This window comes from Micromonospora avicenniae, from assembly GCF_900156065.1.
Classification (GTDB): domain Bacteria; phylum Actinomycetota; class Actinomycetes; order Mycobacteriales; family Micromonosporaceae; genus Micromonospora; species Micromonospora avicenniae.
The window spans coordinates 286,889-344,559 of record NZ_FTNF01000002.1; the positions used below are offsets into that span (position 1 = coordinate 286,889).

Here is a 57,671-nt window from a genome sequence, read left to right on the forward strand (position 1 = left end):
GGCGGCAGTCCCCCTCACCGGGCGAACGGCTCCAGCATGACCGCGGCGGCGCGCAGCCAGGCCTGACGGGTCTCCGGTTGGAGCTGGGCGTACTCGATCGAGGATCCGGTCTCCAGCGCCGGGTCGTACGGCACCACGGCGACGGCGCGGGTCCGGCTGGCGAAGTGCCGCTCCAGGTCGTCCTGCAGCTGCGAACGACCCGGGGTCGGGCAGGAGATGAGGGTGACCGCGTTCTCGGCCAGTTCACCCATGCCGACCTCGTGCAGCAGGTCGAGCATCCAGTCCGCGCTGAACGCCGCGTCCTCCCGCGGCACGGTGGTGACCACGAGCTGGTCGGCCGCCTGCATCACGGTGCGCCAGTTGGGACTTTCCACGTTGTTGCCGGTGTCCACACAGACCACCTCGTGGGTGCGCCGCAGCAGCTCCAGCACCCGCCGCACGGTGAACTGGTCGAGCCGCTGGGCGAATCGCGGGCTCTCCTCCCCCGCCAGCACGTCGTACGAGCCGTCGGAGGCGTGCCGCAGGAAGTCGTCGAGGCGGTCGAGCAGCGTGTCCCCCTCGAGGATCTCGATCTGCGCGAGTTCGGTGATCAGGTGCCGGATGGTCCGGGCGTGGCGGGCGCTGCCGGCACGCAGCCCCAGGGTGCCGCGCAGCTCGTTGTCGTCCCAGGCCAGTACGCCCCGCCCCCGCACGCTGCCGACCGTCGCCGCGGCGAGCACGGTCGCCGTCGTCTTGTGCACCCCGCCCTTGGGGTTGGCGAAGGCGATGACCCGTGGCGAGCCGAACTCCCGGCGCAGTACCGCTCTGGCCCGTTCCACCTCCGGGTCGGGTGCCGGTGGCCGCCACTCGGCCCGCGCCGAGTAGGTCCGGTCGGCGACCACCGGCGGCGGCGCGAGCGCCGGGGACGCGGGTGGCGGCGGGACAGGAGCGGGCGGGGCCGGCGGGACGGCGGGCGGGGCCGGGTAACTCGCCTCCGGGCGGTAGCCGTTCTCGAGCAGGGCGTAGCGGGACTCCGCCGGCCGCGGCTCGGACCGGTAGCCGTTGTCGAGCAGCGAGTATCGCGACTCGGGCGGCTCGGGCCGGCGCTGCTCCGGCACCCGGTGCGCCGGCTCGCCCGGATGTCCGGGATCGGAGCGGTACGCCGGCTCCGCCCGGTACGACGGATCGACGCGGTAGGTCCCCTCCGCCCGGTAGCCGGGATCCGCGCCGTACGCCCGCTCACCGGGCTGGACGCCGTACGTCCGCTCGGGCTGGCCTGCGGCGGGCGCCCGGCCGGCGTAGCCGTTGTGGGCGGCTCGTCGCGGCAACGGCTCCGGCGGGGCGAGCGGCTCCGGCGGCGTGAGCGGCCTGGGCGGCGGTAGTGGGTCCTCGACCCGCCGGTCGGGCTCGGGCTGTTCAGCCCCTCTGCCGGCCAGTCGGGCGCGGTCGATCAGCGCCCGCCACCGCGGCGCTGGTTCGGCCGGCCGGCCCCAGCCGGTCTCGCTGCCCTCCACGGCTCGCCCTCCCCAGCGCGATCGATCTCCGCCCGACAGGCTACGAAGCAAACCCTATTCGGAACACACCGCCCCGCGCACGTTCCCGCGGCACGATCATGATTCGATCGGCTGCGCCGTCCGCTCACCGGACTCATCGGGCGAGGTGGTGAGCGTCGGCGGCGGAGCCGAGGACCGCTGCTGCTCCGGCGTGGGTGACGGCTCGGTGACGGTGGGCGCCGGCTCGGACGACTCGCGCGCCGTCGGGCTGGGCGACACCGCCGGCGGACTTTCCGAGGGCGAGGTCGTCTGCTCGGGCAGCGCGGCGTCGGCCGGCGGACGGACCACGTCGCGCTGTTCGGGCAGTGGCGGGGTGAACACCGTCCGGTCCAGCCGGCGCACCTCCGGCGCCGGATCGACCGCCCGGACGGCGCGCCGGGACGCCACGGCACGCAGCGTCGCCGGCTGTGCCCGCACCACCGCCGCGTACACGCAGGCGCACCCGGCGCGGTAGGCGCTCGCCTCCGCGGCGGCCACCTCGGCGCCGCTGGCGTACACCTGGCGCAGCTCGGCGTCGTCGGTCGTCGCGGCGGCCCGCGCCCGGTAGTCGGCGGCCTCCCGCTCCTTGCGGTCAGCCAGCTCGGTCATCGCGGCGACCACGTCGTCGGGGACTCGTTGCGCCGGTATCCGGACGATCTCGGTCTGCCGGCCGGGCAGCGGCACCCGCCCGAACACCGCCGAGACCGACACGTCGCGGAACACCGCGTCCAGGCCCTGCGGGGGCAGGTAGTGGTCCAGGGAGACCAACGCGTACGTGCCGTCGGCGGGGGTCGCGGAGGGTGCCGGCAGCGCGGCCAGGTCCGCGGCCGCGGCCCGCAGGTAGCCCGGCACGGAGTCGCCGTCGACCACCCCGACCCGGGTCACCTCGCCGACGGTCGAATCCCCGACCGGGCCGTCGTCGGCGGCCCAGACGGCGGCGAGCAGCACCGCCGTCACCGACAGCAGCGCCGTGCCGGTGAGTACCCGCGACCGGGACGAGGTCTCGCCGAGCCGCGCCACCGTCCGGCTCAGCAGCGGCAGGAGTCGCTGATCGATCTGGCGCAGCAGGTCGCCGGCACGCACGGGCGGGTTCCCCTCGTCGGTCGGTGTCGGGCGGGCCGCCGCTCAGTCGCGCAGGATCCGGAGCGCGCGTTCCAGGTCGTCAGGGTAGTCGCTGACGAAGCGAACCTCCTCCCCCGTACGGGGGTGCAGGAAGCTCAGTTCGCGGGCGTGCAGCCACTGCCGGTCGAGCCGGAGCCGGGCGGACAGGGTCGGGTCCGCGCCGTAGGTGAGGTCGCCCACGCAGGGGTGGCGCAGGGTGGAGAAGTGCACCCGGATCTGGTGGGTACGACCGGTCTCCAGCCGGACGTCGACCAGGCTGGCGGCCGGGAACGCCTCGAGGGTGTCGTAGTGGGTGATGCTCGGCTTGCCGCCCGAGACCACGGCCCACCGGTAGTCGTGGGTGGGGTGCCGGTCGATCGGGGCGTCGATCGTGCCCCGCAGCGGGTCCAGGTGCCCCTGCACCACGGCGTGGTAGCGCTTCTCCACGTCGCGGTACTTGAACGCCCGCTTCAACGCGGTGTACGCCTGCTCGCTCTTGGCGACCACCATGACTCCGGTGGTGCCCACGTCCAGGCGGTGCACCACGCCCTGCCGTTCGGCCGCGCCGCTGGTGGAGATGCGGTGGCCGATCGCGGCCAGCGCGCCGATCACGGTGGGACCGGTCCAGCCGGGGCTCGGGTGGGCGGCGACGCCCACCGGCTTGTCCACCACCACGATGTCGTCGTCGGCGTAGATCACCCGCAGGCCGGGCACCGCCTGTGGCACCACGGTCGGCGGCGCGGGCGGGGCGGGCAGGGTCACCTCCAGCCACGAACCGGCCTTGACCTTGTGCGAGTTGGGCCGGGTCACGCCGTCGACGAGCGCGTCCCCGGCGTCCACCAGGGCCGCGGCGGCGGTACGGGACAGACCGAAGAGCCGGGACACCGCCTGGTCCAGCCGCATGCCGTCGAGGCCGTCCGGCACCGGCAGCGAACGCTGGCCGCCGCCCCCCGCGAATGCCGAGGTCATGCTCGCTCCCGCTGCTCGGTGATGGTCGCCGGGTCCGTGCTCGGGCGGCCGCCACGGCCGACCCGGCCGCCGTCGCGCTGGCGGCCGGTCAGTTCCAGGAGCACGGCGAGTACGACGCCGCAGACCAGCGAACTGTCGGCCAGGTTGAACACCGGAAAGTACTCGCCGAACGGGCCGAAGACGCTGATCATGTCGACCACGTGGCCGACGAAGTGACCGGGGGCGCGGAAGATCCGGTCCATCAGGTTGCCGAGGGCCCCGCCCAGCACGAGACCGAGCGAGATCGCCCACGGAACGGAGCGCAGCCGCAGCGCCATCCAGACGATCCAGCCGACCACCGCGATGGTGATCAGCGGGAAGACCCAGGTGTGGTCGGAGCCGATGCTCCAGGCGGCTCCGCTGTTGCGGATCAGGTTGAGGTAGATGAACCCGCCGAGCAGCCGCAGCGGCTCCCGGCCGGTGAGGTGCACCAACGCGAGGTGTTTGGTGAGCAGGTCGATCAGTAGGGCGACCAGCGCCGTGCCGACGAGGATCGCGACGGCTCCCGGCCGGGCCCGGCGGTGGGCCGGTTCGTCGCTGCCGGATCCGGCGGACGGTGCTGCGCTCATCTGCTCCCCATCGACTCGGCGGTGATCGCTCACCGTCTTCTTCGCCGCCGGGGAGCGGACCTCAGCGCCGCTCCTCCAGCTGCTTGCAGGTCACGCAGAGGGTCGCCGACGGGAAGGCGGCGAGCCGCTCCACCGGGATCGGGTTGCCGCACCGCTCGCACCAGCCGTAGCTGCCCTCGTCGAGCCGCTCCAGCGCCCGTTCGACCTGCGTGATCCGTTCCAGGATGCTGTTGGCGAGAGAGATCTCCTGCTCCCGCTCGAACGTCTTGGTGCCGGTGTCGGCCTGGTCGTCCCCGGCCGAGTCGGTCAGCCGATCGCGCTGCAGCTCGGTGATCTCGCTCAGCGTCTGATCGTACTCGGCGCGGAGCTCGTCCCGCCGCGCCGCCAGAGCCGCCCGGATCTTCTCGGTCTCCGCGGCGCTGCGGGTGGGCTTCGCCACCGCCTTGCGGCTGGCGGTCCTGGTCTCGGCTGGCTTCGCCATGGTCGCTCCCTAGGCCGCGGAACCGCGGCGATCCGCGGAACCTGGACAGGGGGCACCGATCCGGCGACCCCCAGGTACGAAAAGGGGCGCGCAGCCACGTCCGCCGCGCACTCCAGAGGTTGGCAAGAATACGGAACGTACAGGCGTCCGACAATGTGCCGCACCGACGTACCGCTATTCAGCCCCAAGCCCCACCTAATGGGGACAAAAGGAACGCTAGCAGATCAATCGTCGGGGTCGTCGCCGTACTCGCCAAACCACCGGGCCAGCCGACCCCGCCGATCGACCGCACGCAACCGCCGCTCCGCCTCGTCCCGCGCGCTCGCGGTAGCGACGATCAACAGGCTGTCGCCGGACTTGAGCCGGGTGCCCGGACCCGGTACGAAACCCACCCCGTCGCGCAGCACCAGGGTCACCGAGGCCCCCTGCGGCAACCGCAGTTCGTCGACGTGCACCCCGGCCAGCCGCGACCCCGCCGGCACCTCCAGCTGCAACAGATCGGCCCGCATCCGTTCCAGCGGCGCCGTCTCGACGTGCACCTCCGCCGCCTCGGCCGGCGCGGTCACCCCGAGGCGGCGGGCCACCGGCGCCAACGTGGTGGTCTGCAACACGGTGAAGATCACCACCAGTACGAAGACCGCGTCGAAGAGCCCCTCCGCGCCGGGCACCCGCTCGGAGAGCGGAATGGTGGCCAGCACGATCGGCACCGCACCGCGCAGCCCCGCCCAGGACAGGAAGGCCTGCTCACGCAGACCCACCCGGAACGGCAGCGCGGACACCGCCACCGACAGCGGCCGCGCCACCAGCACCAGGGCCAGCCCGGTCACCACCGCGGGGAGCACCACCCCGTCGAGCCGACCCGGCGAGGCCAACAGCCCCAGCAGCACGAACAGACCGATCTGGGCGAGCCAGGCCAGCCCGTCGGCGAAACCGAGGATCGCCTGCCGGTGAGGCAGACGGGCGTTGCCGAGCAGCACCCCGGCGACGTAGACGGCGAGGAACCCCGAGGCGTGCAGCACCGCCCCGGCGGCGTACGCCAGCACGGTGAAACCGACCACCGCGATCGGATACAACCCCGCCGACGGCAGCGCCGCCCGGCGCAGCGTCCAACGCCCGGCCAGGCCCGCCCCGACACCGACCGCGGCGCCCAGGATCAGCTCGTAGCCCACCAGGCCGACCTCGTACCACCACGGGTGCCCGGCGCTCTCCACGGAGAGCAGCACCACGAGCAGCACCACCGGCGCGTCGTTCATGCCGGACTCGGCCTCCAGCGAGGCCACCAGCCGGGGCGGCAGGCGCAGCCGGCGCAGGGTGGCGAACACCGCGGCCGCGTCGGTCGAGGAGAGCACCGCACCGTAGAGCAGCGACAACCGCCAGTCCAGCCCGAGCAGGAAGTGGACGGCGACCCCGACCACCACGATGCTGACGAGCACGCCGATCGTCGCGAGCACCGCGGACAGCGCGAGCACCGGGCGCAGCGTGCTCCACCGGGCACTGAGCCCACCCTCGGCGATGATCACGATGAGCGCGCAGAAGCCGAGGGTACGGGTCAGGGTCGCGTCTTCGAACTGGATCCCCAGCCCGGCCTCACCGATCGCGACACCCAGCGCCAGGTAGACCAGGAGGCTGGGTACGCCCAGCCGGGTGGAGAGCCGGACGGCGCCGACCGCCACCAACAGCACGGCAGCGCCGACGAGCAGCGCGAGATCCAGCCCGGACGTCACGGTCGCACAGCCCGGGCGTTCCTCACTCGCCGGATCCGTCGCGCAGCCGGCGCAGCACCTCGGGCAACTCCGGACCGGGCCGTTCGATGAGGAAAAGCTTGTCGCGGCTGGCCGCGCCCGCGCGCAGCGAGACCGCCGCCGGCCGGACGTCGAGCGCGTCGGCGAGGGCCCGGCGGGCTGCCTCGGTGGCCCGGCCGTCGACCGCCGGCGCATTCACGGCGATGACCAGCGCGGGCCCGAGCGGGCCGTCGAACCGGCCGCCGACCCGGGCTCGGGAGGAGCCGGGCTTGACCCGTACCGCCACGGTGAGCGTGTCTTGCGCAGGCACCGGCATCCTCGCTCAGCTCGGCCGGACGTCGGCGAGCAGCGCGGTGGCCGGCTCGCACCGGGCGCACGGCGTGAAGCCGAGTTCCACCGCCTCCGCCACCGGCAGCGGCTCACACACCCGTCCCCGCAGGTGCGCGCAGTCGGCCAGGTGGTAACGGGGCCGACCGTCCACCACCTGCACCTCGTCGGAGAGCCGGGCCATCTGCGACACCTCGGCGGGCGTCACGGGCTGGGCGCCGGGCTCGTCGTCGTACGCCCCCACCTGCCCGGTGGTCGACGGGGGCGGCCGGTCGCCGGCCTGCGGGACGGGTGGTTGCCGCCACCCGCCACCGCTGCCCACTGTCGGAGGAACGTGCTGAACCGGAATCTCCGGTTCGATCGGGCCGTACGCGCCGCCCTGCCCTGCCGGGTCAGCCGCCCGGGACGCGCCCGGATCCCGCTGCCCTGTGCGGGCCGGATCCGCAGTCGCGCGGGCGGCGGCGGCCTGGCGGGCACCCACCACCAACGCGACGGCGGCCAGCAGACTGGCCGCGATCGAGATGATCAACAGGAGACTGGAGCCGCCGGCCAGACCCAGCACCAGCAGCGCCACAGCGACGAGGATGAGCACGAGGCTTGCGACTATCACGGGTCACCCCCGCCGCGTCGTACCGTCCAGGTGGTCGGCGACCGTCGCGATCGACGGCCGCCGACCGTAGATCAGCGACCGGCCTCGAGAGCGCCGGAGCGACCGCCACCGTAGGAGCCGGCGAGGCCGGCGGTGGCCAGACCGTTACCGCCCGAGACCCGGCCGCCCTCCGAGCGGCTCATCTCGGCCTCGAGGCCCTGCCCGCGACCGTCGAGGTCGCGCAGCTGGCTCTCCAGGTACGCCTTGAGGCGGGTGCGGTACTCACGCTCGAACTGCTTGAGCTCCTCGATGTGCTTCTGCAGCGCGGTGCGCTTGGCGTCCAGGCCGCCCATGGCCTCCTGGTGCCGCTGGCGGGCGTCCCGCTCGAGGGCGTCGGCCTTCGCGCGCGCCTCCCGGGTCACCTCCTCGGCCTTCGACCGGGCCTCGGCGAGCAGCTGGTCGGCCTCGCGCCGAGCGTCCGAGACGTGGTCGTCGGCCGTCCGCTGGGCCATCATCAGCACTCGCAGCGCCTGCTGCTCGCCGTCGCCCACAGCGGCGGCAGCAGCGGCAGCGCCGCCGGCGGACCGCACCTGCTCCAGCTCGGCCTGCATCGCGCGGGCGGCCTGCTCGGCCGCGGCCTTGTCGCGCTGCACCCGGTCGAGCTGGGCCTTGACGTCGTTGAGCTCCGCCGCGAGGCGGGCGTCACCGCCGGGGCCGGCGGGGGCTCCGCCACGGCCGCCGCGCTCCACCTGGGCGCGCAGCTCGTTGTTCTCCTCGATGAGACGGGCGAGCTCGCGCTCGACCTCGTCCAGGAAGGCGTCGACCTCCTCCTCGTCATACCCCCGCTTGCCGATCGGCGGCTTTTTGAAGGCGACGTTGTGAACGTCGGCCGGGGTCAGCGGCATCGAAACTCCTCGGGTCAGTTGCGGCCGCGAAAGCGCGTCGGTCATCAGGCGGTTGCCAGGATCGACGGCCTCAACACGAACTCCATCAGCACGAACAGGATAACCAGGAGCACAAGGGAGGCCAGGTCGATGCTCACGGTACCAATTCGCAGCGGAGGGATCACACGCCTCAACGCGCTGAGAGGGGGATCAGTGACGCTCCACACGGATTCCAGTCCCGCCGATGCGCCGCGACCAGGTTGCCAGCGGCGTCCGTACTGCAGCACCGCGCTCAGGACGAACCGGGACAGGAGAAGCAACAGGAAGACATACAGGACCAGGTAGAGAACCTGGAGCACGATCGACAACACGACAGGCGACGTCCCTCGGCTCGGGGCGGGGGTCAACTCAGACTGAAAAAACCACCCTCAGCGATCTTGGCCTTGTCCTCCGCGGTGACCTGGACGTTGGCCGGTGAGAGCAGGAACACCCGATTGGTCACGCGCTCGATCGTACCGCGCAGCCCGAACGCCAGCCCGGCGGCGAAGTCCACCAGACGGCGGGCGTCCGCCTCGTCCATCTCGGTGAGGTTGATGATCACCGGCACTCCGTCCCGGAAGTGCTCGCCGATGGTCCGCGCCTCCCGGTAGGTGGTCGGGTGCAGGGTGGTGATCTGGTAGCGCTGCTCCTCGTCGGCGGCGACCGTACGCTCCCGCGGCGTGGCCTGCGGAGCGAGGGCGAGATTGTCGCGGGTGTGGTAGGTCAGCGCGCTCGCCGTCTCCCCCGTCGACCGGGTGATCGACCGGACGCTGGACCGCTCCGCGCGCTCCGGCCGCTCAGGCTCGTCCCGCTCGGTCTCCGTCGAGCGGCTGCTCGTCCGCTCGCTGAGCCGGCCACGCTCCCCCAGGCGGGGACGCGGCGCCGGCGGCTCCTCGGCGTCGTCCTCGTCGTCGGCGAACTCCTCGGCGTACCGGCTCTGCCGGTAGCGCGAGTCGCGGTAGCCACCCTTGTCGTAGCCACCGTCCTCGTAGGCCCGCTCGTCGTCCTCTTCGACCAGACCGAGCCAGACCCCCGCCTTGCGCAGTGCACCCATCCCGCGCCCTTCCATCCGCCGTGCGGCACGCGCCCCCGTGCCGTGTCGCCTGTCGCGAGTGGACTTCTCTCTGCCCACCGGACCGGAACAGCAATCCACTGGCGCGCGATTCGCGTCGCGTGCCACGACCCCCGACGACGGGATGCCGCCCCTGAAACAACACCGATGTAATTTGCTTCTTTCGCGGTCAGGCTACCGCAGCGTGGGGCGCATTCCGAGCAACGCACTACCGACGCGGACATGTGTCGCGCCGTATCTGATCGCGATTTCCAGGTCCCCACTCATGCCGGCGGAGAGCGCCGTCGCCTCCGGGTGGACCGCACGCATCCACTCGGCCACCTCGGCCAGCCGGGCGAAGGCCCGGTCGGGCTCCCAGCCCAGCGGCGCCACCGCCATCAGCCCCGCCAGCCGCAACGCCGGCGCCGACGCGACGGCCTCGGCCACCGCGCCCAGCCCGACGTCCGGATCGGCGGAGTCCGGCAGCGCCCCGCCACGCGACGGATCACCGTCGACACTCACCTGCACCAGCGCCGTCAGTGGCCGATCGCGGCCGGTCGCCGCGGCGTCCAGCGCCCGGGCCAGCCGGACGCTGTCCAGCGAGTGCACCGCGTCGGCGTAGCGGACCACCGAGCGGGCCTTGTTGCGCTGCAACCGTCCGATGAAGTGCCAACGCGGCGCAGCCCCGGCCGCCGCGACCTCGGCGGCCTTGCCGGCCGCCTCCTGATCGCGATTCTCACCGACGTCGGTCACCCCGAGTTCGGCGAGCGCCAGCACGTCGGCGGCCGGGTACGTCTTGGTCACCGCGATCATCGTGACCTCGGCGCGGTCCCGTCCGGCGGCCGCGCAGGCGTCCGCGATCCGGGACCGCACCGCGGCCAGCGCGGCCGCCAGTTCGGCACGGCGATCCGGCCGTACCCTGGTCGAGCTGTCGGTCATGGGTGGCGCTCAGGATCCGTTCTTGAGGAAGTCGGGCACGTCGACGTCGTCGAAGAGCACGCGGCGCGGCGACTGCTGCGGCGCCGGCATGGCCGGCGGCGGCGCCACCGGCGGGTTCTGCGGCGCCGGCTGGTTCTGGTTGGTCTTCCGCCCCGGCTCGGCCGCCTTGTACGCCGGCGCCCCACCGTCGAAGCCCGCCGCGATCACGGTCACCCGCACCTCGTCACCGAGCGCGTCGTCGATGACCGCACCGAAGATGATGTTCGCGTCCGGGTGAGCCGCGTCGGTGACCAGCTGCGCCGCGTCGTTGATCTCGAACAGGCCGAGATCGGAGCCACCGGCGATGGAGAGCAGCACGCCACGCGCGCCGTCCATGCTCTGCTCCAGCAGCGGGCTGGAGATCGCCGCCTCGGCGGCCTCCACCGCGCGGTTCTCGCCACGGGCGCTGCCGATGCCCATCAGCGCGCTGCCCGCGCCACTCATGACGCTCTTCACGTCGGCGAAGTCCAGGTTGATCAGACCCGGCGTGGTGATCAGGTCGGTGATGCCCTGGACACCGGAGAGGAGCACCTGGTCGGCGGTGCGGAAGGCGTCCATCATGCTGATGTTGCGGTCACCGAGCGCCAGCAGTCGGTCGTTCGGGATGACGATCAGCGTGTCGCACTGGTTGCGCAGCTCGTCGATCCCGGCCTCGGCCTGCACCTGGCGGCGCTTGCCCTCGAACGAGAACGGCCGGGTCACGACGCCGATGGTCAGGGCGCCGAGCTTGCGGGCGATGTTCGCCACCACGGGCGCGCCGCCCGTACCGGTGCCACCACCTTCACCGCAGGTCACGAAGACCATGTCGGCGCCCTTGAGCACCTCCTCGATCTCGTCACGGTGGTCCTCGGCGGCGTTCTTGCCGACGTCCGGGTTGGCACCCGCGCCGAGCCCACGGGTCAGCTCCCGGCCGACGTCGAGCTTCACGTCGGCGTCGCTCATCAGCAGCGCCTGCGCGTCGGTGTTGATCGCGATGAACTCGACGCCCTTGAGCCCAACCTCGATCATTCGGTTGACGGCGTTCACGCCGCCGCCACCGATGCCGACGACCTTGATGACCGCCAGGTAGTTGTGCGGAGGTGTCATCTGAAGGTCCTTTCCCCCTCGAGATTGGCATGGGCCGGCCCCACACGGCTTGGCCAGGCCAGCAGTCGACGTCGGCAGTTCCTCGTGAGGACCAGGGTCGAACCCTCACCCTCTACTAGAGGCTTACAGTTATGTCAACCACTGATCCTCTTCGGGGCAACGTAAGCGCCGCCGCCCCGTGAACCAAGGACCTGACCGGCGTGTCGCAGCCCGGAGCGGGACGGCTCACGTCAGGCGACGTGCCGTCACCGGAAGGTGACCACGTCCGGCGCGCTCACGTCGATCGTCTTCGCCCGCTGGTCCAGCAGCGCGGTGGCCACCCGCGCCTTGTCCTCGTTCCGGGACGCGTCGCCCCAGATCACCGTCCGGCCGCCGTCCAGACGAAGCTTGATCAGCGCGAGACTCTCCACGCTCACGTCCAGCAGGGAGTCACGCAGCTCCGGGGAGAGCGCGCCGAGCACCGCCACCGCGGCCCGGGTGCCCGGATCGTCCGCCCCCGGCCGGGAGACCCGCACCAGCGGCACGTCGCCGGGTCGCTCGTCCAGGCTGCGGAAGACCGTGCCGGTGTGGTCGATCAGGACGAACCGCTCCCCCTGCGGCACCGCCGCCACCGGAGTGCGCTCCACCACGCGCACCACCAACGCCCCCGGCCAGTCCCGGGTCACCGTCGCCCGTTCCACCGGCGCCAACTCGCCGATCCGCCGGGCCGTTCCGGCCAGGTCCACCCTGGCCAGCGGGACCCCGTCCGGCACGCCGGCGGCCTCGCGCACCTGCACCGGCGTCACGAGCCCGGCACCCTCCACTCGCACCTCGCGTACTCCGAACAGGCCGGTGCCGAGGACGATCCAGGCGATCAGCCCCGCCAGCACGAGCACCGCCGCGGCTACCGCCCAGGGCAGCGCGGCGCGCATCCGACGCTGCCGCGCCCGGCGCATGAACCGCCGGGCCGAGGGCGGCACCGCGTCGCTGCCCGCCCGGACCAGCTGCCAACGCCGCACGACCGGCGCGCGCCGGCCGGACGCCTCACCGGTGGTCCGCCCGCGAGCGGGCCCGGGGCTCATCCGGCGGCGGGCGCCGCGCCGTCCGGGGTAACGGCGTCACCGGTCGTCGGACCGCCGCCGACGGCCGGCACCCCCGGTACGGTGCCCTCGATGGCCGCGCCGTCGCCGGCTCCCGCCGTACGGGTCAGCAGGGCGTCCAGCAGCTGATCGCCCATCAGCGAGATCGGCGGAGCGCCCATGGTCACCACCACGTCGCCGGGGCGAGCCCGGCGGGCCACCTCCACCGGCGCCGTCTCCCAGGAGTCGACGAAGACCTTCCGCTCGGCCGGCAGCTGAACCGCTTCGATCAGCGCCGCCGAACCCTCCCCGGGCTGGCGCAGCTCACCAGGCCCGAAGACCTCCAGCAGCACCAACTCGTCGGCGATCGCCAACGCCTGGGCGATCTCCGCCTGCAGGTCCCGGGTGCGGTAGAGCCGGTAAGGCTGGAAGACGACGATCAGCCGGCCGTCCCCCGCCACCTCGCGCAGCGTCTGCAACGCGAGGGTCATCGAGGTGGGGTGGTAGGCGTACTCGTCGTAGACCAGCACATCGTCGGCGACGCCCTTGCGCTCGAAGCGCCGGCGCACACCGGGAAACGCCGCCAGCGCGGCCTCCGCCGCCTCCAACGGCAGCTCCAGCAGGTACGCGGCGAGCACCGCCGAGGCGCTGTTGAGGCCCATGTGCCGCCCCGGCACCGGCAGCCGGAACTCGCCCAGCGACCGGCCGTCGATCGCGGCGAGGTAACGCACCCCCTGCGCCGAGGAGGCCATCGCGGTCAGCCGCAGGTCCGCGTCCGGCGACTCGCCGTACGTGTACACGCGGCGCCCCTCGGCCCGCAACGTCGCCGCCAGCCGCCGCCCGCCCGGGTCGTCCGCGCAGGTGATGACGAACCCCTCGGGATCGGTGAGCCGGGCGAACTCGGCGAAGGCGGCCTCCAGGTTCGCCAGGTCGCCGTAGGTGTTCAGGTGGTCGGCCTCGATGTTGGTGATGATCGAGACGTACGGGCGGTAGATGAGGAAGGACCTGTCGCTCTCGTCGGCCTCGACCACGAAGTACTCGCCCGTGCCGTGGTGCGCGCCCGAGCCGACCTCGGAGATCTCCCCTCCGATCACGAAGGACGGATCCGTGCCGGCCTGCTGGAGCACCATGGTGACCATCGAGGTCGTGGTGGTCTTGCCGTGCGTGCCGGCGACCGCGACCGCGCGACGGCCGGTCATGGCCGCGGCGAGCGCCTCCGAGCGGTGCAGTACCCGCAGGCCGCGCCGGCGCGCCTCCACCAGCTCCAGGTGGTCCTGCGGGATGGCCGACGAGTAGATGACGGTGTCCACGCCGTCGAGGTTGGTCACCTCGTGGCTCATGTGGATCGTGCCGCCCAGCGCGCGCAGCCCGGCCAGCGACGGCCACTCCCGCAGCTCGCTGCCGGAGACCGGCAGGCCCCGGGTGAGGAAGAGCCGGGCCAGCCCGCTCATTCCGACGCCGCCCACCCCGATGAGGTGGATGGCGCCGAGGTCCTCGGCGGTGAGCGTGCCGGCCGGAGTGAACTGCGCGGTCATCGGGCCACCGCCTCGTAGACGAAGTTCAGCAGGGCGACGTCGCCGTCGCGCCGCCCGTACGCCGCCGCGGCCGTCCCCATCGCGGCGAGCCGGTGCGGGTCGCGGATCAGCGGGATCACCGTCCGCTCCAGCCAGGCCGGAATCATCTCGTTGTCGTCGACGAGCAGCCCGCCGCCGGCCTCCACCACGGGCAGCGCGTTGCGCTTCTGCTCCTGGTTGCTGTGCGGGTACGGCACGAAGATCGTGGGCAGGCCGATGGCCGCGACCTCGGCGACGGTCATCGCGCCGCCCCGGGCGAGCATGAGGTCGGCGGCGGCGTAGCCCAGCTCCATCTCGGACAGGTAGGGCAGGGTCACGTACGGCACCGGCAGGTCGGTGGGGATCGGCACCGGCTCGTTGCGGGCGCCCATCACGTGCAGCACCTGCACGCCGTTGCGGGCGAGCTCCTTGGCCGCGCCCGCGACGGCGAGGTTGATCGAACGGGCACCGGACGAGCCGCCGGCGACGAAGAGCACCGGCAGGTCCGGGCGGAGCCCGAAGCGGGCCCGGGCGGCGTCGCGCAGGGCGGCCCGGTCGAGCCCCGCGATGCTGCGGCGCAGCGGCACACCCACCACCCGCGCGTCGCGCAACGACTCGGCCTGCTGGGGCTGGTGCGGAAAACCGACCGCGACGTTCTTGGTGAACTTCATGCCCAGCCTGTTCGCCACGCCCGGCGGCACGTTCACCTCGTGGATCACGATGGGCATCTCCCGACGCCACGCGGCGAGGTAGGCCGGCACCGAGACGTACCCGCCGAAGCCGACCACCGCGTCGGCCTGGACCTCGTCGATCACCTTGCCCGCGGCGCGGGCCGCGGTCCACATCCGGCCCGGCGTGCGGACCAGGTTCATGTTGATCGACCGCGGCAGCTGGTAGGCGGGGATCGGCCGCAGATCGTAGCCCTGCGGCGGGATCAGGTCGTTCTCCATTCCCCGGGGTGTGCCCAGGCAGGTGATCCGGACGCCGGGGTCGTGTCGGCGCAGGCAGTCGGCGAAGGCGAGCAACGGGTAGACGTGCCCCCCGGTGCCACCTCCCGCGAGCACCACCGAACGCAGCGGACCCATCAGCGTCTCCTCTCGCTCGCCGTCCCGCTCCGCGCCCTGGTCTGTCGGGCACCGCGGGGTGCGGCCTGTTCGTCGGACCGCCGCTGCCGCGCCCGAGGCACCGGCCCACGGGCAGCCGGGGGCGACGCCGTCCGGCGACGCCGTCCGGGAAGCGGCGGCAACGGGGCCCAGAGTAGTCGGACCCACCGGGCCGGCGGACGGGCATGCAGGGCTCTGGCCGCATCGGGTTCGGCCCGGGCGAAGGAGGCGAGCATGCCGACCGCCGCGAGCGTGACGACCAGGGCGCTTCCACCGTCGGAGATGAACGGCAGCGGCAGACCCGTGATCGGCATCAGACCGACCACGCCACCCACATTGATCACGGCCTGGCTGATCAGCCACGTCGTCACCGCGGCCGCGGCGAGCCGGCGGAACGGGTCGTCGACGCGCCGGGCGATCCGCAGCCCGGTGTAGGCGAGCACCGCGAAGAGGGTGAGGATCACCGCGCAGCCGACCACCCCCAGCTCCTCGGCCACGACGGCGAAGATGAAGTCGTTGTGCGCCTCGGGCAGCCAGTCCCACTTCAGGCTGCCCTTGCCGAGCCCGACCCCGAACCAGCCCCCGTGCTCGATCGCCAGCCGCCCCTGGAAGAGCTGGTAGCAGTCGGTCAGCTTGCACTCCTCCGGGTCCGGCGGGCTGAAGAAGGACATCAACCGGGCGAGGCGGTAGTTCTCCGCGCCCCGTTCGCCGGAGCCGGCGCCGAGCGAGGCGACCGCGATCAGCAGGCCGACCCCGATCAGACCGGCGACCGAGAGCGCGCCGAACACCCGCAGCCGGACCCCGGCCGCCCAGAGCAGCCCGACGACCAGCGCCAGCAGGCAGATCATGGTGCCCAGGTCGTTGTAGCCGACCAGCACGAAGAGCAGGCCGACCATCGGGACCAGCGGGGTGGCCAGCTCGCGCCACCAGCCGAGCGCGGCACCCTTGCGGGCGACCACGTGCGCGCCCCAGAGCACCAGCGCGAACTTGGCGAGTTCGGAGGGCTGCACCTGGACGCCGCCGATGAACAGCCAGTTCAGGTACGCCTCGATCGGGCCGATCGAAGCCGAATCCGTATTGCTCAGGCGGGCCCAGGCGACCAGCAGGTTGAGCACGAGCAGCAGCCCGATCGCGGTGAACAGCAGCGGTCGGCCGAGCGCCCGGTACGTCGTCGCGGGCAGCCGCTGGCAGGCCCAGAAGGCGACAACACCGATCACCGCGAAGATCGCCTGCTTGACCACCGAGGTCGTAGCGTTGCCCGCCTCGGCGTAGTCCTTCACGCTGGTCGCGGAGAAGACCATGGTCAGACCGATCAGCAGCAGCAGGCCGGCGCTGGAGATCAGCAGGTAGTAGGACGCCATCGGGCGGTCCAGCAGGCCGCGCAGGGCGGCCAGCCCGCCGGCCGCGTCCAGCCCACGCAGGGGGGCCGCCGGTGGCGCGCCTCCGTCCGCCCCCCGGGCCGTCGGACCCGCCTCCGGTCTACGCCCGCCGCCCGGCTCCCGCCGGGGCCGGGCCTGGCTCGTGCCGTCGGTGCCTCGTCCCTCCCCCACCCGGACATCATGGCGGCTACGGCGGCCACCTGCCCCCGCAACCGCCCCCTCGGCGTGTCGGGATGGACGCCGGGCCCCCGGCCGGCGTGTTCCGCACAGCAGGGGGCCCGTCAACGCGTCGGACCGTGGGGCCGCCGGGCGGCCCGGCCGGTCGGCTCAGGTGACGTTGGCCAGGTACTCGCTGTAGAAGAGGCCCAGCGCGATGGCCACGCAGATACCCGCGATGATCCAGAACCGGACCACGATGTTGACCTCGCTCCACCCCGCCAGTTCGAAGTGGTGCTGCAGGGGCGACATCCGGAACACGCGCTTGCCCGTGGTCTTGAACGAGATGATCTGGATCACGACGGACATCGTGATGATCACGAAAAGGCCACCGATGATCGGCAGCAGCATGATGGTCCGGGTGGACATCGCCATGCCGGCGATCAGACCGCCGAGGCCCAACGCCCCCGTGTCGCCCATGAAGATCCGGGCCGGCGAGGTGTTCCACCACAGGAAGCCGACGCAGGCCCCGGCCGCCGCCCCGGCGATCAGCGCGATCTCCAGCGGGTCCCGGACCGTGTAGCAGTAGTCCCGGGTGTAGCTCGGGTCGGCACACCAGTGCCGGTACTGCCAGAACGCGATGAGCGCGTACGCGGCGAGGACCATCACCGAAGCGCCGGTGGCGAGACCGTCCAGGCCATCGGTGAGGTTCACCCCGTTGGTCGCCGCCATCACCACGAAGATGAAGAGGATGACCGCGCCGACCTTCGTGAGTTCCAGCGCCGGGATGTCCCGGATGAAGCTCAGCGTCGTGCTGCCGACCGTCTCGGTGTTGGTCGCCGTGCCCTTCGCGTCGGTCATGGTGCTCGGAAAATAGAGCGCCACGACGCCGAAGACCGCGCCGACCAGGATCTGGCCCAGCAGCTTGCCGCGCTTGTTGAGCCCGCCGCTGTGCCGCTTGCGCACCTTCAGGAAGTCGTCGATGAAGCCGACCGCGCCGGAGAACACCATCAGCCCCAGCAGCACCAGCGCCGTGATGGTCGGCTCGACCTGGGCGATCTGCAGATCGGGCAGCGTGGTCAGGGCGAGGTGACCCGCGACGTACGCGATGACCGTGGCCAGGATGAAGACCACGCCGCCCATCGTCGGCGTGCCCTTCTTGCCCTGGTGCATGGCCGGGCCCTCGGCCCGGATCGGCTGACCGGCCTTGAGCCGCGTGAAGACCTTGATCGCGATCGGGGTGCAGAAGAGCGAGATCAGGAACGCCACGCCGACGGCGACGATTACCGCCCTCATGCGGTGGTCTCCCCACTGGCCTGCGCGCGGAGCGCGTCGGCCACCTCCCAGGTGCGGTACCGGGAGCCCTTGACCAGGACGACGTCGCCCGGCCTCAGCTCCTCCCGCAGCACCTCGACGGCTGCCGCCTGATCGGTGAGCAGCACCGACTCTCCTCCCCAGTTGCCTACCGCTGTCGCGCCTTCGTGGATCGGCGCGGCCGACTCGCCCACCACGAGCAGCCGGTCTACGCCCAGCTCGGCCGCGAGCTGGCCGACCTCCGCGTGGCCGTCGTACTCGTATTGGCCGAGCTCGGCCATGTATCCGAGCACCGCGACGGTACGCCGCCCGCCGCCCAGGGCGGCCAGCGCCTTGAGCGCCGCCGACATGGAGGCCGGATTGGCGTTGTACGAGTCGTCGATGACTGTCACCCCGTCGGGGCGGTCGAAGACGTCCATCCGCCGGGTCGACACCAACCCCAGCTCACCCAGCGCCTGCGCCAGCTCGGTGAGCGGCATGCCCAGCTCCCGGGCCACCGCCGCGGCGGCGAGCGTGTTGGAGACCTGGTGGCGGCCGGTCAGGCCGAGCCGCACCGGCGCGCGTCCCTCCGGGGTCACCAGGGTGTACGACCCGCGTCCCCGCTCGTCCAGCACGACGTCCTCGGCCCGCACGTCGGCGTCCGCCGCCTCACCGTAGAAGACCACCCGGGCTTCGGTGCGGGAGGCCATCGCGGACACCAGCGGGTCGTCGGCGTTGAGCACCGCGAGGCCGTCGGCCGGCAGCGCCTCGACCAGTTCCCCCTTGGCCAGGGCGATGTTCTCCTGCGAGCCGAACCCGCCGATGTGCGACGTCCCGACGTTGAGCACCACGGAGATCCGGGGCGGCACCAGCTCGCAGAGGTAACGCACGTGCCCGATCCCGCGGGCGCCCTTCTCCATCACCAGGTAACGGGTCTCCGGCCCGGCCTTCAGCGCCGTGTACGGGTGTCCCAGCTCGTTGTTGAACGAGCCGGGAGGCGCGACCGTGGTACCGAGCCGGGCGGTGAGCTGGGCGATGAGGTCCTTGGTGGTGGTCTTGCCGGAGGAGCCGGTCAGCCCGACGACGGTCAGCTGCGGCAACCGGTCGACCACCGCGCGGGCCAGCCGGCCCATCGCGTCCCGCGCGTCGTCCACCAGCACCATCGGCACACCGGGCACCTCCCGGGTGCCGAGAACGGCCACCACGCCGGCCTCGACGGCTCCCTCGGCGAAGTCGTGCCCGTCGACCTTCTCCCCGGGGAAGGCGACGAAGATCCCTCCGGCGGTCACCTTGCGCGAGTCGAACTCGACCGAACCGGTGACCCGGACGTCCGGGTCGGCGTTGACGAGCCGGCCGTCGACCGCGGTGGCCACCTCGGCCAGCGTCAGCGGGATCACCGGTGACCCGCCAGGTCGCCGAAGCGGGCGCGCAGCGCGTCGGCCAGCTCCGTGTGGTCGACGAACGGCAGCACCTCGCCGGCCACCTCCTGCCCGCGCTCGTGGCCCTTGCCGAGCAGCGCGATCACGTCGCCCGGGTCGGCCAGCCGTACCGCCTCGTCGATCGCCGCCCGGCGGCCGGCCACCTCGGCGATCCGGGCCGTGGTGCCGGCCTGCCGGGCACCGGCGAGGACCTCGGCGCGGATGGCGGCCGGATCCTCGGTCCTCGGGTTGTCATCGGTCACCAGCACCACGTCGGCCCCCTCCGCGGCGGCGGCGCCCATCACCGGCCGCTTGCTCCGATCCCGGTCCCCACCGGCGCCGATCACGCAGATCAGCCGGCCGGTGCTCAGTTCACGCAGCGCGGCCAGGGCGGCCACGATCGCGTCCGGCTTGTGCGCGTAGTCGACCACCCCGCGTACGGGCGCGTCAGCGGGGGTGACCAGCTCCAGCCGGCCTGGTACGCCGCCGCACGCGGCCACCCCGGCGATCGCCGTGCCCGCTTCCACCCCGACCGCGGTCAGCGCGGCGATGGCGAGCAGGGCGTTGGCCACGTTGTGCCGGCCCGGCAGCGCCACGCTTCCGGGCAGGGTGAGCCCGTCCGGGCCGTGCACCGTGAAGCGCTGGGCGTAGCCCTCGCCACCGATGCCGTCGGCCCACCAGGTCGCGTCCCGGTCGCCGGAGGCCGAGTAACTGACAGTGGCGGGCTTGAACAGCGATCGCAGTGCCGGGTCGTCGTGGTTGAGCACCTCGACCCCGCAGCGCCCGTCGAACAGTTGCGCCTTGGCGGCGAAGTAGTCCGCCGAGTCGGCGTGGAAGTCGAGGTGGTCGGAGCCGAAGTTGGTGTAGCCGCCGACGGCGAAGCTGACCCCGCCGACCCGGCCCATGGCCAGCGCGTGGCTGGACACCTCCATCACCACGGCGGTCACCCCGCGCTCGCGCGCGGCGGCCAGCATGGCGTGCAGGTCGGTCGCCTCCGGGGTGGTCCGCACGCTGTCGATCACCAGGTCACCGAGGCGGGTCTCCACCGTCCCGATCAAGCCGGTGGTGTGCCCCGCGGCGCGGAGCCCGGACTCGATCAGGTAGGCCGTCGAGGTCTTGCCGGCGGTGCCGGTCACCCCGATCACGACCAGCCCGGCGGTCGGGTCGCCGTAGACGGCGGCGGCGAGCGCGCCGAGCACCGCGCGGGGGTCGGGCACCACGAGGGCCGGCAGGCCGGCCGCCGCGACCGCGTCCGCGCCGGCCGGGTCGGTCAGCGCGGCCACCGCGCCGGCGGCGGCCGCACCGGCGGCGAACTCGGCGCCGTGCCGGCGGGCACCGGGCAGCGCCGCGTACAGGTCGCCGGGGCGGACCTCCTGGCTGGCGTGTGTGATACCGGTCACCACCACGTCGGCGGCCTCGGCGGGCGGCTCGACTGTGAGCCGGGCTGCGAGGTCGCCGAGCCGGGTGCCGGTGACCGTACGGGGGCGAGGATTGCCGGACACGGCGTCAGACCCTACCCGGTCGTCCGGCGCCGGCCGCACAGCCGCCCCGGTGGTTCGTCCCCACTCACCGATGATGTCCCGCCGTGCCTGCTCAGCGCGGATAGACCACGAACTCGGGCGACTTGCTCGTCGTCGAGGGTGGCACCTTGTAATGACGGAGAGTGAATTGCATCATCTCCTTGAACGCCGGGCCGGCGATCGCGGCGCCCCCGCCGGCCGGGACGTACGCGAACACGGCGATCACGTAGCGGGGCTTCTCGGCCGGCGCCATGCCGATGAACGAGGAGACCTCGCCGGGCTGCTTCTTCCCGTCCACCAGCCGCCAGCCGGTGCCGGTCTTGCCGGCCACCCGGAATCCCGGCACCGCGGCCGCCAGGCCGGTGGCGTTGTCGACAGTGGTGACCGCCTCCAGCAGCGTGCGCAGCGCCTGGGCGTTCTGCGGGCTCAGCACCGGGCGGGTGACCGGCGCCTCGGCCGGCGTCCGCTCGCCGTCCGGCCCGATGACCTCCTTGATGAGGTGCGGCTGGATGTACGTCCCGTCGTTGGCGATGGCGGCGTACGCGGCGGCCATCTGCAACGGGGTGGCGTCCACGCTGTGCCCGATCGGCACCGACCCGTACGACGACTCGCTCCACTCGTCCGCAGGCAGCAGCCGGCCGCTCGCCTCCCCCGGCATGCCCTCTCCGGTCGGCTGTCCCAGGCCGAACCGGCGCTGGTAGTCGATGAGCCGCTCCTGGCCCAGCTTGTCGGCCACCTTGATGGTGCCAACGTTCGAGGAGTACGCGAGCATCCCGGCGATGCTCATCCGCCGCCCGTTCGCGGGGTGGGTGTCGGAGAACCAGGTGTCGCCCTTCTTGATGCTGTTCTCGATCGGCAGCGTGGTGTCCGGGGTGATCACCCCCTCCTGGAGCGCCGCCCCGAAGGTGATCGCCTTGTGCACCGAGCCGGGGTCGACCACGAAGCTGCTGGCCACGTCCTCGCGGGCGACCGGGCTGCTCGCCTCCGGCTTGGCCGCGTTGTACGTGGGATCGCTCGCCTGGGCCAGCACGTCGCCGGTGGCCACGTCGATCACCACGGCCGCGCCGGTGGCGTTTCGCGCCTGCGCCATGTGCCGGCTGAGGATCACCTGCGTCATGTACTGCAGATCGCGGTCCAGGGTGAGCTGGAGCGAACTGCCCGGCTTGGGCGGCGTCGTCTCGCTGTAACCGCCGGGGATCGGGGCGGCCAGGTCGCGGCGGCCGGCCTCGTAGACGCGCTTGCCGTCCTCGCCCCGCAGCAGGTCGTCGTAGCGGGCCTCCAGCCCCTCCAACCCGACCATGTCCTGACTGGTGAAGCCGATCAGGTTGGCGGCCAGGTCGTCGCCGGGCACCTCACGCCGCTCGTCTCGGTGCACACCGATACCGGGCAGTTCCAGCTCCTGCACCTGCTTGGCGACGCCGATCTCGACTCCCCGGGCCAGGTACTCGAAGCGCGACGGGTTGCCGTTCTCCAGTTTGCGCGGCTCCATCAGCTTGCTCAGCTTGGACACGGAGATGCCCAGCAGCGGCGAGAGCGCCTTCGCGGTACCGGCCGGATCCTCGATCATCGTCGGGTCGGCGAACACGTACCGGGCCTCCACGCTGTGCGCGAGCAGGGCGCCGTCGCGGTCGTAGATCGCCCCGCGCGGCGCCGGCAGGTCCACCGTCCGGGTCCGGTCCGCGACGCCGCCGCCGGCGTACGCGGGTGCGTCCACCGCCTGCAGGACGACCAGCCGGATTCCGATGACCACGAAGAGCGCCAGGGTGAGCACGGTGCCCAGGCGCAGCCGCAGTCGCGAGTCGGCGAGCTTCGGCGGCCTCGGCGGTTTGCGCGACGGGCGGCGGCCGGCGGGCCGGTCCGGGCGGCGTTGCGGGCGGGGCGCGGTCCGGCGGCGGGGCGCGGACGGCTCGTGGGTCGGGGTGCCCGGCATGCGGGCCTGCACGGTGCGGACCACGCCGGAGCGACCGGCGGCCGCCGCGTCGCGCCGGGCCGCCCGGGCGGCTCCGGCACGGCCACCGTCGAGCACCTGCAGCGCCGGCCGGAACGGGTCGCCCGACCGGGTGCCGCGCGGCGTGCGCCGCTGTTCCGCCCCGCCACCGCGCGGCGCCCGGTCGTGCTCCTCCCGGATGGTGCGCCCCCGAGGGGTGTACGCCCGAGCGCCGGAAATCCCCCCGCCCGGCTCACCGGCGCCCCGGCCCACACCCTCCCGGGACGAGCCGCGCCGGTCGTCCCGGCGCGGGTCGTCCGACCTCGGCGGCACCGGTCAGCGCCCCGCGCCCTGCTGGCTGGTCACCGACGGCGAGCCGGTGGCCGGCTGCGGCACGCCGATGGTCCGGCCGTCCGGCAGGCGGATGTACGCCGGCTCGCCCGACTCGACCAGCCCGAGCTTGCGGGCCTGGGCGGCCAGGTTGCCCGGCGCCTCGGCGTCGGCGATCTGCGCCTTGAGCTGCTCCTGCTCCAGGTCCAGCCGGGCCTGCTGCTGCTGCAGCTTCTCCAACTTGAACGCATTTTCATTGATCTTGGTGTTGACCAGCAGGATGCCGAGCACCCCACCGACCACCAGCACCACGATCAGCGCCGCGAACGGAGCCCGCGGCACCGACATCGGCGGCGGCGGCGCCACCCGCAGCCGCGGCGGGCGAGCGGCACTCGCGCCACTGCCCTCCTCCGGCCGCAGCGCGGCGCTGCCCTGGATCGGGAACTCGCGCGCCCCCCGCGCCCGAGACTCCCCCTGCCGGTTCACCCGGTCCGTACGAGACGTACCGTTTCCGACGCGGCCGACCCGCTCCGCCGCGGTCCGGCCCCCCGACCGCGGTGCGCGCTGTCCGACGCCGGTGAAGTCCCGGCGCTCGCGCCCGTCAACGTTCATGTCCCCTCCCCCTCTACGTCCGTCCCTGTCCCGTCCCCCGGCGCCCGCCGGCGATCCCCCACGGACCGCACGGACCCCGTTCCCGGTTGGTTCATCGCCTTGACGCGCCGTCGGGACCGTTCGCGGTCGGCCCGCTCCTGCTGCTGCGCGTCCGGGTCGATGCGCTCGGCGGCCCGCAGCCGCACCGAGGCGGCGCGCGGGTTCGCGGCGACCTCGAGCTCCCCGGGCAGCTCGGCGCCCCGGCTCAGCAGCCGGAACGTCGGGCCGGTCCCCGGCAGCTCGACCGGGAGGTCGATCGGGCCTGTGCTGCGGACCCGATCGGCGAGCGCCGCCTTGGTGAGCCGGTCCTCCAGCGAGTGGTAGGACAGGACCACCATGCGACCGCCCACGTTGAGCGCGTCGAGTGCGGCCGGCAGCGCCGTCTCCAGCGCCGCCAGCTCCCTGTTTACCTCGATCCTCAAAGCCTGAAACGTTCTCTTTGCCGGGTGTCCACCGGTTCGTCGGGCTGGTGCCGGAATGGCATCCCGGATCAGCTCCGCGAGCCGGGCCGACGAGGTGATCCGGGCCCGTTCCCGTTCCCGGATGATCGCCGAGGCGATCCGCCCGGCGAACTTCTCCTCGCCGTACACCCGCAGCACCCGCGCCAGCTCGGGGTGGCCGTACGTGTTGACCACCTCTTCGGCGGTCACCCCCCGGGTCTGGTCCATCCGCATGTCCAGTGGCGCGTCCTGCGCGTACGCGAACCCGCGGTCGGGCGCGTCCAGTTGCAGCGACGAGACCCCCAGGTCGAACAGGACGCCGTCGACCCCCGGATATCCCAGCCGGTCGAGCACATCGGGCAACTCGTCGTAGACCGCGTGCTCGAGGTGGATCCGGTCGGCGAAGCGGGCCAGCCGTACGCGTGCGTGAGCGAGCGCCTCGGTGTCCCGGTCCAGTCCGATCAGAATCGTCTGCGGATGCGCCTCGAGCACCGCCTCGGCGTGCCCGCCCAGCCCCAGAGTGGCGTCGACGTGAACCGTCCGGTCACCCCGACCCAGCGCGGGGGCCAGCAACTCGAGACACCGCTCGAGCAGTACCGGCACGTGCGTGCCGCGTAGCTCCCCCATGTCGACCCCCACCGCTGGTTACCGTGCTTTCTTCTCGCGCCCGCGTCGGCCGGCGCCTTGCCGTCGTACCGCCAGATCCCCATCCGCTCCCGCCCGTCGCGAGGCCGCGGCCCCCCGAGAGATCGTGCGCCTGGCACCGGGGAAGGGGTGCCAGGAACTCGAAAGCGGCTGGAGATCTCGCAGTACGCCGGGCGCCGTCCGCCCTACAGACCGCCGGGCAGCACCCCCTCCTCGATGTCGGCGAACTCGTCTTCGCTCTCAGCGAGGTAGCTCTCCCAGGCGGCCTTGTCCCAGATCTCCACCCGGGTGCTCGCGCCGATCACGACCAGGTCCCGGTCGAGCGCCGCGTATTCCCGCAGGTGGGACGGGATGGTCACCCGGCCCTGCTTGTCCGGAACCTCGTCGTGTGCGCTGGCGAAGAAGACTCGGCTGTAGGCCCGGGCCGCCTTGCTCGTCATCGGTTGAGCGCGCAACTGCTCCGCGATCCGCTGGAACTCGGGCATCGGGAACACGTAGAGGCAGCGCTCCTGCCCTTTGGTGATCACGACACCCCCCGCCAACTCATCCCGGAACTTCGCCGGAAGGATCAACCGGCCCTTGTCGTCCAGGCGCGGAGTGTGGGTGCCGAGAAACACGGCCCAACCCCCTCGCCCCTGAGCGGCGTTCGCGGCGCCGCTGACCCCCCGGGCCGGTGGGCCCTCCCGGCCTCACCATTGGGCCCCACTCTACTCCACTTCCCTCCACCTGCAACCAGAATCGCCCGCGTGGCGCGGCCGATCCGCGCCTAAAACCGCACGTCACAAAGGGTGGGGCGGAGTGGAGGGCCGGAGCGGTCCACCGGCCGCGTCCGCTTTCCGACATTGATCGACTCCGTCCGGCGGAGGCAGAATCATCCGGCCGCGACAGCTCCCCGGCCGAACGGTTCGCCGTCGGTGCCAATCTGGCGGGACCGACGGTCCGGTAACCTCGCTCGCGTGACGGACGCGAAGATGCCCCTGCGGGCGAAGGTGGCCAGCTCCGTGTCCCGGACCGCCGCGGCGCTGTCCCGGGCCGCGGGCCGGGGTGACGGCTCGGTGATCGGCGGATGGATCGGACTGAAGATCGACCCGGACCTGCTCGCGCACCTCGCCGCCGGTCGCGCGATCGCCCTCATCTCCGGTACCAACGGCAAGACGACCACCACCCGGCTCGCCGCGGCAGCGGTCGGCGTACTCGGCAAGGTCGCCACCAACTCCTTCGGCGCCAACATGCCCACCGGCCACACCTCCGCGCTGGCCAAGGCGGGCAGCACCCCCTACGCGGTGCTCGAGGTCGACGAGCACTACCTGGCCCAGGTGCTGGAGGCCACCGAACCGCACGTGGTGGCGCTGCTCAACCTCTCCCGCGACCAGCTCGACCGCGCCAAGGAGGTCGCCATGATGGCGCAGCTCTGGCGTGCCGCGCTGGTCCGGCACCAGGACGTGCGGGTGGTGGCCAACGCCGACGACCCGATGGTCGTCTGGGCGGCCACCCCGCCGCCCAACCACGACCACCGGATCAACCCACCCCAGGTGACCTGGTTCAGCGCCGGGCAGCGCTGGCACGAGGACTCGTGGGTCTGCCCCGAGTGCGGCTCCACCATCCAGCGCTCCGGCGAGCAGTGGTGGTGCACCGGCTGCCCGCTACGCCGCCCCGACCCGCAGTGGACGGTGGAGGACGACGGCGTGCTCGACCCGACGGGCGCGTGGCACAAGGTCGCCCTCCAACTTCCCGGCAAGGTCAACGTCGGCAACGCGGCGACCGCCCTCGCGGTGGCCGCGGAGTTCGGCGTACGACCCGTCGACGCGGTGTCCCGGCTGTCCAGCGTCACCTCGGTCGCCGGCCGCTACGCCCAGGTCGAGAAGGACGGGCGCCTCATCCGGCTGCTGCTCGCCAAGAACCCGGCCAGCTGGCTGGAGGCGTTCGACATGGCCGACCTGGCACCCACACTGCTGTCGATCAACGCGCGGGACCCCGACGGGCTGGACACCTCGTGGCTCTTCGACGTCGACTTCTCCCCGCTGCGCGGGCGGCAGGTGCTGATCACCGGCGACCGGGCGTACGACCTGGCCGTCCGGCTCGACGTCAACGACGTGCCGTTCCAGCACGTACGCAGCTTCGACGAGGCGATCCGCGCGGTGCCCCCGGGGCGCCTCGAGGTCATCGCCAACTACACCGCGTTCCAGGACATCCGAGCGGAGTTGGACCGTGTCAACTGAGAGCCTGCGCATCGTCTGGGTCTACCCCGACCTGCTCTCCACCTACGGCGACCGGGGCAACGCCCTGATCCTCGCCCGGCGGGCGCGCCAGCGCGGCCTGCCGGTCGAGGTGCTGGAGGTCCGCTCCGACCAGCGACTGCCCGCGACCGCCGACATCTACCTCGTCGGCGGCGGCGAGGACGGCCCGCAGGCGTTGGGCGCGCAGCGGCTGATCGCCGACGGCTCGCTGCACCGCGCCGTCGCACAGGGCTCGGTCGTGTTCGGGGTCTGCGCCGGCTACCAACTGCTCGGCAACTCGTTCTTCGCCAAGGGCACCAAGTGCGCCGGGCTGGAACTGCTCGACATCACCTCCGACCGGGGTGAGACGCGGGCCGTCGGCGAGCTGGCCGGTGACATCGACGCCCGGTTGGGGTTGCCGCCGTTGAGCGGCTTCGAGAACCACGGCGGGCGTACCCACCTCGGGCCGAGCGTCTCCCCGCTGGCCCGGGTCACCGCCGGCGTCGGCAACGACGGCGCCAGCGAGGGCGCCTGGCGCGGCAAGCTGCTCGGGACGTACTCGCACGGGCCCGCGCTGGCCCGCAACCCGGCCCTCGCCGACCTGCTGCTGCGCTGGGCCACCGGCATGCACCAGTTGCCGCCGGTGGACGACACCTGGCCCGACCGGCTCCGGTCCGAGCGCCGCGCCGCGGTGGCCGCCGCCCGAGCATGATCCCCGCCGTCCGGCGGCTGCTGCGGCAGCCGTCGGCCGTCCGGTTCGCGCTGCTGGTGCTCCTGGTCGCGGCCTGCGGTGTGCTGCTGCTCGTGGTGCCCCGGCCGGATCCGTCCGAGCTGCCCGGGCTGGCCGACCGGCTCGGTGGCTTCACGCCGGTCGCGGCGGTCCTCGGTGGCGCGCTGCTACTGGTCGCCCTCGTTCCGCGCACGTTCATCACCCTCGCCTCGGGGGCGATCTTCGGCCCGTTCGAGGGCGCCGGGTACGCGCTGACCGCGGCGTTGGTGGCGGCCGCCATCGGGTTCACGGTCGGCCGGCTGCTGGGGCGGGAGTTCGTCGCCGTACGGGTGCGCGGTCGACTGGCCCGCCTCGACGGCTGGTTCGCCCGGCAGAACGTGCTCGGGGTGATCACCGTACGGCTGCTGCCGATCGCCGGGTTCGGGCTGGTCAGTTACGGCTACGGCACCACCGGGGCACGTCTGCTGCCGTTCCTCGCCGGCAGCGTGATCGCCGCCGTGCCGAGCGCGTTCGGTTACGCGGCCATCGGCGCGGCGGTCACCTCGCCGGGCGACGTCCAGTGGTTCGCCGTGGCCCCCGCCGGCCTCGGCCTGATCGCCGGCGCGGTGCTGGTCCGACGACTGTGGCGGGCGGAGCGGCGCCGGCGGAGCGCGTTTGGCCCCACCCGATGACCGGTAGGGCGGAACCGGCGGCGGAACCGCTGCCCGGGGGCTTCATCGCCGAGGTGGTCCGCCTCGGGAACAGCGTCCGGCGTACGGCACCAGAGCGCTACGACTTCGTGTCCGCGCTGCTCACGCATCTCGCGCGGGTCGGCTCGGATCTCGCGCCCCGGGACCTCGGCATCGACGAGCACGGGCGGCAGGTGCTCAGCTACGTCGACGGCCTGGTGCCCTGGCGGGAACGGGAGAACCCCGCGTACTTCGCCGATCCGGCGCTGGTGGCGCTGGCCGGGCTGATCCGGCGGCTGCACGACGCATGCGCGGGCAGCCTGCTGGCCGGGGACGCGGAGACGGTCTGCCATGGTGACCTGTCGCCGAAGAACACGGTCTACCGCGACTTCCCGGCCGGGCCGCTGCCGATCGTGTTCCTCGACTGGGACCGGGCCGGCCCCGGCCGCCGGATCGAGGATGTGGCCTTCGCCTGCTGGCACTGGGCGGAGCTCGGCGATGAGGCCGACCCGACTGAACTGGCCCGCCGCTGCGCGTTGCTCTGCGACGCCTACGAGCTGCGGGCGGAAGGGCTGCTCCCCCGGGCCAAACTGGTCGGCGTCATGCTCGCCCAGATCGAGGGCACCTGGCGGGGCATCGCTGCCGGCGCCGAACGGGACGAACCCGGCATGCGCCGGTTGCGCGCCGCCGGCACGGTCGAGACGGTACGCGGCTGGCACGACTGGTTGCGCCGGTACCGTCAGACGATCGAGTCCGCGCTCGATCTGACCTGACGTGACCTGACCGGCTCGGCTCGGCGTGCCGTGGAAGGCACCGGCTCGAGGCATCGCATCGAGGAACCTTTCGAGCTGATGTCAAAAACGACTCAGTCGCCGACGCCGGCTCCGCGACGGCTTAAGTCGTTGGTGACGTCAGCTCGAAAGGCACCGCATCGGGCACGGCCACCTGCCTCACCCGCGGTGGGCGAACCCCGACCCGTCGTGGGCGCGCCCGACGAGGGCGCGCCCACGAGCCGGTTCAGACGACGACCGAGACCATCCGGCCCTTCACCACGATGACCTTGCGCGGCTCCTTGCCGGCCAGGCTACCGGCCACCGCCTCCAGGGCGGCCGCGCGGACCGTCTCCTCGGACGCGTCGGCGGGCACCTCGACCCGGCCGCGCACCTTGCCGTTGACCTGCACCGGGTAGGTCGCCGTCTCGGCCACCAGCAGCGCCGGGTCGGCCACCGGGAAGTCCGCGTACGCCAGCGAACTGTCGTGCCCCATCCGCTGCCACAGTTCCTCGGCGACGTGCGGCGCGAACGGCGCCAGCATCAGCACCAGCGGCTCGGCCACCTCACGTGGGGTGGCCGGCAGCCGGGTCAGGGCGTTGGTCAGCTCGATCAGTTTGGCGATCGCGGTGTTGAACCGGATCCCCTCCATGTCGCCGCGTACGCCGTCGATCACCTTGTGCAGCAGCCGCCGGGTGTCCCCGTCAGCCGGGTCCTCGGTGACCCGCAGCGCACCGGTCTGCTCGTCGACGACCGCCCGCCACACCCGCTGCAGGAAGCGGAACGAGCCGATCACCGCCCGGGTCTCCCACGGTCGGGACACCTCCAGCGGGCCCATCGACATCTCGTAGACCCGGAACGTGTCCGCGCCGTACGCCGCGCACATCTCGTCCGGCGTGACGACGTTCCGCAGGGACTTGCCCATCTTGCCGTACTCGCGGTTGACCGGGGCGTTGCCCAGGAAGTAGCCGCCGTCGCGCTCGACCACCTCGGCGGCCTGCACGTAGCTGCCCCGGGAGTCGGTGTAGGCGTACGCCTGGATCATGCCCTGGTTGAACAGCCGGCGGAACGGCTCGAAGCTCGAGACGTGGCCCAGGTCGTAGAGCACCTTGTGCCAGAACCGGGCGTACAGCAGGTGCAGCACGGCGTGCTCGGCGCCGCCCACGTACAGGTCGGTGCCGCCGCTGTCGCCCTCGCCGCGCGGGCCCATCCAGTACCGCTCGTTCTCCGCGTCGACGAACCGGTCGGCGTTGGTCGGGTCCAGGTAGCGCAGCTCGTACCAGCAGGAGCCGGCCCACTGCGGCATCACGTTGGTCTCCCGGGTGTACCGCTTCGGGCCGTCACCCAGATCCAGCTCGACCTCGACCCAGTCCCGGCGCCGGGACAGCGGGGTCTCCGGGTTCGAGTTCGCGTCGTCGGGGTCGAACGTCTTCGGCGAGAAGTCGTCCACCTCGGGCAGCTCGACCGGCAGCATCTCCTCGGGCAGCGCGATCGCCGCGCCGGTCTCGTCGTACACGATGGGGAACGGCTCGCCCCAGTAGCGCTGCCGGCTGAACAGCCAGTCCCGCAGCCGGTAGGTGACGGCACCGCGGCCGTGGCCGTTCGCCTCCAGCCACTCGATGATCCGGGCCTTGGCGTCGGCGACCCCCAGGCCGTTCAGGTCCAGGCCACGGTCGGGCGCGGCGCTGTTGATCGCCGGCCCGTCCCCGGTGTACGCCTTGCCGTCGAAGCCCTCGGATGGCTGCACCGTGCGGACGATGGGCAGGTCGAAGACCTCGGCGAAGGCCCAGTCGCGCTCGTCCTGGGCCGGCACCGCCATGATCGCACCGGTGCCGTAGCCCGCCAGCACGTAGTCCGCGATGAAGATCGGGATCTGCGCACCGGTGACCGGGTTGGTGGCGTACGCCCCGACGAAGACGCCGGTCTTCTCCTTCGTGTCGGCCTGCCGCTCGACGTCGGTCTTGGCCGCGGCCGCCTTGCGGTACGCCTCGACCGCGGCCCGCGGGCTGGCGTGCCCGCCCGTCCAGGCCTCCCGAGTGCCCTCCGGCCAGGCCGCGGGCACCAGCGGGTCGACCAGCTCGTGCTCCGGCGCCAGCACCATGTAGGTGGCCCCGAAGATCGTGTCCGGCCGGGTCGTGAACACCCGGATCGGCTCCAGCGCGGTCGGGAAGTCGATGTGCGCACCGGTGGATCGGCCGATCCAGTTGCGCTGCATCAGCTTGATCGCCTCGGGCCAGTCCAGCTTGTCCAGGTCCTCCAGCAGCCGGTCACCGTACGCGGTGATCCGCATCATCCACTGCTTCAGGTTCCGCTTGAAGACCGGGAAGTTGCCCCGCTCCGAACGGCCGTCGGCGGTGACCTCCTCGTTGGCCAGCACGGTGCCCAGGCCCGGGCACCAGTTCACCGGCGCCTCCGAGACGTACGCCAGCCGGTGGTCGTCGACGATGCTCCGGCGCTCGGCCACGGACAGCTCCGCCCAGGGGCGGCCGTCCGGCGTCGGCCGGTTGCCGCCCTCGAACTCCGCGACCAGCTCGGCGATCGGCCGGGCCTTCTTCGCGTCCTGGTCGTACCAGGCGTTGAAGATCTGCAGGAAGATCCACTGGGTCCAGCGGTAGAAGTCGACGTCGATGGTGGCGACCGACCGGCGCTCGTCGTGGGCCAGTCCCAGCCGGCGCAGCTGCGCCTTGTACCGCTCGATGTTCGCCACGGTGGTGGTACGCGGGTGGGTGCCGGTCTGCACCGCGTACTGCTCTGCGGGCAGGCCGAACGCGTCGAAGCCCATCGCGTGCAGCACGTTCCGGCCGGCCATCCGCTGGTAGCGGGCGAAGCTGTCGGTGCCGATGTAGCCCAGCGGGTGGCCGACGTGCAGGCCCGCCCCGGACGGGTAGGGGAACATGTCCAGCACGTAGAGCTTCTCCGCGCCCGCCCGAGGGTGGCCGGGGTCGGCCAGCGGCCCGGTCGGGTTGGGGGCGTGGAAGGTTCCCTCCCGCTCCCAGTGGTCCTGCCAACGGTGCTCGATATCGTCGGCCAGGGCCGCGGTGTACCGGAACGGGGGGATGTCGCCCGCCGGTGCGGCTGCCTCACTCATCGCGTCTCCTCGCGTCGCTCGGCGCGGTCGTCTCGTGCGGTCTGCTGATGCCGCCCGCCTGCCCTATGGCGGACGACGGGCACAAAAAAGCCCCTCACGCAGGAGGGGGCCGCCGTGCTGTCGCGCGCTCAGCGCATCAGCACGGCTCGGTAAGAAGCAGGAAGACTCCGGCCATGCCCGCAGTGTACCCCCAGCTCCGGGGCTGCTGGTGCCCCGCTACCACGCCTCGGGACGCCGGACGGCCAGCCAACCGGGATACCCCGAACCGGCTGCCGTACGGTTCCCCCAACCTGACGAATATTCGGGGCGTAACCGACGGTCTGACCGCGGGGGTCGGCGATAACGACAAACATGGTTAGCCTGAGAGGCCAGTGAGTTTTCTGCGGCAGACGAGGCTCGGCGTCGCGAACCCAACGACGGGTCCAGCTGCTCTTAACAGAGCTGCCGTTCCGGCGACGAGGAGGAGGCCCGTGACACAACAGACCTGGGACGAGGTCGGCGGCCTGCTGCCGCACGACGAGTTCCGCGCCGCGAGCGAGGCCATCGTGGCCAACATCGAGCAGGTCATCGAGGGCAAGACGGCGACCGTGCGCCTCGCCCTGGCGGTCCTGCTCGCCGAGGGGCACCTCCTCATCGAGGACGTCCCCGGCGTCGGCAAGACCAAGCTCGCCAAGGCCCTCGCGCGTTCCATCGACTGCTCGGTACGCCGGATCCAGTTCACCCCGGACCTCCTGCCCAGCGACGTCACCGGCGTCAGCGTCTACAACCAGGAAACGCACGACTTCGAGTTCCGGCCCGGCGCGGTCTTCGCCAACCTGGTGGTCGGCGACGAGATCAACCGGGCGTCGCCGAAGACCCAGTCGGCGTTGCTGGAGTGCATGGAGGAACGGCAGGTCACCGTCGACGGCGTGACCTACCAGCTCCAGACACCCTTCATGGTGATCGCCACCCAGAACCCGATCGAGATGGAGGGCACCTACCCGCTGCCCGAGGCGCAGCGCGACCGGTTCACCGCCCGGATCGCGATGGGCTACCCGGACGTCGGCGCGGAGCTGGCGATGCTCGACGGCCACGGCGCCACCGACCCGCTGGACGAGCTGCGCCCGGTCTCCGACGCCGTCACCGTCCGGCAGCTGATCGCCACGGTCCGCCAGGTGCACGTCGCCGACGCGGTCAAGCAGTACGCGATCGACCTGGTCACCGCCACCCGTGAGGCTCCTGACCTGCGGCTGGGGGCTTCCCCCCGGGCCACCCTCCAGCTGCTGCGCACCGCCCGCGCGGTGGCCGCCCTGGAGGGTCGTGACTACGTCCTTCCCGACGACCTCCAGGCGCTGGCCGTGCCCGTGCTCGCGCACCGGATCATCCCCACCGCCGACGCGCAGCTGGCGCGGCGCACCACGGACGCGATCGTCTCCGATCTGGTGCACCGGCTGCCCCTGCCGAACGACCGCAAGCGCTCCCCCTACGACACCCGACCGGCGAGCGGCAACGGCCGCGGCCCGTACGAGCCGCGGAGGCCGTGACGTGCGTGAAGGGCTGCGCGGGCTGACCACCCGGGGGCGCTCGTTCCTGGCAGCCGCGGTGGCCGCGGCCGTCTCGGCGGGCATCCTCGGTGAGAAGGACCTGCTCCGGGTGGCCGTGCTGCTCGCCGTACTGCCCCTGCTCGCCGCCGCCTACGTCGGCCGCAGCCGCTACAAGCTGGCCTGCAACCGGTCACTGGACCCGCACCGGGTGCCGGTCGGGGCGAGTTCGCGGGTGGTGCTGCGACTGCAGAACATGTCCCGCCTGCCCACCGGCACCCTGCTCCTGGAGGACCGGCTGCCGTACGCGTTGGGCAGCCGACCCCGGGTGGTGCTGGAGCGGCTCGGCGCGCACCAGGCGAGTTCGGTGGCGTACACCGTCCGCGCCGACGTGCGCGGCCGCTACGAGGTGGGCCCGCTGGTGGTGCGGTTGACCGACCCGTTCGGGCTCTGCGAACTCAGCCGTGCCTTCCCCAGCGTCGACCACCTGACGGTGATCCCGCAGGTCACGCCTCTGCCCTCGGTCCGCCTGCCCGGTGAGTACGCCGGCAGCGGCGACAGCCGGGCCCGCTCGGTGGCGGTGCACGGCGAGGACGACGCGGCCACCCGGGAGTACCGGGTGGGCGACGACCTGCGCCGGGTGCACTGGAAGTCGACCGCTCGCACCGGCGAGCTGATGGTCCGCCGGGAGGAACAGCCCTGGGAGAGCCGGGCGACAGTGGTGCTCGACACCCGCGCGTACGGCCACCGGGGCGACGGTCCGACGGCGAGCTTCGAGTGGGCGGTCTCCGCGACCGCGAGCATCGCCGTGCACCTGCGCCAGGCCGGCTACAAGCTCCGCCTGGTCACCGGGGCCGGCGCGGACGTCGACGCCTCCGAGGGTGGCGGCGACGGACTCCTCCTCGACCAGCTCGCCGAGGCACGCCTCGACCAGCGCACCGAAGTGACCGAACTGGTGCAGCGGGTCCGGCAGCGGTCCGACGGCGGCTTGATCATCGGCGTCTTCGGCGCCCTGAGCACCGCCGAGGCGGAGCTGCTGTCCGGGTTGCGCGCCAACGGCGCGACCTGCGTCGCATTCCTGGTCAACAGCTCCACCTGGCTCAACCTGCCCGAGAAGGCGCGCGCCGAGGCCGAGCAGACGCACGCCGCCGCCGCACTGTCGCTGGTGCGCAGCGGTTGGCGGGTGATCGGCGTCGACCACGGCACCCGGCTACCGGCGATCTGGCCGCAGGCCGGCCGCGGCTCGCAGGGGTTCGCGCTGCGCGCCGCGCTGGCCGAGACGGTGGCCGGCGGCGTGCGATGAGCGAGCGGAACAGCCGGCTCAGCGCACTCGAGCCTCGTGCCGCCGCGCAGGGCGGCGGAGCAGAGGCATGAGCGGAGGGAAGCGGTCATGACCGGCCATCGGAATCTCGGCCTGGTGGCCGCGGGCGCGACGCTGCTCGCCGCGGCGCCGCTGTCGGCCATCTTCGAACGCTGGACCTGGCTGGTCGAGTCGGCTGTCGCGGTCGCCGTGGTGGCCGGAGCGGCCGCGCTGGCCCGGGCGCTGCGCGCCCCCCTCTGGGGTCAGATGCTCGGCATGCTGGCGGGGCTGACGTTGGCGCTCACCTGGCTCTTCCCGGCCGGCAGCGAACTCCTCGCGGTCCTGCCCACGCCGGCCACCCTCGCCCACTTCGGCGAGCTGCTGCGCGGCTCGGCGGAGGACATGCGCTCGTACGGCGTGGAGGTGCCCGACACACCGGCGCTGCTGTTCATCACGGTGCTGGGCATCGGCGCCGTGGCCGTCGTGGTCGACCTGCTCACCGTCGGGCTGCGCCGACCGGCCCTGGCGGGCCTGCCGATGCTCGCCATCTACTCGGTCCCCGTCGCCGTCTACGTGGACGACGTCTCGGCCGTCCCGTTCGTGATCGGCGCCGCCGGCTATCTCTGGTTGCTGGGCGCCGACAACGTCGACCGGGTCCGCCGGTTCGGCCGCCGCTTCACCGGCGACGGGCGCGACGTCGACGTCTGGGAGAGCTCGCCGCTGGCCGCCGCCGGTCGGCGGCTGGCGGTGCTCGGCGTGGCGGTGGCGGTGCTCCTGCCGCTCGTCCCCGTGCCGGGAATGAACGGCAGCCTGCTCGACTCCCTGAGCTCCAGCAACGGCAGCGGCAACGGCAACGGCCGGCCCGGCCATGGTGGCGCCCCCGGGAAGATCAACCTGTTCGCCGCGCTCAGCGGCCAGTTGAACCAGTCCGAGGTGGCCGACCTGGTCAAGGTCACCACCAACGAACCGGACCCGTTCTACCTGCGCTTCGGCGTCGCCGACGAGCTGAAGTCGAGTGGCTTCGAGGTGACCAACCCGAGCGGGCGGCCGGCCAACCGGGAGCTGCCCGACCCGGTCCGGGAGGTCAACGGCGTCGAACAGCACCAGTACGAGGCCAGCGTCGAGATCACCCGGGATCTCGACATGCCGCTGCTGCCGGTGTACTCCGAGCCGGTCCGCACCGACCTGAACTCGACCTGGCTCTACGACGACGACCGTCAGATCGTCTTCTCCAACCGGGAGAACTCGCGCGGCAAGCGCTACTCGTTCGAGTACGTCCGGTCCACGTACACGGTGGCCGCGTTGCGGAGCGCGCGGAAGCTGCCGGCCGACCACCCGTTGGTACGGCGGCAGCAGACCAGGACGCCGCCGGCGCCCGAGGTGACGGAGCTGGTGGCGCGACTCGTCCGGGGCAAGCAGACCGAGTACGACAAGGTCCGGGCGATCTACGACTACTTCTCCTCGGACAACGGCTTCAGTTACCAGCTGCGGACCGAGGGCGGGACCAGCGGCGCGGACATCGTCGACTTCCTCACCAACAAGGTCGGCTACTGCCAGCAGTACGCGGCTGCGATGGGCTGGTTGGTCCGGGCGGCCGGCATCCCCGCCCGGGTCGCGTTCGGCTTCACCGGCGGCAGCAACCGCAGCGGCAACACGTACACGCTCACCAATCGCAACCTGCACGCCTGGACGGAGGTCTACTTCGACGGGATCGGCTGGGTGCCGTTCGACGCCACTCCGGCGTACGGCGTAGCCGGCTCCACCCGGTCGACCTGGGCCCCGGACACCGACGCTCCGGATCCGCTGCCCGATCAGCCCGGCGCGCCGAACGCCACGCCGAATCCCGAAGGGTCCGCCGGCGCGGTGGGTTCGGAGCGGGAGGACCGGGACCCCGACGCCGGTCTCTCCCTCGGTGCGGAGGCCTCCACCGACCAGGCGCCCGTCTGGCCCTGGTGGGCGGCCGGTTCGCTGGTGCTCCTGTTGCTGCTGGCCATGCCGGCTCTCCGCCGGCTCGCGTTGCGCCGCAGGCGCGGCGGTCGGGCGCCGACGCCGGTCACCGCGGCCGTGCCGGACGTGGGGGTCGAGGCCACGACCGGCGACCGGATGGTGGTGCTGGCCGGCACCGACGCCGACCGGGCACGGGCCGACGCGCACGCCGCGTGGGACGAGCTGCTCGACACGCTGATCGACTACCGGGTGCCGGTCGACCGGACGGAAACCCCACGGGCGACCGCCGATCGGCTGGTCCGGGACGCGCTCAACGCCGACACCGACGCCGTCACCGCGATCCGGCTGCTCGGCCGGGCTGAGGAGCGGGCCCGCTACGCGCGTGATCCGCTCACCGGTGACCCGCTGGCACCCGCGCTGCGCGTGGTCCGGAGCAGGCTCGCCACGGATGCCGACCGGCGTACCCGGTTGCTCGCGGCGGTGCTGCCGCCGTCGGTGCTGCTGCGTTGGCGGCTCGCCGTGGCGGACACCTCGGGCCGGATGGTCACGGTGACCGGCCAGGCCCGTCGCCGGCTGCTGCGGTGGAACCCGCGCCGGCTGCTCGCCGACCGCGCGGCCCGCTGACCGGCCCGCAGCGCGTCAGGCCACGGCTGCTTGATCCACTCCTGGGCAGTGAAGTCGGGGTGTTCCGATCACGGGAACACCCCGACATCCTGGACGGCGAGCCGATCGACGCCCGGCACGCCGCCGAAGGTCACGGCACGGCCGTCCGACGAAGGCAGCGGCCGGGCGGGCTCAGCGGTGCCCCTCCGGGCGCTGACGCCACCGGTCCTCCATCCGGTCGATGAACGAGGGACGTCGACCGGACCGACCGCGGGTGCGGCGTCGACTGGTCGTCCCGCCCACCACGTGGAGATCGGGTGACTGCGCCCGGCGGTGCGACTGCACCGCGTATGCGGCCGAAGCCAGCATGACGACGAAACCCGCCACAGCCAGCGGCGGGGTCTTGATCACCGCGCCATAGACCAGTAGGGCCAGCCCAGCGATGATGACGCCGGCAGCGACGAGCAGGCGACGCCGCGTGTGGAAACGCGGATCGCTGGCGCGCACGGCCGAGGCGAATTTGGGGTCCTCGGCAAGCGACCGCTCGATCTGCTCGAACAGCCGCTGCTCGTGCTCCGAGAGCGGCACGGCACTCCTCCCCGGTCACGTTGGTCGGCCCGTTCGGACCGACAGACCGTGGCAGCCAACCGGCTGCTTACCCGCAAGTCTACGAGGGGGGTCGCGCGTCGGAAAGCGGGACGACCTATGGCCCGGGCTGATTTTCGTTCGGACGACGATCACGGTTGCCGAGCAGACTGGCCGGACCTATGACGGACCGCCCGAATCGGGCAGCAGCGGCGTCCGCGGCGGCCTCCGCCTCGCGCCACCCACGCTCGGGCGCGCCGAGCGTGAGCTGGCGGGGCGTTTCCTGCGCCGCCGCGAGCCCCTCGGCTCGTACGCCGACGAGCCTGACCGGCTCACCCGGGGCCAGCGCGGTCCAGAGCGCCCAGACCGTGTCGAACATCTCCCTGGCCGTGTCGGTGGCGACCGGCAGGGTGCGCGAGCGGGTGACCGTGCGGAAGTCGGCCAGCCGAACCTTGAGCGAGATCGTCCGACCGACCTGACCGGCCCGGCGCAGCCGGCCACCGACCTTGTCGGCGAGCGCGAGCAGGGCGCGCCGGATCTCCAGCGGGTCGGTCACGTCGACGTCGAAGGTGACCTCCGCCCCGATCGACTTCTCCACGTGCTCCGGGCTCACCGCGCGCGGATCACGCCCGCGAGCCAGGGCCTGCAGGTGGCCGGCGGACGCCTCGCCCAGCGCCTTGCGCAGCATGCCGTACGGCGCCTCGGCGAGGTCGCCGACCGTGGCCAGCCCGAGCCGGCGCAACGCCTGCGCGGAGCGCTCACCCACGCCCCAGAGCGCGTCGACCGGCAGCGGGTGGAGGAACTCGAGCACCCGCGAGGCGGGCACGACCAGCATGCCGTCGGGCTTGGCCCGGGTCGAGCCGAGCTTCGCCACGAACTTGCTCGGCGCCACCCCGACCGAGCAGGTCAACCCCTGCTCGCGCACGACCCGGGCGCGGATCTCGCGGGCGATCTCGGCCGGTGAGCCGAAGAGCCGTCGGGCTCCTGAGACGTCGAGGAACGCCTCGTCGAGGGAGAGCGGCTCGACCAACGGGGTGACGTCCCGGAAGATCTGCATCACCGCCCGGGAGGCATCGGTGTAGGCGGTGAAGTCCGGCGACAGGTAGACCGCGTGCGGGCAGAGCGCACGGGCCCGCATCATCGGCATGGCGCTGCGGACGCCGTAGCGGCGGGCCTCGTAGCTGGCCGAGCTGACGACACCACGCGCGCCGAGGCCACCGACCACCACCGGCCGGCCCCGCAGCTCGGGGCGGCGGCGCACCTCGACCGAGGCGAAGAAGGCGTCCATGTCCACGTGCAGAATCGGGCTGCCGGAGTCGTCGGCGCCGGGGCCGAAGCGCGGATCACCGCCCCGTGGCAACGACTGGCTACGACCCATGTCCGCAGGTTAGCCCCCGGGTACGACGGAACCGGTCAGCCCCGGACCACCAGCAGCGGGATCGTCATCTCAGCCGCCGTGTCCGATCCGTGGTACGCCACCAGCCGCGACGCGAGCGGGCTCTCCGAGCGGGTGGCCAGTACGGCGTACGTGTCGTTGCAGATCACCACGACGTCGCCGATCCGGGCCAGGTGTTCCGCCGGAACCGGCCCGAACCAGCCGGTCGCGACCGCCTCGTCGCGGGTACGCACCCGGGCCGCGTCGCCGAGCACCGCCGACCAGGCGGCCACCACGTCGTCGACCGCGCCGGGCGTGACGTGCAGGTAGCGCACCCGGGCCTCACCGGCGACGACCTCGATCCCGGTGCGCAGCCGGGGGTCGGTGTCCAGGTCGAACCGGTGCGCGGCGGGCACGTCGAGCTGGCCGTGGTCGGCGGTCACCAGCAGCGCGGCGTCCGCCGGCAGGCCGTCGACCAGGCGGGCGAGCAGAGTGTCCACCTCTGCCGCGGCGACCCGCCACGGCGGTGAGTCGACCCCGGTGAGATGGCCGTGCCGGTCCAGGTCGGGGTGGTAGCCGGAGACCAGGCTCGGACCGGCCCCCGCGGTCAGCGCGGTCAGCATCGTCGCGGCGAGCTCGTCGACGCCGGTCGCGCCGCGGAAGTCCCCGCCCCGGTTGGCGGCCATGGTCAGCCCGCTGCCACCGAACTCGGGGCGGCTCACCACGGTGACGGCGACGCCGGCCGCGCGGGCCCGCTCCAGTTGAGTCGGAACCGGTTGCCAGTACAGCGGGTCCGGGTCCGCGGCCCACTCGATGTGACTGAGCACACGCTCCGTACCGGGCACCCGGACGGTGAAGCCGAGCACGCCGTGCGCGCCGGGCGCCGTGCCGGTGCCCAGGGTCACCAGGCTGGTCGGAGTGGTCGACGGGAAGCCTGAGGTGAGCGGCCGGCCGGCCGTCGCGGTGAGTCCGGCCAGCGTCGGGGCGTACGGGGTGGCGGTGGGGATCTGGTACCAGCCGAGCCCGTCGACGAGCAGCACGGCGATCCGGCGTACCCCGGCCAGCCGGTCCGCCAGACCCAGCCGGTCGACGGCGCCCGGCACCCCGAGCACCGCGAGCGCGCTGGGCAGCACATCGGCGAGGCTGCCGTCGCCGTACCGGGGCGCGACCGGGGACAGCGGATCGGGCACCGCCCCGGCGGACCCGGGACGGTTCGGGTCCGGCGGACCGGACGGCCGCGACGGCGCGGGCCCGGTCATGCCGGCCGGCGCGCGAACAGGTGCAGTTGGGCGGCGAGATCCCGGTACGGCGGCCGGCCGGCGAGCGCCCGCTCCAGCTCGACCAGGGCGCCCGGCTGACCGTCGGCGACCGCGGCCGGCAACAGGTCGGCGAGGACGCGTACGCCGTGGATCTCCTCGACCACGAGCCCGGCGCCGCGCAACAGGGCCGTGGCGCCGTCGGCGTCGTACCGCCGCCGCAGGGTGTCCCGGGCTCCGGCGGTGCCGGCCGGGTCCGCCGCCAGCGCGGCCGCGACGTCCAGGTGGCCGTTCATGGCACGGCCGAGCACCGCGGCGGTGCGGCTGGCGAGCAGCACGCTCGCGGCGCCGCCGGGACGTAGCGCCGTGGCCAGCGCGGCCACCACCGACTCGGGGTCGTCGACCACCTCGAGCACGGCGTGGCAGAGAACCAGGTCGACTCCGGCCGGTTCGACGAGGCCGGCCAGCGCGTCACCGTCGCCCTGCACGGCACGTACCCGATCGGCCACTCCGGCCTCGGCGGCCCGCCGGGTCAGGGCGGCGAGCGCGTCGGGGCTCGCGTCCACCACCGTGACGTGGTGCCCGGCCTGGGCGAGCGGGACGGCGAAACCGCCGGTGCCGCCGCCCACGTCGAGCACGGTGAGTTCGGCATCGCCCCGCCTGTCGAGTTCGGCACGGAGCACCGACCAGATCACGGCGGTACGGGGGGTCAGCGGCGGCCCGGTGAACCGGCCTCGGGTCTGCTCCACCCGGTCGAGCCTAGTCAGGTTGCGGGGTGTCGACAGGGGGCCCCTCCGCTATCGGGCCCGTCAATGGGATTCGGCGGGTGAGCAGCAGGTGATCAGGCCGACGGCAGCAGCAAAAGCACTTGCCCGGCGAGGGCGGACCAGGCGCACCGCCGGCCGCAGCGGTCGCCGCGCCCACCCGCCGGACGGCGGAGCGCCGCCCGGGCCGGCTCGACGACGGAGACCGGCACGACGGCGCTCCACTCGGCGGTGGTTGCTACGACTCCCCTCCCGCCGCCGGGTCCCGCTCGACGCGAGAGCGCCGGGCATTCGCCACGGGGCCTTCGTTCACCTCGTACTCGCGCGGCTCCATGTGGTGCTCCGGCACCCATCCGGCGGCGAGGCGAGTACGACGCGCGTTGGCCACTCCGTTGTGACCGCTGTTCCCCGTCACTGCTCTTCTCCTTCGTGCTACACAAGCTTGTTGCTGAGCTTCACCTGCATCAGGGTTATCACCAAGATGATCGAGATCAGCAGCCAGGTCGTCGCTGAGGCCTGACCCAGGTGCGGGAACTACCACGTTTGCGGAACAAGTGGATGACGTTGAACGTTCCCGCGTCGCTGCCGAACGTGTCGCGCGTCTCCCCGGTCGCCGGCGTAGTTCGACGGGAGCGGCTGTGTCCCGCGTCTCGCGGGCCCGGGCCGGCCCGCGACCCGCCACCGGCCGGGTCCACCCTTGTCGGGTGCTCGTCCTGCTCAGTGCGTTCGGCATCGTGCTGCTCGGGGCGTTCGCCCAGGCGGTCAGCGGCTTCGGGTACGCCCTGCTGACCGTCCCACTGCTCGCCGCCGCGATCGACCCGCGCAGCGCGGTCGTGGTGTCGGCGCTGACCAGCATCGGGCTGACCCTCACCGCGGCCGTCCGGGAGCGCGCGTACGCCCGGTGGCGGGTGGCGGTGACGCTCACCGCCACCGCCCTGCTCGGGGTGCCGGTCGGCCTGCTGGTGCTCGTGTACGCCCCGCAGCGGCTGCTCAGCACGCTGATCGCGGTGGTGGTGCTCGGCTGCGTCGTGCTGGTGGCCAGCGGTGCCCGGATGCGCACCGGCCGCCTGGGGCTCGGCGCGATCGGGGTGCTCGTCGGCGTGCTCACCGCCGCCACCGGCACCAACGGGCCGCCGCTGGTCGCCGCGTTCCACTCCCTCGGCTACGACCCACGTACCTTCCGGGCGACGGTGGCGGCGACGTTCGCCGGGACCGGCCTGATCGGGCTGGCCGGATTCCTGCTCACCGGTCAGGTGGACGCCCACGTGACGCGGATCGCCCTCGCGGCGCTTCCCGCCGTCCCCCTGGGCTGGTGGCTGGGCAACCGGCTCTTCCACCGGCTGGACCCGCGGCTGTTCCGCCGCATCGTGCTGGTCGGACTGCTCGGCAGCGCCGGCACGGCACTCATCGGCCTGGCCGGCTGACGCACCCCGGGCCGGGCGCCGGCGTCCCATCGCCTCGTCGGCGCTGGCTCCGGACACCTGCGGGTCAGCTTGGCCGGACTCCGGCATCGCCTCGCCGGTGCCGGACACCTGCGGGTCAGCGGAAGTCGCGGGAGGCCGGGCTGACCGGCGGCTGGATCGGGTCCAGCCGGTCGGCGACCAGGTTGACCACCCCCTCGTACCGTTCCAGCCGGCCCCGCACCACCAGCCCGGCGCTGGTCCGGGCCACCCGCCGGTAGCGCTGCCACAACCCCGGCGAGCAGGTCACGTTGAGCATGCCGGTCTCGTCCTCAAGGTTGAGGAAGGTCACCCCGCCGGCGGTCGCCGGCCGCTGCCGGTGGGTGACGATGCCGCCGACCCGGATCCGCTGGCCGGGCGCCACCCGGCCGAGCCGGGCGATCGGCACCGCGCCCAGTTCGTCGAGGCGAGGGCGGATGAACGTGGCCGGATGGTTCTCCGGTGACAGGCCGGTGGCCCAGACGTCCGCGACCAGCCGGTCGACCGCCTCCATGCCGGGCAGGGTCGGCGCGGCCGTACCGGTCACCGTGCCGGGCAGCCGACCCGGCCGGTCCTGCGCCGCCGCGCCGGCGGCCCAGAGCGCCTGCCGCCGGCTGAGCCCGAAACAGGCGAACGCGTCCGCGGTGGCCAGCGCCTCCAGCTGCGCGGCGGTGAGACCGACCCGCCGGGCCACGTCCGGCATGTCGCGGTACGGCCCGTTCGCGACCCGCTCGGCCTCGATCCGCTCCGCCACCCCGTCGCCGAGGGTACGCACGCTGGACAGGCCGAGCCGGACGGCCGGGCCGCCCAGCCCCCAGGCGTGCGGCGGCTCCCCCGGCACGCTGCCCCACCGGGTCTCGGGCGTGGACTCCAGCACCGCCAGGGCGCCGCTGGCGTTGATATCCGGCCGGCGCACCTCCACACCGTGCCGACGGGCGTCGTCCACCAGGCTCTGTGGTGAGTAGAAGCCCATCGGCTGGGCGTTGAGCAGCGCCGCCAGGAACGGCCCCGGGTGGTAGCGCTTGAGCCAGGAGCTGGCGTAGACCAGGTAGGCGAAGCTCATCGCGTGGCTCTCCGGAAAGCCGTAACTGGCGAACGCGGTGAGCTTCCGGTAGACGTCTTCGGCCAGCTCGCCGGTGATGCCCCGCTCGGCCATGCCGGCGTAGAGCCGGTCGGCGATCTGCGCCATCCGCTCGACCGAACGCTTCGCCCCCATCGCCCGGCGCAGCTGGTCCGCCCCGGCCGCGTCGAACCCGGCGAGGTCGATGGCGAGCTGCATCAGCTGCTCCTGGAACAACGGCACGCCGAGGGTCTTCTCCAGCGCGTTGCGCATCAGCGGGTGGGCGAACTCCACCGGCTCCTGGCCGTTCTTGCGCCGGATGTACGGGTGCACCGAGCCGCCCTGGATCGGGCCGGGCCGGATCAGCGCCACCTCGACCACCAGGTCGTAGAACTCACGGGGCTTGAGCCGGGGCAGGGTGGCCATCTGCGCCCGGCTCTCCACCTGGAACACCCCCACCGAGTCGGCCCGGCAGAGCATGTCGTAGACCTCCGGGTCGTCCAGCGTCATGTCGCCGAGGTCCAGACTCATCCCGATCATGTCGTAGCCGTAGTGCAGCGCGGAGAGCATGCCGAGGCCGAGCAGGTCGAACTTGACCAGACCGACGGAGGCGCAGTCGTCCTTGTCCCACTGGAGCACGCTGCGGCCGGGCATTCGCCCCCACTCCACCGGGCAGACCTCGATGACCGGCCGGTCGCAGATCACCATCCCGCCGGAGTGGATGCCCAGGTGCCGGGGGAACGTCTGCAACTCGTTGGCGTACTCGACCACCTGCTCGGGAATGTCCGCCACGTCGACGGAGGCGACCGCACCCCACCGGTCGATCTGCTTGCTCCAGGCGTCCTGCTGCCCAGGGGAGAAGCCGAACGCCTTGGCCACGTCCCGCACCGCCAAACGCGGCCGGTACGAGATGACGTTGGCCACCTGGGCGGTGTGCTCCCGGCCGTAGCGGGCGTAGACGTGCTGGATCACCTCCTCCCGGCGGTCGGACTCGATGTCCACGTCGATGTCGGGCGGGCCGTCCCGCTCCGGCGCGAGGAACCGTTCGAAGAGCAGCCGGTGCCGCACCGCGTCGACGTTGGTGATCCGCAGCGCGTAGCAGACCGCCGAGTTCGCGGCCGAGCCCCGCCCCTGGCAGTAGATGTCCTGCTCGCGGCAGAACGTCACGATGTCGTAGACCACCAGGAAGTAGCCGGGGAAACCCAACGTCTCGATCATGTCCAGCTCGTGGTCGAGCTGCGCGTACGCCGTCGGGTGCGCCGCCCGGGGGCCGTAGCGCTCCCGTGCCCCCTCGTAGGTCAGCTTCCGCAGCCAGCTCATCTCGGTGTGCCCCGACGGGACCGGGTACGCCGGCAGCTGCGGCGCGACGAGCTGGAGGTCGAAGGCGAGTTCGGCGCCGAACTCGGCGGCCCGGGCCACCGCGCCCGGGTACGCGGCGAACCGGGCCGCCATCTCCGCGCCGCTGCGCAGGTGGGCGGTGGCGGCGGCGGGTAGCCAGCCGTCGATCTCGTCCAGACTGCGCCTGGCGCGTACCGCGGCGACCGTGGTGGCCAGCCGGCGCCGCCCCGGGGTCGCGTAGTGCACGTTGTTGGCGGCCACCGTGGGCAGGCCGGCCGTGGCGGCCAGCTCCGCGAGCGCGTCGTTGCGGTCGGCGTCGACGGGATGCCCGTGGTCGGTGAGCTCCACCGCGACCGTCTCCGCGCCGAAGAGCGCGGTCAACCGGTCCAGCTCGCGGGCCGCCGCTTCGACGCCCTCGGTGAGCAGCGCCGCCGGAACGTGCCCCTTGCGGCAGCCGGTGAGCACCAGCACGTGGTCACGCAGCTCCTCGGCGACCTCCTCCAGCTCGCCGTAGACCGGGCGGCCCTTCTCACCGCCACGCAGCTGGGCCCGCGAGATGGTCGAGGCGAGTCGGGCGTACCCCTCGTGACCGTGGGCCAGCACCAGCAGATGCCGCCCGAGTGGATCCGGTTCGCCGTTCTGCGGGCCGGGCAGTCCGAGCGAGAGTTCGGCGCCGAAGATGGTGGGCAGGCCCAGCGTCCGGGCCGCCTCGGCGAAGCGCACCACACCGTAGAAGCCGTCGTGGTCGGTGACGGCGAGCGCGGTGAGCCCCAGCCGGGCCGCCTCCTCGGCCAGCTCCTCGGGATGGCTGGCCCCGTCGAGGAAGCTGAAGTTGGTGTGGGCGTGCAGCTCCGCGTACGGGACCGCGCCCTCGGTACGGGTCATCGCCGGCGGCTGGTACTGCTCCCGCTTCCGGCTCCAGGCGGGGCTGTCCCCACCGTCGGCGTCCACCGCGAGCGGGTCGACCACGTGCAGGTGCCGCTCGTCCCGGTGGCGCCCACGCCCGGACGAGCCGGTGCCGCCGCCGGGTCGGCCGGAAAGCACCCGCTCCAGCTCCGACCAGGGCATCTTCGGGTTGTGGAAGCTCATCCGAGCACCCCCGCCCCGGACGCGACGGGTAGCGGACGGCCCGTGGCCGGCGAGCCACAGCCGGCCGTTGTACGGCCAGCGGCCGATGTCCTCGATGAGCCTGATACCGCAGAGGCATATTGATGACCCGGAGGCATCAAGCTGCCGGGTACCTGTGCCCCCGGCCGGCATCCGACCCGCACACCCACGCGGCGCTCAGTCATAGATCGCCTCCACCAGCCACTGCCCGGCCTCGACCATCAGCAGCAGTGCGGTGCCGTTGGCGAGGACGACCTGGAACCGGGCCCGGCGCCGGGCCTCGGCCGGCGCCCACCAGCGCTCGTCGACCGGCCACGGACCGGCCCACCCGGTGATCTCCATCGGGCGGGCGGTGCCGACGGTCAACCGGGCGGGAGGGGCGCTCAGCTGCAGCCGCGCGCTGACCACCACCGGCTCACCGTCGACGTCGTGCACGACTGCGGCGAGCGGCGTGGGCGGCACCACGGCCGGCGCGGGTGGCGGCAGCCGGCCGGGCCACGGCGGCTCCCCCGGTCGCACGGCCTCGCCGGGACGCGGCGGCTCACCGGGGCGGGCCGGCAGCCGCTCGTCCCCCCACGGCACCAGGCGCACCTGGTCGGCCGGGGAACGCCCGCCGCCGAGCACCGCGGTGAGCACCGCCTCCGGGCCGAGGATGCCCTGCACCCGGCTCAACGCCCGATGCGCCCGCTCCCGCTCCTCACCGGTCTCCCCCCACAGGCCGGGTTGCAGGCCGGCTTGGGCGATCACCCCGTCGGGGATGAGCCGCAGCCGGATGATCCCGGCCGTCGGACGGGTCCGACCGACCCCACCACGGCCGCTGCTGCCGGTGAGCCAACCGTCGAGCTGCCAGCGGACCCGGTCGGCGATGGCCGCGGCGGTGAGCAGGCCGTCATGCCGCCAGACCCGGTGCAGTTCCTGGCCGTGCGCGGTGACCGCCTCGATGCCGAGCCGGGTGCAGGCCAGCGCGTGCCCGGCTAGCCGGTCGTGCAGCTGTTCGGCCAGCGTCCGGGCGGCGAACGCGGCCGCGTCCACCCGGTCCACCGGCTCGTCGTACTCGGCGGTCACCGTCAGGTCGGCCGGAGGCTGGCGGACGGCGAGCGGGCGGTGGTCCCGTCCGGCGGCCAGCCGATGGGCGAGCGCGCCGTCGAACCCGAACCGCGCCAGCACGTCGCCGGCGGGCAGCGCGGCGAAGTCGCCGAGGGCGCGTACGCCGAGCCGGCGCAGCAGGTCGGCCAGGCCCGGCCGGCCCAACGCCTCGACCGGCAGACCGGCGAGGAAAGCCGGAGTGCGGCCCGGCGGTACGACCCGTCCGGTACGAGCGGCCAGACCGGCGGCGAAGACCCCGTCGGCGATCCCGACCTGGCTCTCCACCCCGCAGGTCTGGGCGACGTGCTCGATGATCCGTTCGGCGGCCGCCTCCTCGCCGCCGAGGTAACGGCTCGGGCCCCGGGCGGCCACCGCGCAGGCGCCGGGGCGGACCACCTCCACGCCGGCGACCAGCTCCTCCACCGCGGCGACCACCGGCTCGAACGCCCGGGCGTCGCGTCCCGGGTCGTACTCGACGACGGTCAGCTGGGGGCAGCGCCCCTGCGCCTCCCGTTTGCGCAGGCCCCGCCGCACCCCCTCGGCCCGGGCCCGCTCCGAGCAGGCGACCACCCGGTTGGCGTGCAGGACGGCGACCGGGCCGGTGGCGGGCACCCCGTCGACGATCTCGGCGGCGAGCACCGGCCAGTCCGGACACCAGAGCAGCAGGGTGCGTACCGGCACCTCGGTCATGCCGGCCCGACCAGGGTGAGCGCGCCGCGCCGGGAGACCCCGGCGACGGTACGGCCGGGCGAGGCCACCGGGCGGAGCCGACCGGCGGCCGGCCGGTCGACGGCGGACGCCACGGTGCGGGGGATCACCCGGGTCAGCTCGTCACCCGGCAGCCAGACCTTGATCTCCTTGGGCCGGGCTGCCGCCCCGCGCCCGCGCGCCGAAACGGTGACCTCCCGGCGGCGCAGCCGGCCCCGGCCCGGCCCGAGCCCCTCCCAGGCGCCCCGGACCACCTGCAACGTCACGTCCGCGCCCTCCCACCGGCCGTACGGGACGAGCACGCTGCCCCGCTGCCGGGCCCGGGCGGCCAGCCGGTTGGCGACCGAGGCGGAGACCGAGGCGGGCACCGCGGTGACCACGACGTCCACCCCGTCGAGCAGCGCGGCGATGACGGTGGCCCATTCGGGGCCCGGGTTCGGCACCAGGGCGAGCCGGTCCAGGGCGATCCCGAGCTCGGCGGCCGCGCCCGCCCCGAACGTCGGCACCCCCACCACGGCGCACCACGAGCCGCCCCGGGACGCCTCGGCGAGCAGTGCGAGCACCAGCGAGGCGCCGCCGCTGTGCCGTGGTTGACCGGCGGCGACCGCGACCGTGCTGCCACGCCGCAGCCCCCGGTTGGGCAGCAGCCCGGTCAGCTCGGGGGCCACCGGCAGCACCCGGTGGCCGCCCGCCGGGTCCGGCGCGCTCGCCGGACGGACCAGCCCGGCCAGCGCGGCGGAACCGACCACCATGTGGCCCGCCATCGGACCAACCCCCCGTCGTGTTGCTGTTGGATCAGGTGTTGCTGTCAGGGCCCGGCCCGGGCCGGGTCGGCGACTTATCCGGACCGCGCGGCCCGGGGTCACCCCGCTCCGGTCATGAGGAGGACGTGGCACCACGGGATCCCTCGTCGGCCGCGGCCGCCGGGCTCGGTGCCGGCCGTCCGGCTCCCCCCGCCGGGCGGTCGGCACCGAGCCCGGCACGGGCCTGGACGGCCCGTCGCCGGCCACGTACGGCACGGCGGCGCCGTGTCCGGATCGGGTGGGAGTGCCGCATGCCCCGGGCCGCCCGGAGGTCGCCGCCGGCCGGGCCGGCGCCGGCGGTCACCTCGCCGGCGGATCAGGCGGCGAGTCCGTCGAGTGCCGGTTGGTGGGCCGCACCGAGCGCGGTCTCCACCACCGAGACGAACTGCCCGGCCGCGCGGAGCAGGTCGTCGGCCTCCCGGGCGCTGACCACCCGGGGGATGCCGGCCTCGGCGGCAGCCCGTTTTCCGGCCCCTGCCGCGAAGTAACTGGCCCATTCGTCGAGCTCGGGGGCGACGGCGGAGAGCAGGACCCAGACGCTGGTGATCTGGTTACGGCGGGTGGGGGTGGGCCGGGCGCGGGCGGCGAGCAGAGCCGCTGCCGCGCGTAGCGCGGCCAGGTGGGCGGCCGCGTAACGGAGGCCGTCGGGACGGGTCTGGCCGGCCTCGGTCAGCCCGTGCCGGGCCACCGCGAGGAGCTGGGCGGGGGTGCGGTGCGGCAGCACGTGCGCTGGCACCGTCGGTGGCTGAGCCGAGTTGGACGGCATGGACTGTCTCCTCCACATGGCCGAGGCGGCCGGCCGGCGACGGACGTTCGTTCCGGCCGGCGGACGCCGGGTCGAGTGGTGCGGAGGAAGACGCACCGGTGTGGTGGCCGGCCCGGGTGTGGATGCTTCCCCACACCACACCCGGCCGGCGTACCGGCGGGTTCGTCGTCCGCCGCCCGGGGGTCGTGGGCGGCGGACGACGCTCCTGCCTGACGGGACCGGGCTCGCGACTGCCCGGAACCCAGGTGCGGCCCGCGGAAGCCGCACCGTCCGGAGGCGGCGCCGCGAAACACCGCGCCCGGAGGGTTGGAACGAACGTTCGAGGCAATCGAACACTCGTTCTAACTGCTGCTGACAGTACACCCCTCCGCCGACGAAAATGCAACGTGTGACGCGCCGGACCGCCGGGAGCGCCGGCAGCGCGGACGACACGGGCCGGGACACGGCGTGGCCGGTCAGGCCGGCGCGGGGACCACCGGGAAGAATGACCCCATGCAGCCACACCCCAACGTACGGGCGGTGCAGGACGCGCTGACCGACACGAACGCCCGCGACGCCTCCGGCACCCCCAGTGCCGTACGCCTACTGCCCGAGGCGGTGCCCACCGCCTCGGCGGCCGCCGAGGCGCTCGGCGTCGATGTCGGCCAGATCGCCAACTCGCTCCTCTTCGAGGCCGACGGCGAGCCGCTGCTCGTACTGACCTCCGGCGCGCACCGCGTGGACGCCGCCGGCCTGGCCGCGTCGATCGGGGTCACCCGGCTGCGACGGGCCACCCCGGAATTCGTCCGCACGCACACCGGTCAGCCGATCGGCGGTGTCGCCCCGCTCGGGCACCCGCGACCACTACGCACCCTCGTGGACACCGCCCTGGCCGCGTACGGCGAGATCTGGGCCGCCGGCGGCGTGCCCCAGGCGGTCTTCCCGAGCACCTACGACGAGCTGCTCCGGATCACCGCCGGCACCCCCACCGAGGTGGCGTGACCGAGCGGAGCGAGCGAACCATCGGGCGCAGCAGCGTGGCGCCTCGCGCCACCGCGCAGCGAAGCGAAGCGGTGACGTGAACGAGCTTCACGTCCCGGGGCTGGTCACGCTGCACGTGTGGCGGACCGCCCCGGCGAAGCTGCCCCGGGCGCTGGCCCGGATGGCGCTCGACCCGCGCCGGCTGCGCGCCACTCCGGGCGTACGGTTCGGCAAGCTGCTCGGCACCGGGACCGGCACCGGCTTCGGGCCGGGCGACGCCGACCCGACCCGATGGGCGGCGCTGACCGTCTGGGACTCCCCCGCCGCAGCGGCCGGCTTCGACGACACACCCGTGGGCCGGGCCTGGGCGCGGATCGCCCGCGCCACCGTCCGGGTCGACCTGCGACCGCTGGCCAGCCGGGGCGAGTGGTCGCGCCGCCGTCCGTTCGGCGAACCGTCCGGCGGTCCGGTCGGCGGCCCGGTGCTCGCCCTGACCCGGGCCCGGCTGCGGGCCCGGCGGGCGGTCACCTTCTGGCGGGCGGTCCCGCCGGTGGCCGCGGCCCTGCGTACCGCGCCCGGGCTGCTGGCCCGGTTCGGCGTCGGCGAGGCCCCGCTGGGCTGGCAGGGCACGGTCAGCGTGTGGCGCGCCCCGGCGGACCTGGTGGCATTCGCGTACCGTCACCCGGAGCACCGCGCGGCGATCACGCGTACCCCCACCGAGGGGTGGTACTCCGAGGAACTCTTCGCGCGGTTCGAGATACGCGACGTGGTCGGTGACCGCACGGTGCTGGGCTGGGTCGCGGACGACCAGGACACGAGAGGTGGGTGGGCATGAGGTTGGTGCGGTGGACCCCGGACGATCTCGTCCGACGGCTGGACGACGTGGTGGCCGTCTACGGCGAGGCGATGGGCTACCGGATCGACCTGCTGGAGGCCCGGCGCGGCTACATCGCCACCCATGTCCGCCGGCCCGGGTTCCGCGCCGTGGCCAGCCTGACCAGCGAGGGCCACCTCGCCGGCTTCGGGTACGGCTACCTCGGCTCGTCCGGACAGTGGTGGCACGACCAGGTGCACCGGGCGCTGGAGCCGTCGGCCCGGCAACGCTGGCTGACCAACTGCTTCGAGGTGGTCGAGCTGCACGTCCGTCCGCCGGCGCAGGGGCACGGCCTGGGCGCCGGGCAGCTGCGCGCGCTGCTCACCATGGCCGAGGGGACCACCACCCTGCTCTCCACCCCGGAGGCCGACGAGCAGAAGTCGCGGGCCTGGCGGCTGTACCGCCGGTTCGGTTTCGTGGACATCCTGCGCGACTTCCACTTCCCCGGCGACGAGCGGCCGTTCGGCGTGCTGGGGCGGGACCTGCCGCTCGAACCCCCCGCGACATGATCCGGCGGCGGCTGCCCTGGGCACTGCTGGCCCTGCTGGTGCTCGCCCAGATCTGCTACCCGCTGACCGCCGGGACGACCCGGGCACGGCTGACCGTGGCCACCGTCGGCCTCGGCTACCTGCTCTCGGTCGGCCATGCCCTGCTCAGCCGGGGTCCACGCACCGCGGCGGCGCTGGTCGCGGTGGCCACCGGTGGCGGGTTCGCCGTCGAGGCGGTCGGGGTCGCCACGGGGGTGCCGTTCGGCAGCTACGACTACTCGGGCGAACTGGGGCCGAAGGTGGCCGGCGTGCCGCTGATCATCCCGCTGGCCTGGACCTGGATGGCCTGGCCGGCCTGGCTGGCGGCGGTCCGGCTCAGCACCGCGCCCGCCGGCCCACCGACCGGTCACCCGGTGCGCGGCCCGGCTGCCGGCCGGCTCGCGCTCCGGCGGGTCGCGCTGGCCGCGGTGGGGCTGGCCACCTGGGACCTCTTCCTCGACCCGCAGATGGTGGCCGAGGGCTACTGGCGGTGGCGGGATGCCGTTCCGGCGCTGCCCGGCCTGCCCGGCGTCCCGCTCAGCAACTACCTCGGCTGGCTGCTGTTCGCGGTGCTGCTGATGAGCGCGCTGCGTCCGCTGGCCGGGCCGGCCGTGACGACCACCGACGGCCCGGACGCGCCGATGTTCGCGCTCTACCTCTGGACGTACGCCTCCAGCGTGCTGGCCCACGCGGTCTTCCTGGACCTGCCCGCCTCGGCGCTCTGGGGCGCGGCCGGCATGGGGGTGACCGCCGTGCCGCTGGCGGTGGCGCTGCTGCTGACCCGACGACGCGGCCGGCCCCGGCCCTGGCGGCCGCAGCCCTCCGGAGTCGACGCGCCCGCATGACCGCCCTGATCGCGCTCGCTCTCGGCGTGGCCGTGCTGACCGGCCACACCCTGGTCAACGCCACCCGCTGGCTCCGCCGCCCGGCAGCGCCCCCGGGCGAGGTGACCGAGCCGGTGGCGGTGCTGCTGCCGCTGCGTGACGAGGCCGAGCGGGTAGGCCCGTGCCTGCGGGCGCTGCTCGACCAGCGGGCGGTGCCGGGTCTGCGGATCGTGGTGCTCGACGACGGTTCCACCGACGGCACGCCCGACGTGGTCCGCGCGATCGTCGGCGACGATCCGCGGGTCACGCTGCTCACCGGGGCGGCTCCGCCACCGGGCTGGCTGGGCAAGCCGTACGCCTGCTGGCAGTTGGCCACCCGGGCCGACCCGGCGGCCACCGTGCTGGTCTTCGTCGACGCCGACGTGGTGCTCACCCCGTACGCCGTGGCGGCGGCGGTCACCGAACTACGCTCGGCCGACGTGACGCTGCTGTCGGCGTACCCCCGGATCGTGGTGGCGACGGCGGCCGATCGGCTGGTCCAGCCGCTGCTGCAGTGGTTGTGGCTGACCTTCCTGCCGCTGCGGGCCATGGAGCGTTCGCCACGGCCGTCGCTGGCCGCGGCGGGCGGGCAGTTCCTGGCCGTCGACCGGGCCGGTTACCTGCGGGCGGGCGGGCACGCCGCGGTCGCCGGCCGGGTCCTGGAGGATATCGAGCTGGCCCGGACGGTCAAGCGCGCGGGTGGCCGGATCGCGCTCGCCGACGCCTCGCGGTTGGCCGACTGCCGGATGTACGCGGACTGGCGGCAGCTGCGCGACGGCTATTCGAAGTCGCTCTGGGCCACGTTCGGGCATCCGGGCGCGGCGGCCGTCGTGGTGGCCCTGCTGCTCCTGCTCTACACCGCGCCACCGCTGCTGGTGGTGGCCGCGCTCAGCACCGGGTCGGTGCCGGCGGCGCTGGTGGCCGCGGCGGCGTACCTGCTCGGGGTGGCCGGTCGGGTGGTGACCGCTCGGGCGACCGGCGGCCGGTGGTGGCCCGACGCGCTGGCACACCCCGTGTCGGTCGTGTTCCTCGGTTGGCTGACCCTGCGGTCGTACCATCTGCGGAAGCGGCGGCGGCTGTCCTGGCGGGGCCGCCCGGTCAGCTAGGAGGCGCGGGATGGCGCGAATCGTGGTCGTCGGCGCCGGGGTCGGCGGGCTGGCCACCGCCGCCCGGCTGGCCGCCACCGGGCACGAGGTGACCGTCTTCGAGCGGGCCGACACGGTCGGCGGCAAACTGGGCCGCCACGTGCACGACACCCCGGCCGGCCCGTTCCACTTCGACACCGGGCCGAGCCTGCTCACGCTCCCCGAGGTCTTCGCCGACCTGTTCGAGGCGACCGGGGCGAAGCTCGACGAATACCTCGACCTGGTGTCGCTGGACCCGGTCGTCCGCCATGTCTTCCCGGACGGGTCGACGTTGGACTCCTGCGCCGACCCGACCGAGTTCGCCGCCCGGATCGGCGCCGCCTTCGGCGACCGGGCGGCGGCCGACTGGCAGCGGCTCTGGCGGCGGGCCGCCCGGGTGTGGGCGGCCTCCTCCCGGGACGTGCTGCGCCGCCCGATCGACTCGCCCCGGGACCTGGCCGCGCTGGCCTGGCGGCTCGGCGACCTGGCCGCCATCGCGCCGGGCCGGACGCTGCGCGGTCTGGGCCGCCGCCACCTCACCGACCGGCGGCTGCGGATGCTGCTCGACCGCTACGCCACGTACACCGGCGCCGACCCGCGTCGCGCGCCGGCCGCGCTGGTCGCCGTTCCGTACGCCGAGCTGACGTACGGCGGCTGGTACCTGCGGGGTGGGCTGGGCACGCTCGCCGACGCGCTGCTGTCGCGTTGCCTGGACCTCGGCGTGGTCGTGCAGACCGGCACCACGGTGACGCGGATCGACGCGGCGGGTGGCCGGGTGCACGGCGTACGCCTGGAGGCTGTCGCCGCGCCGGTCCCCGCCGACGTGGTCGTGGCCAACTGCGACGCGCTCACCCTCTACCGGGACCTGCTACCCAGCCCACGCCGGCTGGCCGGGCTCACCGACCGCAGCCTGGCCGGGTTCGTGCTGCTGCTCGGGGTGACCGGCTCCAGCGGGCTGGCCCACCACAACGTCTTCTTCCCCGGCGACCACGACGCCGAGTTCGACGCGGTCTTCGGCGACCCGGGCCGGGGGGTGCGGGCCCGACCGGCGCCGGACCCGACGGTCTTCGTCACCGTCGCCGACGACCCGCTGGTACGGCCGGACGGCCACGAGGCGTGGTTCGTGCTGGTCAACGCGACCCGCCAGGGCACCTCGACGGGCGCGGTGGACTGGCGCCGGCCCGGCCTCGCCGAGGCGTACGCCGACCGGATCCTGGAGGTGCTCGCGGCGCGCGGCGTCGACGTGCGGGACCGGTTGCTGTTCCGGGAGATCCGCACCCCGGCCGACCTGGACGCGTCGACCGGCGCGCCGGGCGGGGCGATCTACGGCACCGCCGGGGGTCTGCTCCGGCCGGCCAACCGTGGCCCGGTGCACGGGCTGTGGCTCGTCGGCGGCTCCAGTCATCCGGGCGGCGGTCTGCCGATGGTCACCCTCTCCGCCCAGATCGTCGCCGCCGACATCGGCGCCGCCGCGTAGCCCACGCTCAGCGCGCCACCGGTAGCAGTGCCGACCGGCGACGCTCAGCCGGCCGCGGCGGGGGCCGCGACGCTCAGCCGCCCGCGTCGGAGGCCCGGGCGGCGCTCAGCCGGCCTCGATCAGGGCACGGCGGACGGCGGCGAGAAGCTGGCCCAGACCGAAGCCGGCGAGCAGCACCCAGACCGCGGACGCCATGGTGATGGTGCCGGCCGCGAGATCCGGCTCGATCAGCCCGGCCAGCCCCGCCACCAGCAACCCGCCCAGGGCGACCAGGACGCGGGTGGGCCGCTCCCCCACCGTCACCGCGCCGATCTCCCGCATCCCGGCGGAGACCGCCCGGGCCCGCACGTACTCGTGCAGCCAGGAGAGCGCACCACCCGCCGCCGCCAGCGCGCCCGGTGCGCCGACCAGCCAGAACGCCACCAACCAGGTGGCCTCACCGATCCGGTCGGCCACCGAGTCGTAGACGTAGCCGAGCCGGGTGGTGCGGCCGGTCACCACCGCCACCGCACCGTCGACGCTGTCCGCCACCCCGGCGAGCAGCACGAACAGCGCCCCGAGGAAGGGCCCGTCCACCGGTTGCACGGCGAACACCGGCACACAGACGCAGAGCAGCACACCGACCACCGTCACCGCGGTGGGACCGACCCGGAGCCGGCCCAGCACGTACCCGACGTGGTAGGCGAAGCGCAGCCAGGCGCGCACCACGGGGGCGGCCCGGCGGGGGTCGAAGCCTCCGTGCAGCCGCGCCCACACCGTGGCGTACTGGTCCCAGTTCATCAGCTGTGTGCCCACCACTGACCAACCGTCCCGGCCGGGATCAGGTGTCGGGAAAGTGTCAGGCCCGCGCCTGCACCCGGAGGTTCTGCCAGACCTCGCGGGTGGCGGTGGACCGGTTGAGAGTGATGAAGTGGATACCCGGCACACCCTGGTCGAGCAGCCGCCCGCACATCTCGCTGGCCTGCTCGATGCCGAGCTTGCGCACCGCTTCGGGGTCGTCGGCGACCTTCTCGAACCGCGCGGCCAACGCGGGCGGGAAGGGCGCCCCGGAGAGCTGGACGGACCGCTCGATGGTGGCCATCCGGGTCACCGGCATCACGCCGGCGAGGATCGGCGTGTCGCAACCGGCGGCGGCCACCCGGTCCCGCAGCCGCAGGTAGTCGTCGGCGTCGAAGAACATCTGCGTGATCGCGAACTCGGCGCCGGCCCGGCACTTGCGGACGAAGTGCTCGGTGTCACTCGCCACGTCGGGCGAACGCGGGTGCTTGTACGGGAAGGCGGCGACGCCGACGCTGAAGTCACCGGCCTCACGGATCAGCTGGACCAGTTCCTCGGCGTAGAGCACGCCCTCGGGGTGGCGAACCCATTCGCCACCGGGGTTGCCCGGCGGGTCGCCGCGCACCGCGAGCATGTTGCGCACCCCGACGCCGGCCAGCCGGCCGATCACGTGCCGCAGCTCGGCGACGGAGTGGTCGACCGCGGTGAGGTGGGCCATCGGCAGCAGGGTGGTCTCGGTGGCGATCCGCTCGGTCACCGCGACCGTGGTGTCCCGGGTCGACCCACCGGCCCCGTAGGTGATGGAGACGAAGGAGGGTCGAAGCGACTCCAGCTCCCGGATCGCCTGCCAGAGCAGGCGCTCGCCCTCGGATGTCTTGGGCGGGAAGAACTCGAACGAGAAGGTCGGCTGCCGCTCACGGATCAGCTCCCCGATCGCCGGCTGCGGGTTGGGGAGGACAGAGGGGAGACCGAGCGCCACGCCCAGACTCTAGCGGGCGATACCCGCCGGATCCGTGACCTTCCCACCCGCTGGCACCTGAGCGGGCCCCCGGCGGACGTTCCGGTCCGGAACCGGCGCGACGGCGGCCGGGGCCACCACCA

General features: G+C 73.5%; 49 protein-coding genes. 14 read left to right on the forward strand and 35 right to left on the reverse strand.

Annotated features, from left to right (window positions below):
- Positions 1–14: 14 nt before the first annotated feature.
- The 24 genes from BXA10_RS04595 to mraZ all read right to left on the reverse strand — a co-directional run bounded on the left by BXA10_RS04595 (position 15) and on the right by mraZ (position 25,456).
- The gene (locus BXA10_RS04595; RefSeq protein WP_076467843.1) at positions 15–1,493 is read right to left on the reverse strand and encodes a MinD/ParA family ATP-binding protein; all 1,479 of its coding nucleotides are present in this window, start codon (positions 1,491–1,493) and stop codon (positions 15–17) included.
- Between the two features lie 96 nt (positions 1,494–1,589).
- Entirely contained in the window at positions 1,590–2,594 is a 1,005-nt protein-coding gene (locus BXA10_RS04600) for a hypothetical protein (protein WP_076467845.1), read from the reverse strand.
- A gap of 42 nt (positions 2,595–2,636) precedes the next feature.
- Positions 2,637–3,581 carry an RluA family pseudouridine synthase gene (locus tag BXA10_RS04605; protein ID WP_076467847.1) on the reverse strand — a complete coding sequence of 315 codons (945 nt, stop codon included), beginning with the start codon at positions 3,579–3,581 and terminating at the stop codon, positions 2,637–2,639.
- Positions 3,578–4,189: a signal peptidase II gene (gene lspA, locus BXA10_RS04610; protein ID WP_076467849.1), complete on the reverse strand. Its 612-nt coding sequence runs from the start codon at positions 4,187–4,189 to the stop codon at positions 3,578–3,580. Before lspA ends, BXA10_RS04605 begins: the two co-directional genes overlap by 4 nt.
- A gap of 61 nt (positions 4,190–4,250) precedes the next feature.
- Positions 4,251–4,670 carry a TraR/DksA family transcriptional regulator gene (locus BXA10_RS04615; protein ID WP_076467851.1) on the reverse strand — a complete coding sequence of 140 codons (420 nt, stop codon included), beginning with the start codon at positions 4,668–4,670 and terminating at the stop codon, positions 4,251–4,253.
- Positions 4,671–4,894: 224 nt separating this feature from the next.
- The gene (locus BXA10_RS04620) at positions 4,895–6,394 is read right to left on the reverse strand and encodes a potassium/proton antiporter (protein ID WP_076467853.1); all 1,500 of its coding nucleotides are present in this window, start codon (positions 6,392–6,394) and stop codon (positions 4,895–4,897) included.
- Positions 6,395–6,416: 22 nt separating this feature from the next.
- Complete coding sequence (locus BXA10_RS04625; protein ID WP_076467855.1) at positions 6,417–6,728, reverse strand: DUF167 domain-containing protein; 312 nt, start codon at positions 6,726–6,728, stop codon at positions 6,417–6,419.
- 6 nt (positions 6,729–6,734) lie between these two features.
- Positions 6,735–7,349, reverse strand: coding sequence for a hypothetical protein (locus tag BXA10_RS04630; protein WP_076467856.1), 615 nt, complete (start codon positions 7,347–7,349; stop codon positions 6,735–6,737).
- A gap of 71 nt (positions 7,350–7,420) precedes the next feature.
- The gene (locus BXA10_RS04635; RefSeq protein WP_076467858.1) at positions 7,421–8,233 is read right to left on the reverse strand and encodes a DivIVA domain-containing protein; all 813 of its coding nucleotides are present in this window, start codon (positions 8,231–8,233) and stop codon (positions 7,421–7,423) included.
- A gap of 44 nt (positions 8,234–8,277) precedes the next feature.
- On the reverse strand, positions 8,278–8,583 hold the full coding sequence (locus BXA10_RS04640; RefSeq protein WP_076467860.1) for a YggT family protein: 306 nt from the start codon (positions 8,581–8,583) through the stop codon (positions 8,278–8,280).
- A gap of 32 nt (positions 8,584–8,615) precedes the next feature.
- The gene (locus BXA10_RS04645) at positions 8,616–9,305 is read right to left on the reverse strand and encodes a cell division protein SepF (protein WP_076467862.1); all 690 of its coding nucleotides are present in this window, start codon (positions 9,303–9,305) and stop codon (positions 8,616–8,618) included.
- Positions 9,306–9,497: 192 nt separating this feature from the next.
- Complete coding sequence (locus tag BXA10_RS04650) at positions 9,498–10,241, reverse strand: YggS family pyridoxal phosphate-dependent enzyme (RefSeq protein WP_076467864.1); 744 nt, start codon at positions 10,239–10,241, stop codon at positions 9,498–9,500.
- A gap of 9 nt (positions 10,242–10,250) precedes the next feature.
- Positions 10,251–11,366 (reverse strand): cell division protein FtsZ, encoded by a 1,116-nt coding sequence (ftsZ, locus tag BXA10_RS04655; RefSeq protein ID WP_076467866.1) that lies wholly within the window; start codon positions 11,364–11,366, stop codon positions 10,251–10,253.
- Between the two features lie 245 nt (positions 11,367–11,611).
- Entirely contained in the window at positions 11,612–12,427 is an 816-nt protein-coding gene (locus BXA10_RS04660) for a cell division protein FtsQ/DivIB (RefSeq protein WP_076467868.1), read from the reverse strand.
- Positions 12,424–13,959, reverse strand: coding sequence for a UDP-N-acetylmuramate--L-alanine ligase (gene murC, locus BXA10_RS04665; protein WP_076467870.1), 1,536 nt, complete (start codon positions 13,957–13,959; stop codon positions 12,424–12,426). The genes BXA10_RS04660 and murC overlap by 4 nt, the downstream gene beginning before the upstream one ends.
- Complete coding sequence (gene murG / locus BXA10_RS04670; protein ID WP_076467872.1) at positions 13,956–15,062, reverse strand: undecaprenyldiphospho-muramoylpentapeptide beta-N-acetylglucosaminyltransferase; 1,107 nt, start codon at positions 15,060–15,062, stop codon at positions 13,956–13,958. The genes murC and murG overlap by 4 nt, the downstream gene beginning before the upstream one ends.
- Positions 15,062–16,474 (reverse strand): FtsW/RodA/SpoVE family cell cycle protein, encoded by a 1,413-nt coding sequence (locus BXA10_RS04675; protein WP_425436035.1) that lies wholly within the window; start codon positions 16,472–16,474, stop codon positions 15,062–15,064. The genes murG and BXA10_RS04675 overlap by 1 nt, the downstream gene beginning before the upstream one ends.
- Before the next feature lie 312 nt (positions 16,475–16,786).
- Positions 16,787–17,911: a phospho-N-acetylmuramoyl-pentapeptide-transferase gene (gene mraY, locus BXA10_RS04680; RefSeq protein ID WP_076467874.1), complete on the reverse strand. Its 1,125-nt coding sequence runs from the start codon at positions 17,909–17,911 to the stop codon at positions 16,787–16,789.
- On the reverse strand, positions 17,908–19,305 hold the full coding sequence (locus tag BXA10_RS04685) for a UDP-N-acetylmuramoyl-tripeptide--D-alanyl-D-alanine ligase (RefSeq protein ID WP_076467876.1): 1,398 nt from the start codon (positions 19,303–19,305) through the stop codon (positions 17,908–17,910). Before BXA10_RS04685 ends, mraY begins: the two co-directional genes overlap by 4 nt.
- Complete coding sequence (locus BXA10_RS04690; RefSeq protein ID WP_084752217.1) at positions 19,302–20,867, reverse strand: UDP-N-acetylmuramoyl-L-alanyl-D-glutamate--2,6-diaminopimelate ligase; 1,566 nt, start codon at positions 20,865–20,867, stop codon at positions 19,302–19,304. The genes BXA10_RS04685 and BXA10_RS04690 overlap by 4 nt, the downstream gene beginning before the upstream one ends.
- Before the next feature lie 52 nt (positions 20,868–20,919).
- Entirely contained in the window at positions 20,920–23,106 is a 2,187-nt protein-coding gene (locus BXA10_RS04695) for a peptidoglycan D,D-transpeptidase FtsI family protein (RefSeq protein WP_076467880.1), read from the reverse strand.
- Between the two features lie 3 nt (positions 23,107–23,109).
- Positions 23,110–23,715: a cell division protein FtsL gene (gene ftsL / locus BXA10_RS04700; RefSeq protein ID WP_076467882.1), complete on the reverse strand. Its 606-nt coding sequence runs from the start codon at positions 23,713–23,715 to the stop codon at positions 23,110–23,112.
- On the reverse strand, positions 23,712–24,821 hold the full coding sequence (rsmH, locus tag BXA10_RS04705; RefSeq protein ID WP_076468283.1) for a 16S rRNA (cytosine(1402)-N(4))-methyltransferase RsmH: 1,110 nt from the start codon (positions 24,819–24,821) through the stop codon (positions 23,712–23,714). The genes ftsL and rsmH overlap by 4 nt, the downstream gene beginning before the upstream one ends.
- 203 nt (positions 24,822–25,024) lie before the next feature.
- The gene (gene mraZ / locus BXA10_RS04710; RefSeq protein WP_076467884.1) at positions 25,025–25,456 is read right to left on the reverse strand and encodes a division/cell wall cluster transcriptional repressor MraZ; all 432 of its coding nucleotides are present in this window, start codon (positions 25,454–25,456) and stop codon (positions 25,025–25,027) included.
- A gap of 354 nt (positions 25,457–25,810) precedes the next feature.
- Here mraZ and BXA10_RS04720 point away from each other — a divergent pair, with 354 nt between their 5' ends.
- Genes BXA10_RS04720 through BXA10_RS04735 form a run of 4 tightly spaced genes read left to right on the forward strand, consistent with a single transcriptional unit; the run spans position 25,811 to position 29,226 of the window.
- Positions 25,811–27,058, forward strand: a complete 1,248-nt coding sequence (locus BXA10_RS04720; protein WP_076468285.1) for a MurT ligase domain-containing protein — start codon at positions 25,811–25,813, stop codon at positions 27,056–27,058.
- Complete coding sequence (locus BXA10_RS04725; RefSeq protein ID WP_076467886.1) at positions 27,048–27,767, forward strand: type 1 glutamine amidotransferase; 720 nt, start codon at positions 27,048–27,050, stop codon at positions 27,765–27,767. Before BXA10_RS04720 ends, BXA10_RS04725 begins: the two co-directional genes overlap by 11 nt.
- Entirely contained in the window at positions 27,764–28,456 is a 693-nt protein-coding gene (locus tag BXA10_RS04730; protein WP_076467888.1) for a TVP38/TMEM64 family protein, read from the forward strand. Before BXA10_RS04725 ends, BXA10_RS04730 begins: the two co-directional genes overlap by 4 nt.
- Complete coding sequence (locus BXA10_RS04735) at positions 28,453–29,226, forward strand: aminoglycoside phosphotransferase family protein (protein WP_076468289.1); 774 nt, start codon at positions 28,453–28,455, stop codon at positions 29,224–29,226. The genes BXA10_RS04730 and BXA10_RS04735 overlap by 4 nt, the downstream gene beginning before the upstream one ends.
- Positions 29,227–29,470: 244 nt before the next feature.
- Here BXA10_RS04735 and leuS read toward each other — a convergent pair whose 3' ends face one another.
- On the reverse strand, positions 29,471–32,311 hold the full coding sequence (gene leuS, locus BXA10_RS04740; protein WP_076467890.1) for a leucine--tRNA ligase: 2,841 nt from the start codon (positions 32,309–32,311) through the stop codon (positions 29,471–29,473).
- 470 nt (positions 32,312–32,781) lie between these two features.
- On the opposite strand from leuS, the gene BXA10_RS04745 reads away from it, so the two are divergent.
- From BXA10_RS04745 to BXA10_RS04755, 3 genes are all read left to right on the forward strand, one after another.
- A complete protein-coding gene (locus tag BXA10_RS04745) occupies positions 32,782–33,834 on the forward strand; it encodes an AAA family ATPase (RefSeq protein WP_076467892.1) in 1,053 nt (350 codons plus the stop codon).
- A 1-nt stretch (position 33,835) separates the two neighbouring features.
- Entirely contained in the window at positions 33,836–35,134 is a 1,299-nt protein-coding gene (locus BXA10_RS04750; protein ID WP_076467894.1) for a DUF58 domain-containing protein, read from the forward strand.
- An 87-nt stretch (positions 35,135–35,221) separates the two neighbouring features.
- Entirely contained in the window at positions 35,222–37,702 is a 2,481-nt protein-coding gene (locus tag BXA10_RS04755) for a transglutaminase TgpA family protein (RefSeq protein ID WP_076467896.1), read from the forward strand.
- 171 nt (positions 37,703–37,873) lie between these two features.
- Here the strand turns inward: BXA10_RS04755 and BXA10_RS04760 are convergent, their stop codons facing one another.
- The 4 genes from BXA10_RS04760 to BXA10_RS04775 all read right to left on the reverse strand — a co-directional run bounded on the left by BXA10_RS04760 (position 37,874) and on the right by BXA10_RS04775 (position 41,664).
- Entirely contained in the window at positions 37,874–38,269 is a 396-nt protein-coding gene (locus tag BXA10_RS04760; protein WP_076467897.1) for a DUF3040 domain-containing protein, read from the reverse strand.
- Positions 38,270–38,384: 115 nt separating this feature from the next.
- The gene (locus tag BXA10_RS04765; protein ID WP_076467899.1) at positions 38,385–39,644 is read right to left on the reverse strand and encodes a DNA polymerase IV; all 1,260 of its coding nucleotides are present in this window, start codon (positions 39,642–39,644) and stop codon (positions 38,385–38,387) included.
- Positions 39,645–39,679: 35 nt separating this feature from the next.
- Positions 39,680–40,900 carry an alkaline phosphatase family protein gene (locus BXA10_RS04770; RefSeq protein WP_076467901.1) on the reverse strand — a complete coding sequence of 407 codons (1,221 nt, stop codon included), beginning with the start codon at positions 40,898–40,900 and terminating at the stop codon, positions 39,680–39,682.
- Positions 40,897–41,664, reverse strand: coding sequence for a methyltransferase domain-containing protein (locus BXA10_RS04775; protein ID WP_076467902.1), 768 nt, complete (start codon positions 41,662–41,664; stop codon positions 40,897–40,899). Before BXA10_RS04775 ends, BXA10_RS04770 begins: the two co-directional genes overlap by 4 nt.
- Positions 41,665–42,365: 701 nt before the next feature.
- On the opposite strand from BXA10_RS04775, the gene BXA10_RS04780 reads away from it, so the two are divergent.
- Complete coding sequence (locus BXA10_RS04780; protein WP_076467904.1) at positions 42,366–43,085, forward strand: sulfite exporter TauE/SafE family protein; 720 nt, start codon at positions 42,366–42,368, stop codon at positions 43,083–43,085.
- Positions 43,086–43,200: 115 nt separating this feature from the next.
- Here the strand turns inward: BXA10_RS04780 and BXA10_RS04785 are convergent, their stop codons facing one another.
- From BXA10_RS04785 to BXA10_RS04805, 4 genes are all read right to left on the reverse strand, one after another.
- A complete protein-coding gene (locus BXA10_RS04785) occupies positions 43,201–46,587 on the reverse strand; it encodes an error-prone DNA polymerase (protein ID WP_076467906.1) in 3,387 nt (1,128 codons plus the stop codon).
- A 195-nt stretch (positions 46,588–46,782) separates the two neighbouring features.
- Positions 46,783–48,381, reverse strand: coding sequence for a DNA polymerase Y family protein (locus tag BXA10_RS04790; RefSeq protein WP_076467908.1), 1,599 nt, complete (start codon positions 48,379–48,381; stop codon positions 46,783–46,785).
- On the reverse strand, positions 48,378–49,163 hold the full coding sequence (locus tag BXA10_RS04795; RefSeq protein ID WP_076467910.1) for a hypothetical protein: 786 nt from the start codon (positions 49,161–49,163) through the stop codon (positions 48,378–48,380). Before BXA10_RS04795 ends, BXA10_RS04790 begins: the two co-directional genes overlap by 4 nt.
- 355 nt (positions 49,164–49,518) lie before the next feature.
- Positions 49,519–49,968 carry an SAV_6107 family HEPN domain-containing protein gene (locus tag BXA10_RS04805; RefSeq protein WP_076467914.1) on the reverse strand — a complete coding sequence of 150 codons (450 nt, stop codon included), beginning with the start codon at positions 49,966–49,968 and terminating at the stop codon, positions 49,519–49,521.
- A 492-nt stretch (positions 49,969–50,460) separates the two neighbouring features.
- Here BXA10_RS04805 and BXA10_RS04810 point away from each other — a divergent pair, with 492 nt between their 5' ends.
- The 6 genes from BXA10_RS04810 to BXA10_RS04835 all read left to right on the forward strand — a co-directional run bounded on the left by BXA10_RS04810 (position 50,461) and on the right by BXA10_RS04835 (position 55,793).
- Positions 50,461–50,949, forward strand: a complete 489-nt coding sequence (locus BXA10_RS04810; protein ID WP_076468291.1) for a YbaK/EbsC family protein — start codon at positions 50,461–50,463, stop codon at positions 50,947–50,949.
- Between the two features lie 76 nt (positions 50,950–51,025).
- The gene (locus BXA10_RS04815; protein ID WP_076467915.1) at positions 51,026–51,763 is read left to right on the forward strand and encodes a monooxygenase; all 738 of its coding nucleotides are present in this window, start codon (positions 51,026–51,028) and stop codon (positions 51,761–51,763) included.
- On the forward strand, positions 51,760–52,311 hold the full coding sequence (locus BXA10_RS04820; protein WP_076468293.1) for a GNAT family N-acetyltransferase: 552 nt from the start codon (positions 51,760–51,762) through the stop codon (positions 52,309–52,311). Before BXA10_RS04815 ends, BXA10_RS04820 begins: the two co-directional genes overlap by 4 nt.
- Positions 52,308–53,174 (forward strand): carotenoid biosynthesis protein, encoded by an 867-nt coding sequence (locus BXA10_RS04825; RefSeq protein WP_076467917.1) that lies wholly within the window; start codon positions 52,308–52,310, stop codon positions 53,172–53,174. The genes BXA10_RS04820 and BXA10_RS04825 overlap by 4 nt, the downstream gene beginning before the upstream one ends.
- Positions 53,171–54,298 carry a glycosyltransferase family 2 protein gene (locus BXA10_RS04830; RefSeq protein WP_076467918.1) on the forward strand — a complete coding sequence of 376 codons (1,128 nt, stop codon included), beginning with the start codon at positions 53,171–53,173 and terminating at the stop codon, positions 54,296–54,298. The genes BXA10_RS04825 and BXA10_RS04830 overlap by 4 nt, the downstream gene beginning before the upstream one ends.
- 10 nt (positions 54,299–54,308) lie before the next feature.
- Complete coding sequence (locus BXA10_RS04835; protein WP_076467920.1) at positions 54,309–55,793, forward strand: phytoene desaturase family protein; 1,485 nt, start codon at positions 54,309–54,311, stop codon at positions 55,791–55,793.
- 105 nt (positions 55,794–55,898) lie between these two features.
- On the opposite strand, the gene BXA10_RS04840 is transcribed toward BXA10_RS04835, so the two are convergent.
- Both BXA10_RS04840 and metF read right to left on the reverse strand, forming a co-directional pair.
- The gene (locus BXA10_RS04840) at positions 55,899–56,591 is read right to left on the reverse strand and encodes a CDP-alcohol phosphatidyltransferase family protein (RefSeq protein ID WP_076467922.1); all 693 of its coding nucleotides are present in this window, start codon (positions 56,589–56,591) and stop codon (positions 55,899–55,901) included.
- 40 nt (positions 56,592–56,631) lie between these two features.
- Positions 56,632–57,549 carry a methylenetetrahydrofolate reductase [NAD(P)H] gene (gene metF / locus BXA10_RS04845; protein ID WP_076467924.1) on the reverse strand — a complete coding sequence of 306 codons (918 nt, stop codon included), beginning with the start codon at positions 57,547–57,549 and terminating at the stop codon, positions 56,632–56,634.
- Positions 57,550–57,671: the final 122 nt, after the last annotated feature.

What these genes read in the sequence shown, in the direction of transcription:
- BXA10_RS04605 (WP_076467847.1), bottom strand. Translation starts at nt 3,581, where the DNA reads ATGACCTCGGCATTCGCGGGGGGCGGCGGCCAGCGTTCGCTGCCGGTG.
- lspA (WP_076467849.1), bottom strand. Translation starts at nt 4,189, where the DNA reads ATGAGCGCAGCACCGTCCGCCGGATCCGGCAGCGACGAACCGGCCCAC.
- BXA10_RS04615 (WP_076467851.1), bottom strand. Translation starts at nt 4,670, where the DNA reads ATGGCGAAGCCAGCCGAGACCAGGACCGCCAGCCGCAAGGCGGTGGCG.
- BXA10_RS04625 (WP_076467855.1), bottom strand. Translation starts at nt 6,728, where the DNA reads ATGCCGGTGCCTGCGCAAGACACGCTCACCGTGGCGGTACGGGTCAAG.
- BXA10_RS04635 (WP_076467858.1), bottom strand. Translation starts at nt 8,233, where the DNA reads ATGCCGCTGACCCCGGCCGACGTTCACAACGTCGCCTTCAAAAAGCCG.
- BXA10_RS04645 (WP_076467862.1), bottom strand. Translation starts at nt 9,305, where the DNA reads ATGGGTGCACTGCGCAAGGCGGGGGTCTGGCTCGGTCTGGTCGAAGAG.
- BXA10_RS04650 (WP_076467864.1), bottom strand. Translation starts at nt 10,241, where the DNA reads ATGACCGACAGCTCGACCAGGGTACGGCCGGATCGCCGTGCCGAACTG.
- ftsZ (WP_076467866.1), bottom strand. Translation starts at nt 11,366, where the DNA reads ATGACACCTCCGCACAACTACCTGGCGGTCATCAAGGTCGTCGGCATC.
- BXA10_RS04660 (WP_076467868.1), bottom strand. Translation starts at nt 12,427, where the DNA reads ATGAGCCCCGGGCCCGCTCGCGGGCGGACCACCGGTGAGGCGTCCGGC.
- murC (WP_076467870.1), bottom strand. Translation starts at nt 13,959, where the DNA reads ATGACCGCGCAGTTCACTCCGGCCGGCACGCTCACCGCCGAGGACCTC.
- murG (WP_076467872.1), bottom strand. Translation starts at nt 15,062, where the DNA reads ATGGGTCCGCTGCGTTCGGTGGTGCTCGCGGGAGGTGGCACCGGGGGG.
- mraY (WP_076467874.1), bottom strand. Translation starts at nt 17,911, where the DNA reads ATGAGGGCGGTAATCGTCGCCGTCGGCGTGGCGTTCCTGATCTCGCTC.
- ftsL (WP_076467882.1), bottom strand. Translation starts at nt 23,715, where the DNA reads ATGAACGTTGACGGGCGCGAGCGCCGGGACTTCACCGGCGTCGGACAG.
- rsmH (WP_076468283.1), bottom strand. Translation starts at nt 24,821, where the DNA reads ATGGGGGAGCTACGCGGCACGCACGTGCCGGTACTGCTCGAGCGGTGT.
- BXA10_RS04720 (WP_076468285.1), top strand. Translation starts at nt 25,811, where the DNA reads ATGCCCCTGCGGGCGAAGGTGGCCAGCTCCGTGTCCCGGACCGCCGCG.
- BXA10_RS04730 (WP_076467888.1), top strand. Translation starts at nt 27,764, where the DNA reads ATGATCCCCGCCGTCCGGCGGCTGCTGCGGCAGCCGTCGGCCGTCCGG.
- BXA10_RS04735 (WP_076468289.1), top strand. Translation starts at nt 28,453, where the DNA reads ATGACCGGTAGGGCGGAACCGGCGGCGGAACCGCTGCCCGGGGGCTTC.
- leuS (WP_076467890.1), bottom strand. Translation starts at nt 32,311, where the DNA reads ATGAGTGAGGCAGCCGCACCGGCGGGCGACATCCCCCCGTTCCGGTAC.
- BXA10_RS04755 (WP_076467896.1), top strand. Translation starts at nt 35,222, where the DNA reads ATGACCGGCCATCGGAATCTCGGCCTGGTGGCCGCGGGCGCGACGCTG.
- BXA10_RS04765 (WP_076467899.1), bottom strand. Translation starts at nt 39,644, where the DNA reads ATGGGTCGTAGCCAGTCGTTGCCACGGGGCGGTGATCCGCGCTTCGGC.
- BXA10_RS04770 (WP_076467901.1), bottom strand. Translation starts at nt 40,900, where the DNA reads ATGACCGGGCCCGCGCCGTCGCGGCCGTCCGGTCCGCCGGACCCGAAC.
- BXA10_RS04785 (WP_076467906.1), bottom strand. Translation starts at nt 46,587, where the DNA reads ATGAGCTTCCACAACCCGAAGATGCCCTGGTCGGAGCTGGAGCGGGTG.
- BXA10_RS04790 (WP_076467908.1), bottom strand. Translation starts at nt 48,381, where the DNA reads ATGACCGAGGTGCCGGTACGCACCCTGCTGCTCTGGTGTCCGGACTGG.
- BXA10_RS04795 (WP_076467910.1), bottom strand. Translation starts at nt 49,163, where the DNA reads ATGGCGGGCCACATGGTGGTCGGTTCCGCCGCGCTGGCCGGGCTGGTC.
- BXA10_RS04805 (WP_076467914.1), bottom strand. Translation starts at nt 49,968, where the DNA reads ATGCCGTCCAACTCGGCTCAGCCACCGACGGTGCCAGCGCACGTGCTG.
- BXA10_RS04810 (WP_076468291.1), top strand. Translation starts at nt 50,461, where the DNA reads ATGCAGCCACACCCCAACGTACGGGCGGTGCAGGACGCGCTGACCGAC.
- BXA10_RS04820 (WP_076468293.1), top strand. Translation starts at nt 51,760, where the DNA reads ATGAGGTTGGTGCGGTGGACCCCGGACGATCTCGTCCGACGGCTGGAC.
- BXA10_RS04825 (WP_076467917.1), top strand. Translation starts at nt 52,308, where the DNA reads ATGATCCGGCGGCGGCTGCCCTGGGCACTGCTGGCCCTGCTGGTGCTC.
- BXA10_RS04830 (WP_076467918.1), top strand. Translation starts at nt 53,171, where the DNA reads ATGACCGCCCTGATCGCGCTCGCTCTCGGCGTGGCCGTGCTGACCGGC.
- BXA10_RS04835 (WP_076467920.1), top strand. Translation starts at nt 54,309, where the DNA reads ATGGCGCGAATCGTGGTCGTCGGCGCCGGGGTCGGCGGGCTGGCCACC.